Source organism: Coprococcus sp. AF51-11b1 (assembly GCF_027682785.1).
Taxonomy (GTDB): domain Bacteria; phylum Bacillota; class Clostridia; order Lachnospirales; family Lachnospiraceae; genus Allocoprococcus; species Allocoprococcus comes.
The window spans coordinates 1-57,671 of record NZ_JAQCZB010000017.1 but is presented as its reverse complement, the minus strand read 5'-3'; the positions used below and the strand labels follow the sequence as shown (position 1 = coordinate 57,671).

General features: G+C 43.0%; 59 protein-coding genes, 1 other RNA gene, 2 pseudogenes, 1 riboswitch and 1 other annotated feature (1 of these 64 running past the window's edge). Of the genes and pseudogenes, 6 read left to right on the top strand and 56 right to left on the bottom strand.

The window, feature by feature from the left end:
* The 8 genes from argF to PGY05_RS15145 all read right to left on the bottom strand — a co-directional run.
* A protein-coding gene (gene argF / locus PGY05_RS16730) for an ornithine carbamoyltransferase (protein WP_082424189.1) crosses the window boundary here: on the bottom strand, positions 1–286 show its 5' portion. 1,763 nt of this gene lie to the left of the window's left edge; only the first 286 of its 2,049 coding nucleotides appear in the window; the start codon lies at positions 284–286; the stop codon falls past the left edge of the window.
* Positions 287–325: 39 nt separating this feature from the next.
* Entirely contained in the window at positions 326–1,117 is a 792-nt protein-coding gene (locus tag PGY05_RS15175) for a TrmH family RNA methyltransferase (RefSeq protein ID WP_173685338.1), read from the bottom strand.
* A gap of 31 nt (positions 1,118–1,148) precedes the next feature.
* Positions 1,149–1,838: a response regulator transcription factor gene (locus PGY05_RS15170; RefSeq protein WP_008370100.1), complete on the bottom strand. Its 690-nt coding sequence runs from the start codon at positions 1,836–1,838 to the stop codon at positions 1,149–1,151.
* Positions 1,831–2,988, bottom strand: a complete 1,158-nt coding sequence (locus tag PGY05_RS15165) for a sensor histidine kinase (protein ID WP_055249057.1) — start codon at positions 2,986–2,988, stop codon at positions 1,831–1,833. Before PGY05_RS15165 ends, PGY05_RS15170 begins: the two co-directional genes overlap by 8 nt.
* A gap of 169 nt (positions 2,989–3,157) precedes the next feature.
* The gene (gene metK, locus PGY05_RS15160; protein ID WP_008370096.1) at positions 3,158–4,345 is read right to left on the bottom strand and encodes a methionine adenosyltransferase; all 1,188 of its coding nucleotides are present in this window, start codon (positions 4,343–4,345) and stop codon (positions 3,158–3,160) included.
* Between the two features lie 139 nt (positions 4,346–4,484).
* Positions 4,485–4,584, bottom strand: a riboswitch (SAM riboswitch).
* A 102-nt stretch (positions 4,585–4,686) separates the two neighbouring features.
* The gene (locus PGY05_RS15155) at positions 4,687–5,979 is read right to left on the bottom strand and encodes a UDP-N-acetylglucosamine 1-carboxyvinyltransferase (protein WP_008370094.1); all 1,293 of its coding nucleotides are present in this window, start codon (positions 5,977–5,979) and stop codon (positions 4,687–4,689) included.
* 267 nt (positions 5,980–6,246) lie between these two features.
* Positions 6,247–6,747 (bottom strand): shikimate kinase, encoded by a 501-nt coding sequence (locus PGY05_RS15150; protein ID WP_008370092.1) that lies wholly within the window; start codon positions 6,745–6,747, stop codon positions 6,247–6,249.
* 66 nt (positions 6,748–6,813) lie between these two features.
* Entirely contained in the window at positions 6,814–7,209 is a 396-nt protein-coding gene (locus tag PGY05_RS15145) for a hypothetical protein (protein WP_270203718.1), read from the bottom strand.
* 340 nt (positions 7,210–7,549) lie between these two features.
* Here PGY05_RS15145 and PGY05_RS15140 point away from each other — a divergent pair, with 340 nt between their 5' ends.
* Together PGY05_RS15140 and PGY05_RS15135 are read left to right on the top strand one after the other, a co-directional pair.
* Positions 7,550–7,789 carry a hypothetical protein gene (locus PGY05_RS15140; RefSeq protein ID WP_270476250.1) on the top strand — a complete coding sequence of 80 codons (240 nt, stop codon included), beginning with the start codon at positions 7,550–7,552 and terminating at the stop codon, positions 7,787–7,789.
* An 18-nt stretch (positions 7,790–7,807) separates the two neighbouring features.
* Positions 7,808–8,467 carry a DUF2185 domain-containing protein gene (locus tag PGY05_RS15135; RefSeq protein ID WP_175305416.1) on the top strand — a complete coding sequence of 220 codons (660 nt, stop codon included), beginning with the start codon at positions 7,808–7,810 and terminating at the stop codon, positions 8,465–8,467.
* Between the two features lie 167 nt (positions 8,468–8,634).
* Here PGY05_RS15135 and PGY05_RS15130 read toward each other — a convergent pair.
* From PGY05_RS15130 to PGY05_RS14975, 32 genes and pseudogenes are all read right to left on the bottom strand, one after another.
* Positions 8,635–9,372 (bottom strand): annotated as a pseudogene (locus PGY05_RS15130) (DNA topoisomerase); the annotation flags it as partial.
* A 41-nt stretch (positions 9,373–9,413) separates the two neighbouring features.
* On the bottom strand, positions 9,414–9,878 hold the full coding sequence (locus PGY05_RS15125) for a transposon-encoded TnpW family protein (RefSeq protein ID WP_237948570.1): 465 nt from the start codon (positions 9,876–9,878) through the stop codon (positions 9,414–9,416).
* Positions 9,860–11,236 (bottom strand): virulence-associated E family protein, encoded by a 1,377-nt coding sequence (locus PGY05_RS15120; RefSeq protein WP_117553180.1) that lies wholly within the window; start codon positions 11,234–11,236, stop codon positions 9,860–9,862. The genes PGY05_RS15125 and PGY05_RS15120 overlap by 19 nt, the downstream gene beginning before the upstream one ends.
* Positions 11,148–11,786, bottom strand: coding sequence for a CHC2 zinc finger domain-containing protein (locus PGY05_RS15115; RefSeq protein WP_117553179.1), 639 nt, complete (start codon positions 11,784–11,786; stop codon positions 11,148–11,150). Before PGY05_RS15115 ends, PGY05_RS15120 begins: the two co-directional genes overlap by 89 nt.
* Before the next feature lie 197 nt (positions 11,787–11,983).
* Complete coding sequence (locus tag PGY05_RS15110) at positions 11,984–12,454, bottom strand: hypothetical protein (RefSeq protein WP_022616344.1); 471 nt, start codon at positions 12,452–12,454, stop codon at positions 11,984–11,986.
* A gap of 338 nt (positions 12,455–12,792) precedes the next feature.
* Positions 12,793–13,302 carry a DUF5104 domain-containing protein gene (locus PGY05_RS15105; protein WP_024720781.1) on the bottom strand — a complete coding sequence of 170 codons (510 nt, stop codon included), beginning with the start codon at positions 13,300–13,302 and terminating at the stop codon, positions 12,793–12,795.
* Positions 13,303–13,469: 167 nt separating this feature from the next.
* Positions 13,470–15,005, bottom strand: coding sequence for a serine/arginine repetitive matrix protein 2 (locus PGY05_RS15100; protein ID WP_270476249.1), 1,536 nt, complete (start codon positions 15,003–15,005; stop codon positions 13,470–13,472).
* Positions 15,006–15,186: 181 nt separating this feature from the next.
* Positions 15,187–15,570, bottom strand: a complete 384-nt coding sequence (locus PGY05_RS15095; RefSeq protein WP_003021642.1) for a hypothetical protein — start codon at positions 15,568–15,570, stop codon at positions 15,187–15,189.
* Between the two features lie 61 nt (positions 15,571–15,631).
* Positions 15,632–16,201 (bottom strand): DUF6560 family protein, encoded by a 570-nt coding sequence (locus tag PGY05_RS15090; RefSeq protein ID WP_118710272.1) that lies wholly within the window; start codon positions 16,199–16,201, stop codon positions 15,632–15,634.
* A 366-nt stretch (positions 16,202–16,567) separates the two neighbouring features.
* Complete coding sequence (locus PGY05_RS15085; protein WP_003023134.1) at positions 16,568–17,014, bottom strand: hypothetical protein; 447 nt, start codon at positions 17,012–17,014, stop codon at positions 16,568–16,570.
* A 28-nt stretch (positions 17,015–17,042) separates the two neighbouring features.
* Positions 17,043–17,423, bottom strand: coding sequence for a hypothetical protein (locus tag PGY05_RS15080; protein ID WP_003023131.1), 381 nt, complete (start codon positions 17,421–17,423; stop codon positions 17,043–17,045).
* Between the two features lie 289 nt (positions 17,424–17,712).
* A complete protein-coding gene (locus PGY05_RS15075) occupies positions 17,713–18,462 on the bottom strand; it encodes a hypothetical protein (RefSeq protein ID WP_117553178.1) in 750 nt (249 codons plus the stop codon).
* Positions 18,463–18,677: 215 nt separating this feature from the next.
* Complete coding sequence (locus tag PGY05_RS15070; RefSeq protein ID WP_005930793.1) at positions 18,678–18,968, bottom strand: hypothetical protein; 291 nt, start codon at positions 18,966–18,968, stop codon at positions 18,678–18,680.
* Positions 18,946–19,194, bottom strand: a complete 249-nt coding sequence (locus PGY05_RS15065; protein WP_117553177.1) for a ferredoxin — start codon at positions 19,192–19,194, stop codon at positions 18,946–18,948. The genes PGY05_RS15070 and PGY05_RS15065 overlap by 23 nt, the downstream gene beginning before the upstream one ends.
* Positions 19,195–19,303: 109 nt before the next feature.
* Positions 19,304–19,687 (bottom strand): TnpV protein, encoded by a 384-nt coding sequence (locus PGY05_RS15060; RefSeq protein WP_117553176.1) that lies wholly within the window; start codon positions 19,685–19,687, stop codon positions 19,304–19,306.
* Positions 19,684–21,606, bottom strand: a complete 1,923-nt coding sequence (locus PGY05_RS15055; RefSeq protein ID WP_003023119.1) for a recombinase family protein — start codon at positions 21,604–21,606, stop codon at positions 19,684–19,686. Before PGY05_RS15055 ends, PGY05_RS15060 begins: the two co-directional genes overlap by 4 nt.
* Positions 21,607–21,635: 29 nt before the next feature.
* Positions 21,636–23,129 (bottom strand): annotated as a pseudogene (locus tag PGY05_RS15050) (DNA topoisomerase 3); the annotation flags it as partial.
* 20 nt (positions 23,130–23,149) lie between these two features.
* Positions 23,150–25,105, bottom strand: a complete 1,956-nt coding sequence (locus PGY05_RS15045; RefSeq protein WP_055249044.1) for a diguanylate cyclase — start codon at positions 25,103–25,105, stop codon at positions 23,150–23,152.
* A 358-nt stretch (positions 25,106–25,463) separates the two neighbouring features.
* Positions 25,464–25,865, bottom strand: a complete 402-nt coding sequence (gene atpC / locus PGY05_RS15040) for an ATP synthase F1 subunit epsilon (protein ID WP_270476247.1) — start codon at positions 25,863–25,865, stop codon at positions 25,464–25,466.
* 12 nt (positions 25,866–25,877) lie between these two features.
* Positions 25,878–27,269 (bottom strand): F0F1 ATP synthase subunit beta, encoded by a 1,392-nt coding sequence (gene atpD, locus PGY05_RS15035; protein ID WP_008370073.1) that lies wholly within the window; start codon positions 27,267–27,269, stop codon positions 25,878–25,880.
* A gap of 30 nt (positions 27,270–27,299) precedes the next feature.
* Entirely contained in the window at positions 27,300–28,166 is an 867-nt protein-coding gene (gene atpG, locus PGY05_RS15030) for an ATP synthase F1 subunit gamma (protein ID WP_270476246.1), read from the bottom strand.
* A gap of 10 nt (positions 28,167–28,176) precedes the next feature.
* Positions 28,177–29,688 carry a F0F1 ATP synthase subunit alpha gene (gene atpA / locus PGY05_RS15025; RefSeq protein WP_008370069.1) on the bottom strand — a complete coding sequence of 504 codons (1,512 nt, stop codon included), beginning with the start codon at positions 29,686–29,688 and terminating at the stop codon, positions 28,177–28,179.
* Between the two features lie 36 nt (positions 29,689–29,724).
* Positions 29,725–30,270, bottom strand: a complete 546-nt coding sequence (gene atpH / locus PGY05_RS15020) for an ATP synthase F1 subunit delta (RefSeq protein ID WP_008370066.1) — start codon at positions 30,268–30,270, stop codon at positions 29,725–29,727.
* Positions 30,258–30,773: a F0F1 ATP synthase subunit B gene (gene atpF, locus PGY05_RS15015; protein WP_008370063.1), complete on the bottom strand. Its 516-nt coding sequence runs from the start codon at positions 30,771–30,773 to the stop codon at positions 30,258–30,260. The genes atpH and atpF overlap by 13 nt, the downstream gene beginning before the upstream one ends.
* Positions 30,774–30,814: 41 nt before the next feature.
* Positions 30,815–31,081, bottom strand: coding sequence for an ATP synthase F0 subunit C (gene atpE, locus PGY05_RS15010; RefSeq protein ID WP_008370061.1), 267 nt, complete (start codon positions 31,079–31,081; stop codon positions 30,815–30,817).
* A gap of 64 nt (positions 31,082–31,145) precedes the next feature.
* Positions 31,146–31,865, bottom strand: a complete 720-nt coding sequence (gene atpB, locus PGY05_RS15005) for a F0F1 ATP synthase subunit A (RefSeq protein ID WP_022220233.1) — start codon at positions 31,863–31,865, stop codon at positions 31,146–31,148.
* Positions 31,866–31,879: 14 nt separating this feature from the next.
* Positions 31,880–32,275 carry an ATP synthase subunit I gene (locus PGY05_RS15000; RefSeq protein ID WP_055249036.1) on the bottom strand — a complete coding sequence of 132 codons (396 nt, stop codon included), beginning with the start codon at positions 32,273–32,275 and terminating at the stop codon, positions 31,880–31,882.
* Positions 32,276–32,295: 20 nt separating this feature from the next.
* Positions 32,296–32,526, bottom strand: coding sequence for an AtpZ/AtpI family protein (locus PGY05_RS14995; RefSeq protein WP_022220232.1), 231 nt, complete (start codon positions 32,524–32,526; stop codon positions 32,296–32,298).
* A gap of 231 nt (positions 32,527–32,757) precedes the next feature.
* Positions 32,758–33,255 carry a tRNA (cytidine(34)-2'-O)-methyltransferase gene (locus tag PGY05_RS14990; RefSeq protein ID WP_117557510.1) on the bottom strand — a complete coding sequence of 166 codons (498 nt, stop codon included), beginning with the start codon at positions 33,253–33,255 and terminating at the stop codon, positions 32,758–32,760.
* Positions 33,248–34,285, bottom strand: coding sequence for an AIR synthase-related protein (locus tag PGY05_RS14985; RefSeq protein WP_243269689.1), 1,038 nt, complete (start codon positions 34,283–34,285; stop codon positions 33,248–33,250). Before PGY05_RS14985 ends, PGY05_RS14990 begins: the two co-directional genes overlap by 8 nt.
* Positions 34,286–34,311: 26 nt before the next feature.
* Positions 34,312–35,820, bottom strand: coding sequence for a VanW family protein (locus PGY05_RS14980; protein WP_195368319.1), 1,509 nt, complete (start codon positions 35,818–35,820; stop codon positions 34,312–34,314).
* 203 nt (positions 35,821–36,023) lie between these two features.
* A complete protein-coding gene (locus PGY05_RS14975; protein ID WP_195255794.1) occupies positions 36,024–37,784 on the bottom strand; it encodes a B12-binding domain-containing radical SAM protein in 1,761 nt (586 codons plus the stop codon).
* Between the two features lie 136 nt (positions 37,785–37,920).
* Here PGY05_RS14975 and ffs point away from each other — a divergent pair.
* An RNA gene (gene ffs, locus PGY05_RS14970) (signal recognition particle sRNA large type) lies at positions 37,921–38,184 on the top strand.
* An 82-nt stretch (positions 38,185–38,266) separates the two neighbouring features.
* Here the strand turns inward: ffs and tadA are convergent.
* From tadA to PGY05_RS14955, 3 genes are all read right to left on the bottom strand, one after another.
* Positions 38,267–38,788: a tRNA adenosine(34) deaminase TadA gene (gene tadA / locus PGY05_RS14965; protein WP_172676465.1), complete on the bottom strand. Its 522-nt coding sequence runs from the start codon at positions 38,786–38,788 to the stop codon at positions 38,267–38,269.
* On the bottom strand, positions 38,712–39,779 hold the full coding sequence (locus tag PGY05_RS14960) for a hypothetical protein (protein ID WP_195488757.1): 1,068 nt from the start codon (positions 39,777–39,779) through the stop codon (positions 38,712–38,714). The genes tadA and PGY05_RS14960 overlap by 77 nt, the downstream gene beginning before the upstream one ends.
* Before the next feature lie 120 nt (positions 39,780–39,899).
* Positions 39,900–41,036, bottom strand: coding sequence for a hypothetical protein (locus PGY05_RS14955; protein ID WP_008370037.1), 1,137 nt, complete (start codon positions 41,034–41,036; stop codon positions 39,900–39,902).
* Positions 41,037–41,337: 301 nt separating this feature from the next.
* Here PGY05_RS14955 and PGY05_RS14950 point away from each other — a divergent pair, with 301 nt between their 5' ends.
* The gene (locus tag PGY05_RS14950; protein ID WP_055249032.1) at positions 41,338–41,676 is read left to right on the top strand and encodes a P-II family nitrogen regulator; all 339 of its coding nucleotides are present in this window, start codon (positions 41,338–41,340) and stop codon (positions 41,674–41,676) included.
* 123 nt (positions 41,677–41,799) lie between these two features.
* Positions 41,800–43,050 carry an ammonium transporter gene (locus PGY05_RS14945; protein ID WP_270476243.1) on the top strand — a complete coding sequence of 417 codons (1,251 nt, stop codon included), beginning with the start codon at positions 41,800–41,802 and terminating at the stop codon, positions 43,048–43,050.
* Positions 43,051–43,332: 282 nt separating this feature from the next.
* Here PGY05_RS14945 and PGY05_RS14940 read toward each other — a convergent pair whose 3' ends face one another.
* The 13 genes from PGY05_RS14940 to proS form a co-directional block, all read right to left on the bottom strand.
* On the bottom strand, positions 43,333–45,375 hold the full coding sequence (locus PGY05_RS14940; RefSeq protein ID WP_055249031.1) for a glycoside hydrolase family 13 protein: 2,043 nt from the start codon (positions 45,373–45,375) through the stop codon (positions 43,333–43,335).
* Positions 45,376–45,385: 10 nt separating this feature from the next.
* Complete coding sequence (gene ftsH / locus PGY05_RS14935; protein ID WP_022220226.1) at positions 45,386–47,203, bottom strand: ATP-dependent zinc metalloprotease FtsH; 1,818 nt, start codon at positions 47,201–47,203, stop codon at positions 45,386–45,388.
* Between the two features lie 19 nt (positions 47,204–47,222).
* Positions 47,223–47,744, bottom strand: a complete 522-nt coding sequence (hpt, locus tag PGY05_RS14930; protein ID WP_044998745.1) for a hypoxanthine phosphoribosyltransferase — start codon at positions 47,742–47,744, stop codon at positions 47,223–47,225.
* On the bottom strand, positions 47,695–49,137 hold the full coding sequence (tilS, locus tag PGY05_RS14925; RefSeq protein ID WP_270476242.1) for a tRNA lysidine(34) synthetase TilS: 1,443 nt from the start codon (positions 49,135–49,137) through the stop codon (positions 47,695–47,697). The genes hpt and tilS overlap by 50 nt, the downstream gene beginning before the upstream one ends.
* A 19-nt stretch (positions 49,138–49,156) precedes the next feature.
* The gene (locus PGY05_RS14920; protein ID WP_195488875.1) at positions 49,157–50,575 is read right to left on the bottom strand and encodes a SpoIIE family protein phosphatase; all 1,419 of its coding nucleotides are present in this window, start codon (positions 50,573–50,575) and stop codon (positions 49,157–49,159) included.
* A 72-nt stretch (positions 50,576–50,647) separates the two neighbouring features.
* Entirely contained in the window at positions 50,648–50,971 is a 324-nt protein-coding gene (locus tag PGY05_RS14915; protein WP_008370019.1) for an FtsB family cell division protein, read from the bottom strand.
* An 84-nt stretch (positions 50,972–51,055) separates the two neighbouring features.
* The gene (gene yabQ, locus PGY05_RS14910) at positions 51,056–51,400 is read right to left on the bottom strand and encodes a spore cortex biosynthesis protein YabQ (protein ID WP_008370017.1); all 345 of its coding nucleotides are present in this window, start codon (positions 51,398–51,400) and stop codon (positions 51,056–51,058) included.
* An 11-nt stretch (positions 51,401–51,411) separates the two neighbouring features.
* Positions 51,412–51,702, bottom strand: coding sequence for a sporulation protein YabP (gene yabP / locus PGY05_RS14905; protein WP_008370015.1), 291 nt, complete (start codon positions 51,700–51,702; stop codon positions 51,412–51,414).
* A gap of 121 nt (positions 51,703–51,823) precedes the next feature.
* Positions 51,824–52,063 (bottom strand): RNA-binding S4 domain-containing protein, encoded by a 240-nt coding sequence (locus PGY05_RS14900; protein ID WP_022220222.1) that lies wholly within the window; start codon positions 52,061–52,063, stop codon positions 51,824–51,826.
* A 78-nt stretch (positions 52,064–52,141) separates the two neighbouring features.
* Complete coding sequence (locus PGY05_RS14895) at positions 52,142–52,417, bottom strand: HU family DNA-binding protein (protein ID WP_117557536.1); 276 nt, start codon at positions 52,415–52,417, stop codon at positions 52,142–52,144.
* Positions 52,418–52,589: 172 nt separating this feature from the next.
* A complete protein-coding gene (locus tag PGY05_RS14890; protein WP_022220221.1) occupies positions 52,590–53,585 on the bottom strand; it encodes a CotS family spore coat protein in 996 nt (331 codons plus the stop codon).
* A gap of 77 nt (positions 53,586–53,662) precedes the next feature.
* Positions 53,663–54,991, bottom strand: coding sequence for a CCA tRNA nucleotidyltransferase (locus tag PGY05_RS14885; protein ID WP_055156192.1), 1,329 nt, complete (start codon positions 54,989–54,991; stop codon positions 53,663–53,665).
* Between the two features lie 12 nt (positions 54,992–55,003).
* Positions 55,004–56,449 (bottom strand): proline--tRNA ligase, encoded by a 1,446-nt coding sequence (gene proS, locus PGY05_RS14880; protein ID WP_008370004.1) that lies wholly within the window; start codon positions 56,447–56,449, stop codon positions 55,004–55,006.
* A 155-nt stretch (positions 56,450–56,604) separates the two neighbouring features.
* Positions 56,605–56,806 (bottom strand) — a binding site (T-box leader).
* Between the two features lie 118 nt (positions 56,807–56,924).
* Here proS and PGY05_RS14875 point away from each other — a divergent pair.
* Entirely contained in the window at positions 56,925–57,617 is a 693-nt protein-coding gene (locus tag PGY05_RS14875; protein WP_022220218.1) for an RluA family pseudouridine synthase, read from the top strand.
* Positions 57,618–57,671 lie beyond the last annotated feature (54 nt).

The following is a 57,671-nucleotide window of genomic DNA, read 5'->3' as shown; positions in this document are numbered from 1 at the left end:
TCTCTCTTATGGATGCCTCTCCATCAAAGAACTGTTCCATCAACTCATCATCCACATCCATAACACGGGAAAATGCCATCTCTTTCCAGATATGTCCTGCTTTCTCCAGATCTCCCATACAAACAAGGGCGCCATTCAGGGCGCCCACAGAAGTACCCGCTACTGCACTGATCTTCACACCAGCTTCCGAAAGAGCCCGCCACGCACCGATCTGATACGCACCTCTGGCTCCTCCTCCATCGAATACCAATCCATATTCTTTATTTAAATCGATTATCGGTTTCATCAAATCACACTCTCCTTTGCGCTTGATTTCCCCTCATCACTACCGTCGCTGTCTTGCCGCCTCGAACATCAGAACCGAAGATGCAACCGCCGCATTCAGTGATTCTACCTCTCCACACATCGGAATCTTGATATAACACTCTGCTACATCTGCCACTTCATCCCGAAGTCCGTTACCCTCATTTCCAATTAAAAATGCTGTCCCTCTTGTGTAATCCTCCTGATCGTAGCTGTTCTTTCCTTTCAGATGTGCCGCATAGGAATGAATCCCGGCTTCTGCAAGTACTTCCAGGGTTTCTGGCAAATGCTCTACATACACAAACGGCATTCGGTAAACCGATCCCATCGTTGAACGGATCACCTTGGGATTGTAAATATCCACACAGTCGTGACTCATGATCACGCCGGTTACGCCTGCCGCTTCCCCTGCACGGAGAATGGTTCCCAGGTTTCCCGGATCCTGCAGATTATCCAGCACCATCAGAAGCGGTTTCCTTCCCTGCGCGTCCAGATCCAGCATCTCACATATCTCACAGCTCCTCTGCTCCATCACAAGCAGGATCCCCTGTGGTGTCTTTGTATCTGACACGTGGGAAAATACATGATCTGACAGGATTTCCATCTGTCTTCCCCATGCCGAAAGTCCCAGCTCTTCTCCATATCGGCTGTAAAACTGCTCCGATACATAAACCTCTCTCACCTGCGCACGCGGAGCTTCCCGGTACATCCGGATCCCTTCTACGATATAGACGCCTTCTTCATCACGTGCCTTTCTCTTTTTCTGCCATGTAACAAGCTGTTTTACCCTGGCATTTCCTGTACTGGTTATCATACTGTAATCTCTTTCCTTTTATTCTTTTTCATTACATCTTGAAACGATATCCCACACCCCAGATTGTCTCAATATACTGTGGATTTGAGGTATCATATTCAATTTTCTCACGGATTTTCTTGATGTGCACAGTTACCGTTGCGATATCTCCGATAGATTCCATATCCCAGATCTCGCTGAAAAGTTCATCCTTGGTATATACATGGTTCGGATGACTGGCAAGGAAGGTCAGAAGATCAAACTCTTTTGTTGTAAAATTCTTCTCCACTCCGTTTACCCACACTCGGCGTGCAGTGGTATCAATCTTAAGTCCACGGATCTCGATCACCTTATTCTCTTCCACGGCACTTCCGATCAGCCGCTCATAACGTGCCAGATGTGCTTTTACCCTTGCCACCAGCTCGCTTGGACTAAACGGCTTGGTCATATAGTCATCAGCCCCAAGTCCGAGTCCTCTGATCTTGTCGATATCATCTTTTTTCGCAGATACCATGATGATCGGTGTATTCTTTTCCGCACGAACCTTACGACAAATCTCAAAGCCATCCACGCCCGGAAGCATCAGATCCAAGATCACCAGATCAAAATCACCGAAAAGCGCCTTATCAAGCCCTGTCTGTCCATCATTTGCAACCTCTACTTCAAATCCACTCAGCTCCAGATAATCTTTCTCCAGATCTGCAATACTCTCTTCGTCTTCTACAATTAAAATCTTACTCATTTATCGGTACCTCCTGATATTTTCTGATTACAAAATACATCACTGTGCCAACACCTTCCCGGCTGGTCGCCCAGATTTTGCCACCGTGATCTTCAATGATCTTCTTCACGATTGAAAGACCGATTCCGCTTCCGCCCTTGGATGAATTCCTTGAAGCATCCGTCCGGTAGAACCGGTCAAATATATTCGGCAGATCTTTCGCTGCGATTCCTTTTCCGTTATCCTCAAGCTCTACCTGAATAAAATCACCTACGTCTTTTACCCGCAGATTGATCAGCCCGTGCTCTCGTTCCATGTATTTCAAAGAATTGCTGACAATGTTGTTGATCACTCTCTTTAACTGTTCCGGATCTGCAATGATCTTCTGATCACCCTCTACATAATTGAAATAACCAAACTCTACATTCTTTGAATCCAGCTCCATCTCAATATCTTCGGCACAGTCATTGAAATAATCGTTGACTGAAAGCGGTGCAAAGTTGTACGGGATCCGGTTTGTATCAATCTTCGCATATAAGGTCAGTTCGTTGATCAGCGTATCCATCTCATTCGCCTTATTATAAATGGTTCCGATATATTTTTCCATCTTCTCCGGCGTATCTGCAACCCCGTCACGGATTCCTTCCACATAGCCCTTGATCGCTGTGATCGGCGTCTTTAAGTCATGGGAAATATTGCTGATCAGTTCTTTGCTTTCCCGGTCACTCTTCAGCTTCTCCTCTGCATTATCTCTCAGACGGATCCGCATCTTTTCAAATGCCTGCATCAGCCGTCCCATCTCATCATCTTTTTCCGGCTTGATCTCAAAATTCAGATTGCCTTCTTCTACGTTCTGCGCTGCTTCCTGCAACTTGTGAATCGGACTGATGATACTTCCATAAATCCACACCATCATGATCATCGCTGTAAATGCCAGAATCAGGACTACTGCGATACATGCGCTTATAATAAACTGCTGGATCTCCGGCATATCTCCCAGCACTCTGATGGATTTTGCAAAATCTTTATATTCCTCACCGGTAATTCCATAAGTATGCTCAATGACTCCAATCTGATAACGCGCAATTCCAAATATAAATGCCGTTGTCAGGATAGTCGGTATCATGATCATCGTCACAAAAGAAATCACCAGTTTCGTCCTTAGTTTCATGCTATATTCATCCTCCATTCATCGTGCACGCCCGGTTATGAGGTCCGTATGGCGCTCACGCAAGTCTGCCTGATAACTAATAGCATATCATAAAAACGGGTGCTTCACATCAAAGCACCCGTAAAATTTTCTAAATTTTTTCTAAAACGATCAAATTCAGAACCTGTTATTAAAGATATTTCTTCAAAGTATCCACTTTATCCAACTTCTCCCATGGAAGATCCAGGTCGTTACGTCCAAAGTGTCCGTAAGCTGCTGTCTGTTTGTAGATCGGACGTCTCAGATCAAGCATCTTGATAATTCCAGCCGGACGAAGGTCAAAGTTTTCTCGAACGATTTCCACAAGCTTATCATCCGCAATCTTTCCTGTTCCGAAAGTATCTACCATGACAGATGTCGGCTGTGCAACACCGATTGCATAAGAAAGCTGGATCTCGCATTTTTTGGCAATTCCTGCTGCTACGATATTCTTAGCAACATAACGTGCTGCATAAGCTGCTGAACGGTCTACCTTTGTACAGTCTTTTCCTGAGAAAGCTCCACCGCCGTGACGCGCCATTCCCCCATAAGTATCTACGATGATCTTACGTCCGGTAAGGCCGCTGTCCCCATGTGGTCCACCGATCACAAAACGTCCGGTCGGATTGATGAAGAATTTTGTATTCTCATCTACCATATCTGCCGGAAGGATTTCATCAAAAATGTATTTTTTCACGTCTTCATGGATCTGTTCCTGTGAAACATCCGGATCATGCTGTGTAGAAAGTACAACTGCATCAAGGCGGGCCGGAACTCCATTTTCATCATATTCTACTGTTACCTGTGTTTTTCCATCCGGACGAAGATATGGAAGTGTTCCGTTCTTTCTTACTTCTGTAAGACGTCTTGCAAGTTTGTGTGCAAGAGCGATCGGATAAGGCATATATTCTTCTGTCTCATCAGATGCATAGCCGAACATCATTCCCTGGTCTCCTGCACCGATTGCTTCCAATTCTTCATCTGACATCTTGTGTTCCTTTGCTTCAAGAGCTTTATCAACACCCATGGCAATATCGCTTGACTGTTCGTCAATTGCTGTCAGAACGCCACATGTGTCAGCATCAAATCCGTACTTTCCTCTTGTATAACCAATTTCGCGAACAGTATCACGAACGATTTTCTGAATATCTACATATGCATTTGTAGTAATTTCTCCCATTACCATAACAATTCCTGTAGTCGCGCATGTCTCGCAAGCTACACGGCTCATTGGATCCTGCTCCATAAGTGCATCCAGGATCGCATCGGAAATCTGGTCGCACATCTTATCCGGATGTCCTTCAGTTACTGATTCAGAAGTAAATAATAATCTCTCCATCTTTTTTCCTTTCTTTTCTTCTTTGTATCTGCCTCTCTTATCTCTGGAATAATGAAAATCGACAAACAGAATTTCTCTTCTGTCTATGCAAATTTAAAGGTCAGCCCCAAAGGACTGACCTGATATCTCATCATCAATCCTCTTATTGTTCGATTGCTCGCTCAGGTTGGCACCTTCCGGCTTACCGGGGTTGCCGTGGCTTCGCAGGTCCTTTGTACCTCCACCACTCTGAATAAGAGAAAGCGTATTTAATTGTTACCGCTACACATCATAACACTGTCCATAGCTTCCGTCAATATACATTTTAGGAAATATGTTCTATCAAAACAGGAATTCCTGTCTTAACCTACTTTTAACTTGAATTTCTGGATCTCACGTTCTGTAGAAACTCTCTCGATCACTGCACCGAGACTTCTGAGCTTCTCTTCAAAACGTTCGTATCCCCTCTGGATATATACGATGTCATCTACGATCGTAATGCCATCTGCGGCCATTCCTGCAATCACAAGTGCTGCTCCTGCACGAAGATCCGGTGCGCTGACCCTTGCTCCCGAGAATTTATCTACGCCTTCGATAGTCGCTGCATTGCCTTCAACCTTGACATTTGCACCCATTCTTGCAAGTTCTGAAAGATATTTGAAACGATTCTCAAAAATACTTTCTGTAATCGTGCTTGTCCCTTTACAAAGAGCAAGTGTAACACCGATCTGCGGCTGCATATCTGTCGGGAATCCCGGATATGGAAGAGTCTTCACCTGTGTATTATGAAGATCTCCTTTGGACACAACACGCACTGCATCATCAAATTCTTCTACTTCACATCCGATCTCAACAAGCTTTGCAATCGTAGCTTCCAGATGCTTCGGAATGACATTCATAACAGTCACATCACCTCTGGTTGCTGCTGCCGCAAACATAAATGTGCCGGCTTCGATCTGATCCGGAATGATAGAATAATCTGTCTTATGAAGGCGGGATACACCGCGGATCTTGATCACGTCCGTACCTGCTCCACGAATGTTCGCTCCCATACTGTTCAGGAAGTTTGCCACATCGACAACATGAGGCTCTTTCGCCACATTCTCAAGGATCGTAAGTCCTTCTGCCATCGATGCTGCCATCATAACGTTGATCGTAGCTCCTACGCTTACCACATCAAAATAAATGTGCTTTCCGATCAGACGCTCTGCTTCTGCGATAATCTTGCCATGCTCGATATCCACATAAGCACCAAGCGCACGAAAACCTTTCAGATGCTGGTCGATCGGACGGCTTCCGATATTGCATCCTCCCGGAAGAGCGACTTCTGCTCTTTTATACTTACCAAGAAGTGCTCCGAGCAAGTAATAAGATGCACGGATCTTCTTGATGTAATCATATTCTATATCAAAATTTTCAATGTTGCTTCCGTTGATTCTGACTGTGTGCCGGTCAATACGGTCAACCTCGGCACCAATTCCACTGATTGCTTCCAGCAGAACGTTGATATCGTTGACATCCGGAAGATTATCGATAGTAACTGTCTCATCTGTCATAATCGCAGCTGCTAGAATTGCCAGTGCTGCATTCTTTGCTCCACCAATCTCGACTTCGCCGACCAGCGGATTGCCACCCTTAATAATATACTGTTCCATTTCGCACCTCAATTAACGATTTCTTTCCCTCTGAAATATATCCTGTTCTATACTTCTGTCAAACACTCTATTCATACTCTTTATTATTTCATGAATAAAAAACCTCATACTTTTTATTCTTTCCAGATCTCTCAGGATTTGTATGAAGCTTTTTGTATAATCCTCTATATCACATATCAGTATAGCATATTTCTATATTCATTGCAAAATTATTTATCTTGCCTTCTTCATTTTCGTAAAACTTTTGTAATAATTTCTTTAAAAAATTTATTGATTTTCCAAAACTTCCATTACATTTTCAATGGTTTCTTCCAGCTCCAGTCCATCCTCTGAAACAGTAATATCTGCATATTTTTCAAATAATACTACTCTTTCGTCATATAGATCCTTCAGCGTCTGCCCGTCCCGAAGTGCAACTCCCCTTTTCTTTGCATTCTTCAGTCTGGAATTGATAACCTCAAATGACGCATGCAGATAAACAATGGTTCCGATCTCTTTGTAATGCTTCATTGCTTCTTCACAGTAAACTACGCTTCCTCCCGGGGAAATCACCGCATGTTCCGCTTCCACATCACGATTGACCTGATTCTCAATACTTAAGAATCCGTCCAGACCTTCTTCTGCGATAATCTCCCGCAAAAGTCTGTTCTCCTGCTTCTGAATCAGCAGATCTGTATCAATAAACTCGTATCCAAGCCGCTTTGCGACTACCACTCCGACGGTACTTTTTCCAACTGCCGGCATTCCGATAAATATAATATTCTTCATATGTACCCTGGCCCACTCCTTACCGAAACTGTGTTTCAGATGCTGTCATTTTTATATCGGACGATATTATAGCACAAGTCCTGTGCATGAAGCAACTGTTTTTTCCTGTTGCCGTCTGCCTTTTCCTCTTCTTTCCATCAATTCCTGGTACATCAGGATTTCTACGATCTCCCGGATCTGTTCCGGAGTATAGGTCTCTTTTTCCCATTTTTCCTGTTTCATGACCTGTTCATACGCCCTACGACACATCAGGCACAGCTGGAGCTTATCCGGGTACTCATCATAGATCATGCTTCCTTCATATTCCTGGCGGTCGCATTCTTCCTGTATATATGGAAAAATCTTTTTTGCTGTTGCCGGATACATACTTTGCAGGTATTCCCGGTCGCGCTTCTGGATTTTGTCTTCGTCAAATGCGTGTGGAATCGGATACATCATATAATAAGGCAATCTCAGGTCCATGTCTGGCACTTCCATTTCTTTTTTCTATGCTTTAGTGTATGCGGTATGGGGGAGTGGGGTTCCTGGGAGTGGGTGTGGAAGGGGGACGATTTTCCTGTGGCTTGGCAAATGTGCAGTTGAAATTTGTTGATGAAAAGGTTATTTATTAAAATGTTTTTATGAAGAGATGATATTTGTTGTGTGGAAATTACTTTACTAGTTTTTTGATTATCATATAATTTGCTATGAGTAGCAAATCTTTTAAATTATAAAAGAACATATTCTATATTGAAATAATTGGGTTTATGGTATACTGAATTATAGGTATATATTTTTTCATGCTTTACGAAGGAGGATATATATGGATATAATTATCAGACCTGCGGAAACCAATGATTTTGACAGTGTAGTACATATCCTGAATCAGGTTCAGGCTTTGCATGTGAACTGGCGGCCTGATATTTACAAAGAAAGTAAGGATTTTTTCTCTTTGGATGCTTTTCAGGATGCTTTAGGGAGAGAAACTTTTTATGTTGCTGCATATGAAATGTACAAAAAATGTGGCTTTACAGAAAAATCAATCAACATGGAATTATTATAAGTAGTGAGGTGCAAAGTTATGAATAATGAAATTGTGAATGCTATGGAGGAACTTGAAAACTGGTTGGCTGATCCGGCTGAGCTGGGGCGGAAACCGGCGAAGATTGAGTATACAGCTTCTTTTGAGGATGAGGATGGGATCAAATGTATGATCTTTAAATTCAAGAAATCTTTCTTTGGAAAATGGCTTCTTGGGATCGTCAGTGAATCCGGAACCTTCAGTGAGATGAAGGAATACAATTCTGCCACAGAAACAGAAAATGCAAAAGCATTGCTTCATATTTTAAAAGAATACTGGAAAAAAATGGCAGAAAAAGAGCAGGGATTTATCGAAATTCCGATTGAAAATCTAATCGAATGGGACGAGCCGAATGGGGAAGGTTGTATCGTTTCCGATAAGATCACAAAAGAAGGCTACAAAGTCGGCTACATGCTCCGCGAAGAGCCAACAGAAGGGAATCCGGACAGTGGCTGGAGATTCATGGCTGGTAATGAAGATGACGAATATATGGACAATCCGGATAATCATCATGTCTTTGCACTCAACACCATCTGCAATTACGACAGCGATATTATCCCTTATCTTCATGCCAAAATCGGATCTGCTTTCATACGTGTAGATGAGTCCCATTTTGAAAAATATCATGAATTTAAGCCTATGTTCATCCAAAAGCAATAAATAAGTAAAAATAAACTCTGTTTTTTCCACTTCGCCACAACATCCCCGTCTGCCAATGCACAGGCGTGTGGAAGGTTTGACTTTCCGGCTGCGTTTTGTACTACAGCCATCAAGTCAATGAGACGTACCAGAAAGCCAAACCTTCCACACGCCATCCCATTCGCCACCTACAACTTAATCTTAGCCAGCGCATCCGCAAATGGATTATTCACCGGCTCATCCTTCTGCTGTCTTAAATATTTCTGCACATCCTTCTTGCTGACTCCCACACCTTCTTTCTTCCGTCTCTCCTGGAACGATGTCAGCTTCTCCTTATGTCCGCAGACACACACAAAAATCTGTCCATCCCCTCTTCCTTTCAGCTGCATCTTCTTGTGACACACAGGACATCTCGCATTCGTTGTCCGTGATACTGTTTCGCGGTATCCACACTCTCTGTCCTGACAAACCAGCATCTCACTGTTCTTTCCTTTCACTGCAAGCATTCTCTTACCACATCGCGGACATTTACTATTTGTCAGATTATCATGCCGGAACGTTCCAGCTCCCGCCTTAATCTCAGAAACCACCTGATCCGTATATTTATCAATATCCTTCATAAAATCCTTCCGCGAAAGCTTTCCCTTCGCAATCTGCGACAAACGCATCTCCCAGTCTGCTGTAAGTTCCGGCTGTTTTAACTCTTCCGGCACAAGTTCCAGAAGCTGCTTCGCTTTCGATGTAAGATAGATATCTTTTCCACGCTTTTCCAGCAAAAAGCTTTTAAAAAGTTTTTCAATAATATCCGCTCTTGTCGCAACCGTTCCCAATCCTCCTGTCTCGCCAAGCGTTTTCGCCATCGCTTTGTCATGGCTTTCCATATAAGCCGTCGGGTTCTCCATTGCTGACAGAAGTGTTGCTTCTGAAAGCTTTTGTCAAGGGGGTGCGTGGATATTTTTTATATTACTTACGCAGATTCTCTCTCTGCTTCTGCCTGAATAATGCGTTTCAATCTGTCCTCAGCAGTCAAACCGCTACTATGGTCAAAAAACACTTTGACTTTATAATTTGTTTTGCCTTGCTTAATCACAAAAACTCCATCCGGTTTGTTTTTCTCCGAATGGTTATTTGGGGTGGGTAGTGTACTGTTCACAATATTTGTCATACGATATTCCTCCTTGAATGAAAAAAGCCCGACAAGGAAAGGTCTGACAACGAAGTTCCGACAACGGACATCAGAAAACCTTTTTTCTTTATCGGGCGATACTATCTTTTTACTATTTCCTTTTTCTTTATAATATTGGTTGTCATGGTTGTCAGAGAGGGAAAAGTGCCGCAATATCAAGGCTTTCGGGATTTTTGCCCGACAACCAGACCGACAACCGGCTCGACAACCGAAGCGACAACGAGCTTTTATTTTTGCTTCAACCATTCTTCCGGAAGCCCTAACTGTTCCATTTCCTCTGTCGGGATTTCTTGAAAACCATCCATGCTGTTGTCAGGCTCGTTGTCGTTCCTGATACGCTCCCAGCCTTTTTGTCTGCGGTAAGGCTCTGGAAAATACCTAGGATTGCTGAACGCCCTCCAGCCTGTGACAGCGTTATTCATAATGTCGTTGATCTCTCGCAGTTCCCATTGTTTCGGTTCGTCATAATCATGCCCCAGTGCTTCCTTATAAAGCTGTTTGGAACAGACCATGCTGCCGGAATAGCGTTCCAAATAGTCTAAAATCTGTCCTGCCTTTGTGTCCTCCGGCATAAAGTCCTTTTGGTGGGCTTTCAGATAAGCGTTCATAGCCGGACTGAATCTCAGACGGAAATTTCCGCTTCTGTAAATCTCCATAGCTTCTGCCCACATCTGATTGATATACTCTCTTGAAGCCTGTTCATCTGCCAAAATATGAACCTCAGCCCTTTCAGGATAGACCATAACCGGAACGAAGCGGCGGTTGCCTGTTCGGTCGAGGGGAAGAAAGTCAAGGGTATTGGAAGAACCTCCAAACACACATTGTCGTTTTCTGTCTGCCGGATGTGTTTCATAGGGTATCTTATAGGTTTCCTTTTGGCGGCTCAGAAAGGACTTGATTTCTTCAATGCTCTTAGCGTTGGCGGTTGCAATCATTTCCGACATTTCAATAATCCAATGCCCCTGCATTTTGCGGTACACATTTTCATCATCCAGCTTCTTCAAGTCATCAGAGAACCAATCATCATTGACCGCAAGCAAACGGAAGAAAGAGGACTTTCCGGCTCCCTGACCGCCTACAAGACAGAGCATTACCTCAAATTTGCACCCCGGCTTAAAGGCTCGTGAGATAGCACCCAACAGAAACAACTTCAATGCTTCATAGGTGTAATCATCTGTATCAGAACCGAGAAAGCGGTGCAGACAGAAGCGTATGCGTTCCGTTCCGTCCCAGTGTAGGGCATTGAGAAAATCGCAGACAGGGTGGTAACGGTTTTCGTTGGCAATAACCGCAACTGCGTCTATGATTTTCTTTTCTACGGTCAATCCATAGTTTTCTTCAAAATATAGGAGCAGATATTTCACATCCACATCCGTCAATGTCGGGCTGTCACGATACCAACCGAGGGGCTTCACAATGTCGATTCTTTCGGTCAGAAGATTTTTTCGGATAGCTCCTTTCAAAAGTGGGTCATATTGCAGAACACGCTTATAATTTGCGGCAGTATTATAAACCTTACCTTTCTCGCTCTGCTCTAAGCTGTTTCGGATTTCTTCTACTGTGCATGGTTCTGTCTGCTGACAGTTCTGCAATTCGTTGTTCAAGTTTCAACACCTCCTTTCTCTGTTCTGCCACAAGTGCTTTTCGTTCCTCCAATGAACCATACAGAAGAATATCAAGCAGATATTCGATATAGTTCTTCTTATACAGTGCTTCTGCAAACAGAGGATTCCATTCCTCATCCGGCTGTTTAGGAGCGTATTTCTTTTCCCATTCTCTAAGAAGATGAAAATAATCCGTCAGCACCTTGTAGCAATGATTTTCTTCTTTTTGATATTTCTGCTCCGGTGTCGGCTCACGAATACGAGGGCGGACACTGGGCTTTTGTCGGCTGTCATAGTTAAGACCAAAATCTTCAGCAAGTTTGACAGCAGCTTCCCTCAGCCCGATACCGAATAGCTTCGCTGTGAGATCAACAGCGTCTCCGGTTGCTCCGCAGCCAAAACAGTAATAGCGTTCATCCAGCTTCATACTGGGGGACATATCCGAGTGAAACGGACAGCACGCCATACCTGTGCGACCCACTTTCAAGCCATAGGCTTCTGCGGCTTGTCGGGCAGTAACATTTTCTTTTACAATTTCAAATACATTCATGTGACTCCTTTCCTGAAACGAAAAAAGCACCTGTCATTTTCAAAACGAAAATAGCAAGTGCCTTAAAGTTCCATATTTAATTTTAGGTGCAAAAAAGCAGGAGACCTTTTCAGATTTCCTGCTTAGCAAAGCTGTGAAGATTTAATTGTGGTTGGGTTGCCAGTTATACAAACTGGGATTTTTCTTTTTAGAATGAATTATTTATTTTCTACAATAGCACCATATTTCGTATGCGGAAGATATTGTACCTTTAAATAAGTATTTTTATCAACATACCTTGAAAATACTGTGATTTCGATTTCATCATCTTTAACTTTATCATATAGAAAAATACTTCTTCTTTCAGAAGATATATCTGCACCACCATGAGATTGTTCAGTTACATATCCTTCTGCATAACTATACTGTTTGTTTATGATGTAAGGCATATCTAAAACAAAATCTTTCAAATATAAGATTAAAAGAATAGCTACTATAACAAGAATGGTATTAGCCAATCGAAGAAATATTATATCATTTTTTCCAGTATATTCTTTTTTTATCGCTTCTTTATCAAAAAATATCGAATAGATAAGTTTTCTTTTTTTAATTAGATAGATAATGCAAGCAATTAAAGCTATAACAAATAATGAAACTCTTATAAACAATCTAAATATAGCAAAATCCATAATATCATTCCCTTAAACTTCAAGTTTGTTGCTTACATTATACTTCATCAACCTAAAGAATGGAAGATATTTTCTTGCTCCCTAAAGCAAAAGCACCTGTCATTTTCAAAACGAAAACAGCAAGTGCCTTAGAGTTCCATATTCAGTTTTTGGGAAAAAAAGCAGGAGACCTTTTCTGATATGCTCCCTTTATGAGAGACAGTGAAAAAACAAACTGTCATCATGAAGGGAGCATATCATTCGGATCTCTTGCTTAGTAAAGCTGTGAAGATTTAATTGTAGTCAGTTTTTCTTATACCATCCGAAATTTATACTTTAATGTTCTCTCATAACAAAAATCAATTTTGTCCTCCAACAAAAATACCGTTTGGGGGATTATCCCATATAAAATTATCCTCAGCCACTTCGCTCTCTAATGCAATTTCAATTTTATATATCCCCACATTTTGGGCATTTTCATCATCCTCACTATACATATAAAAATTCATACAATACCGTTCCTTCTCTGTCAATATGAGATACATACCATCCAATTCCGTTTTCCTTTTACCATAGTTGCTTTCACTTGATGATGCACAATCGCCCTCAAAACTTTGGATACTGCCCTCAATATAATCGAAAAAAGCAGAGATTTCAGTGTCTAAATTCTCAATGTTCTTTTTGCTTTCTTCGGAAAATAGAGATTTGAGTTTCTCTGAATCCTGTTGCTTACATGCCTCGATAATTTGTTGACACATCTTATCCGTTTCATTTTGTTCAGAGCTAAACCAGTCATTGAAATATTTGTTAGAGCAGCCTGTTAAACCGAGTATAATAATCACACTGAAAAGCAACAGTACTTTCTTCATATAATTACATCCTTTACTTGATAATTGCAAAATCACTTATTGGATTAAGGTCATTACAAAAAATTTCTTACTATCATTATACTTCATCAACCTAAAGAATGGAAGATATTTTCTTGCTTCCTAAAGCAAAAGCACCTGTCATTTTCAAAGTGAAAACAGCAAGTGCTTTAGAGTTCCATATCCTGTTTTTTGCTTTTCGCCGGAAGTGTCCGGCTGACTTCACGCTCTGCCATTTCTTTCTTTTTTCGGCTCAACTGCTCTATAATGGAACTTTTGGCTTTCTTCTTGATTTGCTCCGTTCCGGCTTTTTTGACCTCCGGTTTCATCAGCGTGGTTTGAATTTTCTGAATGGTTGATTTCATAGCGTTTGTGATTCTGGCAATCACGCCATCCAATCGTTTCGTTGCATACTCGATTTCTTTCTTTGAAGCCTTACGCTCAGGGGAGAGAACCCATGCCTTAGACTGCTCCACCAGCTTAATATCCTCCTTGTGCGTTTCCAGTTTCACAGTATCAGCAACGACCTCAACCGCCTTGTCATAGGCAATATCGGCAACCTCGTCCACCAGAGCTTCCACATCCTCAATCTTCATCGTGAGTTCTTCCAGCTTTTGCTCCTGTGCTGCCAGTTGCTCCTTTTGCTTGAAAAGAATATAGTCCTGTTTTTCCAGATATGCACGACCACCATATTCCGGTTCTTCTTCCAGTTGTAAGCCATGCTTTTTCGCCACATCAAACAGCAGCACTCGGCAAGCTGAATCGAAAGTCATCTTGCGGTTATTTTTTCTTCCGACAGGCTTCTCCGGTTCCGGCAGTTCAAACCCCAGTGCTTCCAAAGCCTTTTCCTGTTGTGGGGCAATCTCCCCATATTGATTTTTACAGTCGAACACATGACGCTCGTGAATATGAGGGGTACTTTCATCCAAGTGCAGAGCCCAATTCAGGATATGGACATGAGAACCGAAACGCTCATTTACGATTTCCATAAATTCTGTGACGATCTCAATGAGCAATTCCGGTGGAACATGATTATCAAGCGTTCCAATCTGATAGACCGTTTCCTCTGGACAGGTCTTTTTGCTTTTGAGTAAATCTCCGGTTTCCTTATTTCTTTCAGGGTGTCGGTTCTTCACATTTCTTTCGTTCTGTCCGGTCACAAAATCACGATACCGCTGACGATAAAAAAGCTGTTCCACATCTTCAAAAGTGGCAGACAGCTCATTTTCCTTTTCGGGATTTTTGAAATTGCGGAAGCCATTGTAACAGTCCCAATAGAGATTTTGTTTGGCTCGTTCTTCGTCAATGTGTTCGCTGTTGGCAATGTCAAAACTGCGGTCATTGTGCTTCGGATTATAAACGCCATTCTTTCCGGCTCGTCCATTGTGTCTTGTTAATTTCACATGAGTTCCTCCTTTTCTTTTTGATTTCCCCGACAGGGGAGAAGGGCAGCGAAGCTGATTCCTTGCGGCTTTCTGCGTCAAGTAATACCCAGTACTAAGTGGCGAAACGCCACTTAACTGGGCAAGGCTGCCGCCCTTGACCTGCACAGGGATATTGCATTCCCTGTACCCATGCACAAAGGGTTGCACCCTCCGTACTCCCGCCCGAACAAACTGACTTCGCCCCGTCCCAAGCTCCGTCAGTTCCTTCGGTTTTACAAAACAGTCCACCGGACTATTTTGCAAAAAGAAAAACCGACGCATGATCGCTTTACGCTCAATACATCGGTTTCTTCATCTGACCTTAACGTTCATATTCAGTTGTGGCAGATTACGGATAATCTGCAAATGGATAAACAAAAACGACCAACTATGTAGCTGATCGTCCTTGCGTGGTTGCCTTAAAAAGTAGTTGATAAACACCCTACTCTTGAAAAGCTCGTTGTCATTTACATCTATTATTTTTGAATAGAAAAATTCCTTTATAGATGATAAAAGGAATTGAACCGATTACTCCAGCAAGTGTATAAATCGGGAAAGTAACAAATCCAATTATAATTTTAGGTGCGATAGGAGTTAGCCATTTCTTAACTAAACCACTATAAAAAATCAAACCTGTTGGTATTCCAGCAAAAAGCAATCCAAAAGAAAGAATACTTCTTGTAAATCCTAATGGTTCAGGAACAGACATATTTTGACTTGTCCAAAACGCAATGTACTCAGGGTCACTAAGTTGATTCATTTGATTAAGTGCTACAAAATAACCAAGTACACAACCAATAATTAAAAATAAACATATAAGCAATATTTGTTTCAACTCTTTTTTCATATTTCATCTTCCTTTACGGTCATATTCAGTTGTCTAACATCGTACTGTTATAAAATCTATGTCATTTACGATTTTTCTTATGCTGATTTGCCCAGTAAGATTTTACAGGGATTCTTCTTCTTTTTATGTCCTCCATAAATTCTTCTTTGTCAATATTACTATCAATGGTAAATAATTTTTCTCCATTTACATATACACGCATAGAACCTTTCCTTCTCTCGCAATAGGTAATATCTTCAAAGTGAAAAGTTCTCTTTCTGCCAAAAGTTGAACGCCATGTGATTTCATCTTCATCCACTTCCAGTTTCCACATAATCATATTCAATGAGCCTATAAAAAACACAACAAATGCAATGCCAAATACCAAGGGAGGAAATATATCATCCTGTTGGATAGCACTTGCTACAGTACAACCTCCTGTAAATAAAATTCCAAAAACAAATATAATAGTCAATGTTTTCTCTGTTTTTATTGTATAATGCGTTCTAATTATTCCCTTTTTCTGTTCTTCCTCTCGTTCTTTAGCTCTCTTTTGTTGAAGATTTATAAGATATTTCAAAAGAAGAAGTACAACTAAATAGGGGCCTATTTGTGTAATTATATTCAAACACATTCGTAAAAAATCATTCATTTTTTGCCCTCCATAGTTCCAGCTATATAAAAATGATTGTTTAAATTCGAGTATTTAAAACCTCACTTTTTCATATCTCATTATACTTCATCAACTTAAAGAATGGAAGAAAAAATTTTGTGTACAGAGTTCCTGTTCAAGCCTTGTAACGCACAATTCTGCAAAATCCATAGTCCCCGATACTTTCCTCACAGGCGATATACAGTCGGAATTCTGTCAGCTCATGAAATAAGAAAAACCGACGCATGATCGCTTTACGCTCAATACATCGGTTTCTTTATCTGACCTTGACGGTCATATTCAGTTGTGGCAGATTACAGGTAATCTACAAATTTCCCAAAACAAAATAGGATATTTATTTTTATTCTATTCAACTACATACCCATATTCTGTGTGTGGTAAATACCTTACAGTTATCTTATCTCCTAAATCGCTACCTGTTCCCCAATATTTTAATGAATGTTCTTCTCCAGTTTTCTCATCTCTAATATGTATTCTTCTTTCACTATTAGAGTTTTCTCCTGACATTGCACCTTGTGTAACTTCTCCGGTAACTTCAACTAAATTGTTAGATAGTAAATAAGGTATATCCAAGCAACAAGGAACAGTTATAAATATACCGAGAATCAATAACCCAACAACTGCCATCACATTGATTATTTTTTCCCATTTTTGATATTTTATTTTTTCTTCTTCATTGACAGCCTTTCGTTTTATAAACTTCCCATTTTTCTTTCTATGCAAAACATACATAATTAAGACTATAAATGATACTATAATCACTCCAAAAGTTCTAAACATCAATAATGCCATAAATTTGTACTCCTTTCAAAGCGACACGCTATTTATTAACAGCTTTATCAGCTAATCTTTTATCTCCCCATGGCGTTTTCAGCATAGGCTCATTATCAATAATTCCTGCTCTTAAAATTTCAAGGGGTTTTTCTAATTGTAAGATGTTTTTATTATCTATAATAATAGCAGTTTGAAATTCCTCAAAACTTTCAAAAACTCTGTCTTGAAATATAAAAGATATATTTTCTTTACATTCCTCTGCGTTAGCAGGTAAAACACAGGAACCCATCACATATTTTTTCTCATTATAGGAAAACTCAATAAGAGTAAAAGCCATATCATTATCATAATCAGACTTGATAATTTCCATTAGATCTTTTGCTTCAATAATGAGCGTTGGCTTTTCATTTTTCTTAAAACCAAACATGAATAACACCTCCAAGAATTAACTTTATCTTATTTTTCATTATACTTCATCAACTTAACGAATGGAAGAAAAAATTTGTGTGCAGAGTTCCTGTTCAAGCCTTGTAACGCGCATTTATGCAAAATCCATAGTCCCCGATACTTTCCTCACGGGTGATATACAGTCGGAATTCTGTCAGCTCATGAAATAAGAAAAACCGACGCATGATCGCTTTACGCTCAATACATCGGTTTCTTCATCTGACCTTGACGGTCATATTCAGTTGTGGCAGATTAGCCAATTTGAAAAATTACTCTGGCACATCTACTGAGTAGCTCAGACAATCGCCTCTTTTATTGCTTTTCAAATCGTTATAATACCACATATACATCGTTCTACCATATTCTTCATATTCTATAATCCCATCTGGCTTTTGACCTTCTACTTCTAATGAGTAAATTTCTTTATCATGTGCATAGCCAAAAACGAATCTGGTATCCGGATAATTTGGATTTAAGTCTTGTTGAATATCACTTATTGTTAAAGATAAATGGATAAATTTTTTGAAGTCTCCCCCATAAGTGGTATCTGGTGTAGTGGTAGCTGGTGTAGCATTTACAAACGCATATTGTACACTTGCTTCCTCCACCTGTTTTTTGCAGCGTGCCATCACAAAACCTTGAACGGGATCGTTATCGCTTCCTGCCCGATAGAAAATAGTATCATACTGTTTGCCATTCCATATATGCAATATTTCATCAACATGATTAAGAAAATCTTCTGGAACAGAAAATTCTTCATTTTCAGCATTCAAAGGAGAATTCAAAATAGCTTCTTCGACAGAACTATAATATATGAGTTCAGAATCCTTTTTATCGTAATCACTCAAATTGAATTCGACATATGCATTGTCTTTATTGTCATCTTCCGGAACATAAGTATAACGACCATTTTCAATATGGTCATCATAATCAACAAACAGTCCAATACATATCAGCGCTGCAAAAATCAAAAAAACTATTCCTACAATGATTAGCAATATTTTCAAAAATTTTTTCATACAAAAGTCCACCTTCTTGCTTCATTTCAGTAAATTATATCATACCGATATGAACAATTCAATTCACGCTCTATCAAGTAGTTTTTTACTTACCTATAACGCACATTTCCGCAAAATCCATAGTCCCCGATACTTTCCTCACAGGCGATAGGCAACGGTCAAAACATCAGGTCTGCACCTGACATTTTAACCGCATATCAGCCCTGATTATCACATTATCCCTGCTGGCTGTTCAGCCCATGCTTTTTCGCATATTCACTGGCTTTCTGTCTGCGTTCCTCACTGTAAGGCGGCAGGAAACGGATAGACAGACGGGACTTTGCCAGCTCATAAGAAACACCGCCTTGAACATTGGATTTTTCCAGTCGGCAAAGGTCAGGGTACTTCTTAGCAAAAGCAGCCAACCTCTTTTTCAATCCGGCGTTGTGGGTGTAGATATTTGCCTTGTCCTCGCCCTCATTAAAGAGAACGATTGTTTCTTTCTCAATCTTTGTCAGTCTCGTCATAGCAGCCCTCCCTACGGTTTTTCAACACCCTCAGCCTGCGGTAAAAGCAACGATACCACCTTTCAACACCCTCAGCACTCAGCTTGACGGAAAGCATATAAAACAGCTTCTTCGCCACCGGATCGGGTGCAAGGGCAGCCACCATACGCAAACGCTCGACAGTTGCTTTCAGGTTCGGACAGCCAAAGGCATAAAGGGCTTCCATTTCATTCCGGTTCATCTTCATTGTGTTTTCCTCCTTAAAGTTTGATAAATGAAAAGCGACAGACACTTCATAAGGAAATACCTGTCGCTTCGTTGACGATATAAAATTGTTGGTTTTGGACTTGATAAAATCAGCAGTAAATCATTTCCTGTCTGATGATTTCTTCGGCTCGGTTACGGATAGAGTTTATGGACTGTACCCACAACATCTGATTATCTGCTTTCATGGTTTCGGTCACACCCTCGGCTTGTTTCATCTGCTCAATGATAAGGCTGCACCTTTCCGCTGCCTGTTCGTTCAGGTCAGCAAGGTAAGTATGCAGTTCGCCGGATAAACAGAGGGCAGATAACCTTGCAGGGCGGTACTGCTCCAAATATGTCCTGTGCAGTCTGCCCCACATACCGATAGGGCGGTGTTCCTCCGGCAGCTTCAAGTCCGGCACATAGTAATCGCCCACAAGAACATAGTCCAGACCATTGCTTTCATCATGGATTCGTGGTTTCAATTCTGTCATGCTATTTTTTCTCCTTTCACTTTTTGCCGATTTGATTTGCTTGTGGCGTTCTGTTCAACACACACATTGCTATCAGAGCTTTTTTCTTCTGCTATACGCTCATGCTCCGCAAATTCTTTTGATTTCTCACGAATCTTTTTCATATACTTACGATTGGATTCTCGTTTTCTGCGAAGTCGTTCCGCCTCTTTTTCAGCAGCAATCCTTTCTTCCTCGGTTGGTTCATGCTGCTCCACAGGTACTTGAAATTGCCCGACATAGTTAAGATATATCTCCACCTCTGTGGTGCGGTCTGCACCTTTTCCTTGTGGCTCGTGAACCAGAATTTTGTCGATAAATTCATTTATCATGGCAGGAGTAAGTTCTGTAATGTTCTCATACTTTTTGACCAGCTTTAGAAAACGCTCCACATTATTTTGACCGCCTATAATCCGTTGCATATCAGCGGTGTCAGTCTCAATAATCTTGTTCAGCTCGTTCTGCTCATTTTCATAATCAGTAAGCATACTCTGAAAAAGTCTGTCCGGCAATCTTCCAATCACATTATCTTCATAGATTTTCCTGATAAGCATATCCAGTTCGTGAACTCGCTTCTGATTTCTTTCAATGCGGTTTTTTACAGTTTCAGAAACAGCAATATCTTTCATCGCCGATTCTTCTTGCAGAGAATAGACAAACTCCTGCTCATTCAAAGAAACATAATGGCAAGTCTCCTGTATGGTTTTCAGAATGATGCTTTTAAGTGCTTTTGTTGAAATATGGTGGCAAGTACAGTGACGATCATACTTCTGATAAGCAAGATTATAAGTGGAACATTCATAACAATCTGCCGGATTGGAATAACTTGTCCTTTTTTCGCCTTTGGCAGTATAGTATATTCTTTCTCGCCCTTTCCGCTGCCTGTGATTATACATCGGCGCACCACAATCAGCACAGTAAATCTTTCCGGTCAGAACATTAGGCTCGCCCATAGGATCTGCTTTTCTTACATTCTGTCTTAACTTTTGAGCAAGCAGCCATGTTTCTTCATCGACAATAGGCTCTTGTGTATCATCAAAAACCACCCAATCTTCCTTGTCTGCCCTTTTCGTCTTTTTGTCCTTATAGGAATTTTTGAATGTCCTGAAGTTGACAGTCTTTCCGATATACTCTGGTCGGGCAATCAGAGTAGTAACCTGATTTCCTCGCCACATATACGGATTTTCTTTGTCATAGTTGCTTGCATGATTTCCAAGTCCCTTTTTTCCAAGATAATAAGACGGTCTTTCTATTTTTTCTTCTGAAAGTTCTCTTGCTATCTGATAAGGTCCTTTTCCCTCAATAGTCATGCGATAAATTCTGCGGACTACTTCAGCAGCTTCTTCATCAATAATCCAATGGTCGGGGTTTTCGGGGTCTTTCAAATAGCCGTATGGTGGGATATTACTTGTATGAGCGTTGCCGGAAGAACCTCTGGATTTCAGTACAGCTTTAATTTTCTTACTTGTGTCCCTGACAAACCACTCATTCATGATATTCAGAAAAGGGGCAAACTCACTGGTTTCTTGACGGTCACTGTCAATACCATTATTGATTGCTATAAATCGAACTTCCTTTTCTCTAAACAGAATGTCAGTGAAAAAACCTACTTGCAGATGATCTCTGCCGATTCTGGACATATCCTTGCAGATACAGGCAGTGATTTCTCCGTTTTTAACACCTTCAACAAGTCTGTTCCATGAAGGTCTGTCAAAGGTCGCTCCACTCCAACCATCATCGGTAAAATGAACAAGATTCGTAAAGCCATGTTTTATAGCATAATCTTCAAGCATTTGCTTTTGATGAACGATACTGTTACTCTCTCCAGCATTATCATCATCACGAGACAGTCTTTCATACAAAGCAGTAATGCCATTGCTTTTATCTTTTTTTCTTCTCATGCTGAACTCCTTTCTTCAATTCCTATCCACTCCTTACGCTCACAAAATATCACATCATTAAAATGTGCCGGTGGCTTCGTTTTACCTTCTGTCAATGACAACACAAGTCCTTTAATCTCCTGTCCTTTTTCCAGTTCCGGCAGTGTCTGTCCTTTCAAACCCTTTCCAGACTCATATGCTTCTTCCTCTTCTTCATCCTCAGCCGAATAGATTTCCTCTTCATAAACAGCCCGCCATCCCTGCGCTTTCACAATCTTTCCAGACACAAGGAAAGTTTCACCGCCAACCTTCACCGTAACCTGTGTCTGCTCATACTCAAATGGCGGATAAAGCACAGCAAGAAAACGCCGCACAACCAGATCATAAATCTTCCGCTCTTCATTTGTCATATGACTCAGATCCACAAACTGCTCCGTTGGGATGATCGCATGATGATCCGATACCTTCGCATCATTTACAAAAGCGAGCTTTCCGCTCAGATCCTTTTTCTTCGCTGTCATTGCAAGCTTACGGTACGGTCCTGTACCACATGCCTCCAGACGGTCCTTGATCGTCGGAACAATGTCTTTGCTCAGATATCTGGAATCCGTTCTCGGATAGGTCAGCACCTTATGATTCTCATACAGTCTCTGCATGATATTCAGCGTCTCTTTCGCCGAATATCCAAACCGCTGATTGGCTTCTCTCTGCAGCTCTGTCAGATCATACAAAAGCGGTGCATACGTTTTTTTCGGTGTTTTTTTAATCTCTTCCACTACCGCTTTCTGTTCATCCAGCTTTTTCATCAGTCCGGTCATTTTCTCTTTATCGAATGAGCGATAACTCTTTGACTTCTGATCCTGCCAGGTCAGCATAATATTTTGTCCTTTTGCAGTCATTCCATAATAACTTTCCGGAATAAAACTACGGATCTTTTCTTCTCTCTTTGCAATCATTGCAAGCGTTGGTGTCTGCACACGTCCACAGGAAAGCTGTGCATTATATTTACAGGTCAGTGCCCTTGTTGCATTGATTCCAACCAGCCAGTCTGCCTCGGCACGGCACATTGCAGCATCATAAAGCGCATCATACTCATGCCCGTTCTTCAACTTTGCAAAACCTTCTCCGATTGCTTTATCTGTTACAGATGAGATCCACAGCCTCTTGATCGGCTTTTTGCTTCCTGCTTTTTCCAGAATCAGCCTTGCTACCAGCTCTCCTTCTCGTCCTGCATCCGTAGCAATGATAATTTCATTCACATCCTTGCGGTGAATCTGTGTTTTCACCGCTGCGAACTGTTTTCCGGTCTGCTTTATTACTTCAAGCTTAAATGGAGCCGGCTTCATCGGAAGCACATCAATTTTCCACTCTTTATATTTTTTATCGTAATCTTCCGGATCTGCCAGGGTAACCAGATGACCAAGTCCCCAGGTTACAATATAACGCTCTCCTTCAATTGCTCCATTTATCTTTTTCCCACATTTAAGTACACGCGCAATATCACGCGCAACAGAAGGTTTTTCTGCAATTACAAGTGCCTTCATTCTGTCTTTTCTACTCCTTTTTATTCTTTTTCTGCTACTTCCATCATTGTCTTTAATTTATCCTGTGCTTCGGTCATACACTGGAGTAACAGTGGGTTAAATGTACCGCATTCACCATTTTGGATCATTTCCAGTGCTTTTTCATGCGAAAATGCCTTCTTGTAAACCCGTTCACTCACCAGGGCGTCATACACATCCGCCAGCGATACTACTTGTGCCGAAATCGGAATTTCTTCTCCGACAAGTCCGTCCGGATATCCCTTTCCATCATATCTTTCATGATGCCAGCGGCAAATCTCATGTGCAAGCTTGAGCAGCTTTTCATTCCGGTACATATCCAGATTATCCAGCATTTGTGCACCGATTAAGGTATGTGTCTTCATAATCTCAAATTCCTCTTTGGTAAGCTTTCCCGGTTTGTTCAGAATTTTCTCGTCAATTCCAATCTTTCCGATATCATGCAAAGCCGATGCTGTTGCAATCAATAATCTATCTTCCCATGAGAGCTGATATTTTCCTGTCTTTTTCACCAGTTGTTCCAGCAAAAGCTGTGTGATCAGATTGATATGGATCACATGCAGACCACTTTCTCCGTTTCTGAACTCAACAATCTGGCTCAGGATACCGATCATCATCCGGTTATTTCTCTCTTTTTCGTAAATCTGCCTGGTCACCAGATGGATCAGTCTCCTCTGTTTTGCATATAGCTTGATCATGTTCAGGACGCGTTGATATACGATTTTCGCATCAAACGGGCGGCTGATGTAATCTGAAACACCCATCTCATATGCCCGTCTGATATAGCTATCTGAATCTTCACTGGAAATCATGATTACCGGAATATCTTCAATCCAATGATTCTGGTTCATCGCAGCAAGGACTTCAAATCCATCCATTTCCGGCATCACAATATCGAGCAGCACCAGTGAGATCCCTGTTCCAGACCGTTCCAGTTGTTCCAGACATTCTTCTCCATTAGCCGCCTCCAAAATCCGGTAGTCCTCTTTCAGAATCTCTTTCAGAATCTCGCGGTTTATTTCCGAATCATCCACGATAAGGATCTGCTGTTTCAGTTTTTCTGATGCAGAATTTTCTTCCTTTTTCTTTCCATTTTCATCCCATTCTGTGACAACCATATTTTTATAATTTTTAGCTATATACATCTGTCTGTCAGCACTGGCAATAGCATCTTCAATATTGCCTTCGCGGAATATAGCTCCGCCGATGCTGACCGAAAGCTGCATTTTCTCATACTTAGGCACAACCGTATCGTGGATTTTTTCCCGGATCAGTTTTAGCTTATCTTCAAAAATATGTTTCTTAATCGAAGGAAGGATCAGTAAAAATTCATCTCCACCATACCGGATCAGAATATCCGTCTTCCGGATATATTTTTTGATAATGTTCGCAGTCGTTATAAGTGCCGCATCTCCCGCACTATGTCCATAAGTATCGTTATGAAGCTTAAAATCATCCAGATCGATCACTGCAATTCCAGCTTCATCCTCCATGTTTTTGATCTTTTCTTCAAAAAAACGCCGATTATATATCCCAGTCAGTACATCCGTATATAGCTTTTCATTATATCCTGACAGTTTACTGATCAGCTTATCATACCCCTCCTGATCAATCTGAATACTCTCATCAAGATTCTGAATCATTTCCATAACATAAGGTCTGCCATCAATCTCAACATAACGCGAGATCACCTGAAATACCTGCAAATCCAGAAATTCAAATTTTATCTTCTGCGTCTGTTCTTTCAGTGCCAGAAGAGAGCTACAGTTCTCGCATTCCTTGTCTTTTTTCCAGAAACTGTAACACTGACACGTTTCAGATAAATCTCCCGCATTTATCCGTTTTTCCCGATCCATCAGCATTTTCCCGTCTACCAGTCTGACAACCTGAAACACTTCCCTCAAAGATTCCATCTTTCTTTCCGCTTCCTGCATTGTCATTTGGTCCTGTTTGTTCATCCCTTTATCCTCTCAATTTTATCCTGCCATTCATACTCTTTTTTACGCTATATAATGATGTTGGGGTCAAAAGGTATTTTGACCCCTTTGATACCAGATTGCTACGTGCTTTGCACTCTCGCAATCCTCAAAAACATTCGTAATCCGCTCATTTTTCTTTGAAAAATGGCTACTTACTCATGTTTTTGGCGGGTCAAGAGGTCAAAAATTCTCTTGCAAGCAAGCTTGCATCAGCTTTCTGACCCTTTGACCCTGGTATCATATAATAAATTATTATAGGCAAATTCCTCCTTATTGTCCAGTTTTCCTTCATTAAAAAAACCGAAAATCCAACAAAGGATTCTCGGTTTTTAATGTTTTATGACTGAGCTGCTCCAATTCGGGCAACTGCTCTTTTCAGTGCCGCCTCTGCACGGCGCATATCTGTGCCTTCCTGCTTCGCAGCAATTCTGTCCTCAGCGCGCTTCTTCGCCGCTTCGGCACGTGCCACATCAATTTCATCCGGCCACTGTGCATCTTCTGCAAGCACCATTACCCTCTCCTGCAGGATTTCTACAAATCCTCCGAGAATTGCCGCTTTCTTAATCTCCCCGTCATTGTGGATTCGCATCACGCATGGTTCAAGAATAGTCGTCAGCGGAATATGCTTTGCATAGATACCAAGTTCTCCTTCAGTACTTACAAATTCAAGGAATTCGCAGTCACCCTCCAGAAACTTCTTTTCCGGCGAAATAATGTTAAGTTTAAATTTATCTGCCATAGGACGTCCCTCCTATTTCACACGGGCAAGCACGTCATCGATATTACCTGCATTCAGGAAATATCCCTCTGGAATATCATCATGCTTTCCTTCGAGGATCTCTTTAAATCCCTGAATTGTCTCGCCAATTGGAACATAACGTCCTTCCAGACCTGTAAACTGTGTCGCAACATGGAATGGCTGGGAAAGGAATCTCTGGATCTTTCTTGCTCTGGATACGACCAGCTTATCTTCCTCGGAAAGTTCATCCATACCAAGAATTGCAATGATATCCTGCAGTTCTTTGTATTTCTGAAGAATTTCCTGTACTCCACGGGCTACTTTATAGTGTTCTTCTCCGACAATGTGTGGATCCAGAATACGTGAAGTAGATTCCAGTGGATCTACAGCCGGGTAAATACCAAGCTCTGTGATCGCACGGGAAAGTACGGTCGTTGCATCCAGATGGGCAAATGTTGTTGCCGGAGCCGGGTCAGTAAGGTCATCGGCTGGCACATATACTGCCTGCACGGATGTGATGGATCCGTTTTTCGTGGATGTGATACGCTCCTGCAGCGCACCCATTTCTGTCTGCAGTGTCGGCTGATAACCTACCGCTGAAGGCATACGTCCAAGAAGCGCTGATACTTCGGAACCTGCCTGTGTAAAACGGAAAATGTTATCAATGAAAAGAAGTACATCCTTTCCACCTTTATCACGGAAATATTCTGCAAGAGTCAGTCCTGTAAGTCCGACTCTCATACGTGCTCCAGGTGGTTCATTCATCTGACCGAATACCATCGCTGTCTTTTTGATAACTCCGGATTCTGTCATCTCATAGTAAAGGTCATTTCCTTCACGGGTACGTTCTCCTACACCAGTGAATACAGAATAGCCGCCATGCTCAGTTGCAATATTGGTAATCAGTTCCTGGATAAGAACGGTCTTTCCTACACCGGCTCCACCGAACAGACCGATTTTTCCACCTTTCTGATATGGGCACAGAAGGTCAACAACCTTGATACCTGTCTCCAGCATCTCTGTCTGTGTTGCCTGCTCTTCAAAGCTCGGAGCTTTTCTATGAATCGGTGCGTATTCAACATCCTTCGGAGCCTCTTTTTCATCAATCGGCTCACCCAGTACGTTGAAGATACGTCCGAGTGTTGCTTCGCCAACCGGAACTGAAATCGGTCCCCCGGTTGCTACGGCGTCCATGCCTCGCACCAGTCCGTCTGTCGGTCCCATGGCGATACATCTTACGATATCATCACCCAGATGCTGTGCAACTTCTACCACAAGTTTTCCTCCGTCCTTGCGCGTAATCTCAACCGCATCGTTGATCTCCGGCAAGTATCCTTCCGAAAACTTAAGGTCAAGAACGGCACCGATAACCTGGGTAATCTTCCCTATATTTTTATCTGCCATTTTCTCCTCCTTACATACAGAAACCTGTATTTATCCGATCGCCTCTGCTCCGGCAATGATCTCGGTAAGTTCCTGTGTGATCGCACCCTGACGTGCTCTGTTATATTTCAATTCCAAATCATCTATCATCTCTTCCGCATTGCTGGTTGCCGAATCCATCGCCTGCATACGTGCACCGTTCTCACTGGCAACTGCTTCCACAAACGCGCCATACAGAATGCTGCTGATATATTTCGGAACAAGAAGGCTGATTGCCTCTTCCGCTTCCGGTTCAAAGTTCATCGGTGTAAGCTGCACCTTTGCATCCTCTTCTCCCGCTTCTTCCTGCACCTCTGCCGGAAGGACTTTGATCATCGTCGGAATGTGACTTACCGTATTTTTGAAAAATGTGTAGATCAGATAGATCTCACCAATCTCACCATTTTCAAAATCTGTCAGAAGTCTTTTTGTAATACTCTTCGCATCATCATAGGACGGTTCTTCGATCATCTCTGAATAATCAGCGACAATATCATATCCTTTGTGTTTCAGAAGTTCCAGTCCTTTTCCTCCAATTGCATAGATCCGGATATTCTCCTTCGTAAAGGCTTCGTTTTCAGTCACCATCTTCACTACATTGGAGTTATATCCACCTGCCAGTCCACGATTGGATGTTACAACAATGACTGCTTTCTTCTTCGAATCATCTGCTTTCAGATATGGATGATTGATATTCCCTGCCTTTGCAAGCAGAGAGGTCATTGTTGCATACATACAGTCAAAATACGGCTTTGATTCTTCTGCCCGGGTTCTTGCTTTCTGCAGCTTTACGGTAGAGACAAGTTTCATGGCTTTTGTAATCTGCTGCGTGCTCTGTACACTGGTACGGCGACGCTTGATATCTCTCATAGATGCCACTTTGTATCACCTACCTTGCCTGAAATTGTTCTTTATATTCTCCGATTGCTTTTCTGAGAGCTTCTTCTACTTCTTCTTTCAGCACTTTATCGTTCTTGATAGATTCCGGAATTTCCGGATATTTTGTCTTAATATAATCAAAAAGTCCGCTTTCAAAAGCCAGAATATCTTCTACCGCAATATCAAGAAGAAGCTTCTTAACTGCTGCATAAATGATAATAATCTGGTATTCTACCGGCATCGGCTGGTACTGCGGCTGTTTCAGAATCTCTTTGATCCGGACTCCCTGTGCCAGACGTTCGGAAGTCTCTGCATCCAGTTCCGATCCGAACTGTGCAAAGGATGCCAGTTCACGGTACTGTGCAAGATCAATACGGATTGTACCAGCGATCTTCTTCATCGCCTTAATCTGTGCCGATCCACCTACACGGGATACAGAAAGTCCGGCATTAACGGCCGGTCTGAAACCAGAGTTGAACATCTCTGTTTCCAGATAAATCTGTCCGTCTGTGATGGAAATAACGTTGGTAGGAATGTATGCTGATACGTCACCTGCCTGTGTCTCGATAATCGGAAGTGCAGTAAGTGAACCTCCGCCAAGTTCATCTGAAAGACGGGCTGCTCTTTCAAGAAGTCTTGAATGCAGATAGAATACATCTCCCGGATAAGCCTCACGTCCAGGTGGACGTTTCAGAAGTAAGGAAAGGGTACGGTATGCAGTTGCATGTTTGGACAGGTCATCATAAACGATCAGTACATCATCTCCGTTCTCCATCCATTCTTCTCCCATCGCACATCCTGAATACGGTGCGATGTACTGCAGTGGTGCAAGCTCACTGGCTGTTGACACAACTACAGTTGTATAATCCATTGCTCCAAAGGTCTCCAGAGTCTTAACAAGGGAAGCTACGGTCGAAGCTTTCTGACCGATTGCTACATAAATACACTTTACGCCCTGCCCTTTCTGGTTGATGATCGTATCGATCGCGATCGCTGTCTTACCGGTCTGTCTGTCACCGATGATCAGCTCTCTCTGTCCACGACCGATCGGAACCATGGAGTCGATCGCTTTAATACCTGTCTGAAGCGGTGTATCTACTGACTTACGGGAAATAACCCCCGGTGCCACACGCTCGATCTGACGATGCCTGGTTGCCTGGATTGGTCCTTTTCCATCGATTGGCTGTCCAAGTGCATTAACTACACGGCCAAGCATACAGTCGCCTACCGGAACCTCTACAACTCGTCCGGTTGTCTTTACAGTATCACCTTCATTGATATTCTTATGATCTCCCAGAAGAACAGCACCTACGTTGTCCTCTTCCAGGTTCAGAACCATTCCGTATACTTCTGAAGGGAACTCCAAAAGTTCACCCTGCATTGCATTTTCAAGGCCGTGGACACGCGCAATACCATCTGCCACCTGAATAACCGTTCCGACATCCGATACGTTCAGCTCAGAGGAATATCTTTCAATCTGTTCTTTGATCACAGAACTTATTTCTTCTGGTCTTAAATTCATGGAGCGAATCCACCTTCTTTCTACTAATTCTAACTGCTATACCTGAATCTTCTTCAGGCTCTTTGACAGTTCATACAGCTTTGTCTTAATACTTGTATCCACAACTCTGTCACCGATACGGATCACCATTCCGCCGATCAGAGAAGCATCTACCTGATAATTCATCTCAAAGGATTCATATTTTGTCGTCTGAAGAAGCCGCTGCATGACTGCTTCTTTCTGTGCCTCGCTCAGTTCTACTGCTGTAGCGATATATGCAATCCCGATTTTCTTTTCTTCTTTTACAAGTCCGATAAAATATTCAAATACAGAATCTATCTTGCTGTAGCGCCCTTTTTCGATCATCAGCTTCATCAGCTCTACAATCTCATTTGAAACACGTCCGCGGAAAATCGTCTCGATCATCTGCTCTTTGTCTTCACGCATAACTCTCGGATTTCCGAGAATCTTCTGAAGCTCTGCATTTTCTTCGAGGATCACTCCGATACTCTGTACTTCCTCGAATATCTCATCCATTTTTCCGCAGTCACGGGCAGCTTCAAACAGGGCGTCACCATATACCTTTGATACTAGCTTAGCCATGTCTGTTCTCCCATTTCTTTTAATGTCTCTTCGATCAGTTCATCCTGTACACTGGTATCGATCGAAGCTGCTACTACTTTACCTGCCATTGCTGATGCAATGGAGATCATCTCCTGCTTCATATCATCAAGCGCACGCTTCCGTTCCAGTTCGATCTCATTATTGGCACGTGTGATGATCCTTGCTGCTTCTTCTTTTGCTTCTGCAACAATTTCATTTTCGGTCTTCATCGCTTTTTTCCGTGCTTCACTGAGAATAGCCTGCGCCTCTTTATCGATTTCTTTCAATTTCTGTTCGTATTCTTCTTTGTAAACGGCTGCCTCTTTCCGGTCATTCTTTGCTGACTCCTGTTCATCAGCAACTCTCTGCTTTCTGTCCTCCAGAAGTTTTCTTACCGGTTTGAAAAGCAGATATGACAGAAACGTGAACATGACAAGCATACTGAGTGCCATGACACAGGCATCAAAAAGAAGCTGCGCATCCAGATTAAACAAACGTTCCAAGGCGTTGCCTCCTTTCTCTTATTTTACAGGCAAAACCTTTTTTACAGCTTTCCAAGAAGCGGGTTTGCGAACAAGAGAATAAGTGCAATAACCAAACTGTACAGACCTGTTGTCTCTGCTACTGCCTGTCCTAAAAGCATTGTAGACGTGATGTCTGATCTTGCTCCCGGGTTACGTCCTACTGCAGATGCACCATGACCTGCCGCAATACCCTGTCCTACACCAGGACCAATACCTGCGATCATCGCAAGTCCTGCGCCGATTGCTGAACACGCTAAAATTAAAGCTTCATTTGAAATATTACCCATAATAATTTTCCTCCTTAATCACTGCAAACCTGATACTGTCTGAACTTAGATCCCAGTTTGCTTTTTACTCCGCTGACGGCATCTTGTCATTGATATATACCATCGTCAGCATGCAGAATACATATGCCTGAATTGCTCCCGAGAACACATCGAAATAGATGTGTAGAAATCCCGGCCATGCCCATGCGATCTTATACAGAAGACCATAGATAAGTCCCATGATTACAGTACCGGACAGCACATTTCCAAACAGACGAAGTGAGATGGAAAATGGTGCTGCGATCTCCCCGATCAGATTGATTGGGAACAAGAACGGCAATGGTTTGAACAGGCCTGTAAATGCCTCAATTTTGTTGTATTTGATGTTATTGAACTGAATCAGCACAAATGTGATAAGTCCAAGTGGAAGTGTTACACCATAATCTGCAGTTGGTGGCCGAAGCCCCAAAAGTCCCGAAAGGTTTGCCACAATCAAAAACAAAAACAAAGACCCGATATAATTCCGGAACGCCAGTCCGTTTTTCCCCATGCTTCCTTTTACCATATTGTCAAGCATCTCAACGATAAGCTCGGCAATATTCTGCAGGGTTCCGGGTTTGCCTTCGGCATCGCTCAGCTTAGCTCGGACAACCAACGCAAAAATCAGCAGTAATAACGCTACGATCAATATGCTGACATGTGTAGTGGTGAGCCATAACTCCTGCCCAAATAACTGGAATTTAACGAGACCGTGAATTTGAAAATCCGGCTCCTTAGCTGCCAGCATTCCTAAGCTGTTCCCCACGCGCTTTACCTCCTTTACTTAGATTTTTTGAATTTAGCGAAAAGCTTATGCATAATTGGCTGCAAATATGCCGCAAGCTTTAAACTCATAATTCCTGCAAACAGTGTAAGTACATTCGCAATCTGAAGCCAGCTGACGGCTATAAATACTACAACTACAACCAGATATCTTATCGCGTAAGATTTCTGCATGTATCTCTGTGCTTCCTGTTCTCCATAAAGTACCGCCTCATCCAACGAGTTTTTCATATGGATTACCATGAAAACACCTGCAGCCACCCCGATCCAAAGCCCTGCTGTCATTCTCAGATGATCCCCTGGGATAATCAGACATACAATCTGTGCGATTATTCCATACAGAAGCATAGTGATGATCATATCCTTCAGTACGGTATTGTCTGTCTTACTCATGTTGTTTCATTCCTCCCTGCTCAATTTTTGTTTTTGTCTTCCGGATCTTCATTCGCATGTCTCGCAAGTACCCATGCATTGCGCAGACCTGCCAATACACCCACTATCACCAAAGGGATAAAAACTGGAAAAGAAACCTTCTTTTCCAGCCATGTACCAAAAAAAGTGCATAGCAAAATGGGAACCAGTATACTGATACCTAACTGACTGATGAGTGCAAAGGTTTTATATACGCTTTGTTTATATTTCATGATACTTATCTCCATTCTCTATATCACTTTCCATTTATTATATCCTTTTTTATGAAATATGTCCACTGGTTTACACACGATTGTATTTTTTCTTATACAATTTCCAAATATTGTCATCACTTTTACCAATAAATACCATTAAATGCGTTGATTATTTAAAATATTTTATATAGTCATTTTTTTCACAATAGTAAAAGTGCTGCAAAGCGTTTTTAGCCTTGCAGCACTTTTTTATTCATCCCATTCCAGTCTGTGAAGATGTCCTTCTGTATTCATTCCGGCAAACCCATTCTGCCGGAGCGCTTCATATAACACGATCGCAACCGAATTTCCAAGATTCAGTGAACGGATATCTCCGATCATCGGAATCCGGATGCTGTCTTCCTTGTGATGACAGAGGATTTCTTCCGGAATCCCTGCGCTTTCTTTTCCGAACATGATATAACAGTCCGGTTCATATTTAACATCCGTATAAAGATTCGGTGATTTTGTAGTTGCCATATAAATCTTCGCTCCCGGATTTTTTTCCATAAAATCCCGGTAATCAATATAAGTCGTCACATCCAGATGTTCCCAGTAATCCATCCCTGCCCGTTTCAGGTTCTTTTCATTTAACCGGAAACCAAGTGGCTCGATCAGATGAAGTCTGGTATTCGTCGCCACACAGGTCCTTCCGATATTTCCGGTATTTGCCGGGATTTCCGGTTCAAAAAGTACAATATTAAGCATTTACATTCTCCTTCATTTCGTAAATTCGTGCCAGCTCGTCCGGTGCCGGTCTGTCGAGAAATCTTTTTTCTCCCCCACCCCAGATGATCCTCTCGTTTCCTTCTGTTGTGTGTCCGATGATCTCTGCCGGAATACCTTCCCTTTTCAGTCTTTCCTTTAGTTCTTCACCCTTCGGTGTCACCATAAGAACCGCTCCTGTACTGGTAAGCTGGTAAGGATTCAGATGAAATACTTCACAGACTTCAATCGTTTCCTGACGTACCGTCATTTTCTTCATCTCTACCGAAAGACCAATTCCTGCACCTTCTGCCATATCCCAAAGTGCTGCAAGAATCCCTCCTTCTCCGATCGGATGCATTGCTGACACCCCGTTCCGGCCGGCAATCTCCATTGCCCTGTCACTGAAAATTTCATCCCTCATATCTTCCAACTTATTTAAGAATCCCGGCGCAAACCGCTCTGCCAGAGCCGCCCCTTCTTCCCGTATGATCCGTAAGGTTCCTTCCATACCAATCCATTTAACCAGGACAATCTCTTCGCCTGCTTTTGCCGATCTGCTTGCAAGCAGCTGTTCTTTTTTTGCCTCACCGTGTGCTGTTACATGAACAATACTCGTCTGGATCCCATTTACAATTTGCGCATCTGCAAAGAAAACCCTGAGACCTTTTTCTTTACATATCTCCGAAATCTCCACCATCATCGCTTTCAATCTGGACTCATAGGCAAACGTCGGGAGCATGATCCGGACACTGATTCCATATGCCCGCGCTCCTCTGGAAGCCAGCTGATCCACTGCCTGCGCTATGGCAAATACTCCAAGATCTTTTTCATTTCCGGCTAATGAAACATCCGTTGCGATTGTGATCCTCTCTTCACTTTCATCTGCTATATAACAGGTTTCCTCCTGTGACGGTCTTAAAAAATCTATACCTTCTATATTATTCTGTATCTGTTTTAAAACCGAACGCCGATAGACGGTCTGTGACACTCTTCCTGCTTTCATACTTTTATCCTCTTTCTGTTCTGCCATTCTTTCCAACAGCCGCCTGCTTTTTATTACTTAAGTGCAGATGCCTTGCTGATCGCCGCATTAATCTTCTCCTGATCCTGGGTTGCAATTGCTTCCTCCACCAGCTTAGTTGCCTCTGCATTATCTGATTTTGTCCCGACTTTCACGGTAACATCAGAAGTCTGATAGGTGCTGTTATTGATTACTTCCCGGCTGACCTCTTCTCCGTTTTCATAGGTAACTTTCCAGAGCCGTGCCGTGCTTCCATCCATTCCGGCTCCCTCTGTTTCCTGTGAGCCGACCGCACTTTCCGTATCTTCTACATACTTTTTCGTATACTCTGTTGTCTCCAGAGTCTCACTTTCAAATTCCACGGAATGTCCTGCAGCTCTGGTATCTTTTCCGTAAATATAAAAACCAAGCTGGTTATTGCCATCGATATATCCTTCGATCAGGATCGGTGTATCGTAATTATTGACAAATTTAAAATCACTGATTCCTTCCGCTATCATTGCATCCCTTGATGGTTCTACATAGCTGACACTCATGGAATGCGGTGCACGCCGGGTGACCTCCAGTTCCGCATAAAGAACCGCATTATAAAGCGTCGTAGATACCTGACACAGGCCACCTCCGATACTCTCTACAATCTGTCCGTTCTCATAGGCACTTCCTGCCACATAGCCATTCTCTTCTGTGTAAGGAAGTGTGGCCTGTTCCACTGAAAATTCTTCTCCCGGCATAACAACAGTTCCGTTGATCAGCTCCGTTGCACGCCTGATGTTCTGCACGCGGTCCCCCCATCCGGCGTTTGTCGTATAAGAACCAAGCTCATCCTGCAGGGATTCCAGATCTGTCTTTTTGATCGTCGGCTCTTCCGTATCCAGCTTTAACTCGACTTCTGCGTCCTCGTAATTCCATTTTTTGTTCATGAAATTCTTAATCTTCTTCACAGATTTATCTACATCAACCGTATAACCTTCTGCTTCATCTGTCAGATCGAATCCGCTTCCGTTATAGGATGCCGATGCATTGACCGCTTTCTGTTCCAGCGGAACCGCACGTTCCTGGATCAGCTCTCTGAGTTTTGCTTCATCAACTTTAAAGCTTTCATCTATGACATATTTCTTCTTATCTAAATTATGTATCTTCTGATAGCGGCTCCAGATGCTTCCATTTTTTCCGTATCCGACCGCCTTTTCTGCAAGCTTATCAATATTTTCTACTTCCGCTCCCATTTCCTCGATTGACACATCTGCGCCCTGATCTTTTACCTTCAGTACAAGTTGCTTGTTCCGATAATCTCCAAGTGTATTGTTTACCGCTTTCACTGCTTCTTCCTTGGTCATTCCGGATACATCAGTCTTCCCTATAAAAACATTTTTGCAAATATGCTCCTCATCTACCTTGCTCACATACCGCCATAATGTGAACTGAATCACGGAGAAAATAATCACGATGGCTGCAATAACCGTAATCCCCACATGCAGATTTCTCTGCCGGATACGCTTTTGTGCCTTTTCACTTAACTCTCTCTTTTTCTTTCGTGCCGCCATCAAAAAAATCCTCCTGATTTTATATGATATATGGAATAATTGATGTTGCTACCATTGCAACAATAACAACAAGAATAATCACTGCCGCTATCTTCCGTGTCTGTTTTGGATTAAACACTTTTTTTCACCTCAAATCACACATTTGTTTTCATTCTATACTCTTTCATTTCTTTTTTCAAGATATCCATTACTACTGTCAGATGTTACTGTTTGCATAATTCCCGGATTTCTTCTGTAACACAAAATACCTTTGCCTGATGATCCAGTGGGTTCCGGTTCTGGTAGTCAAACAGAAGCACACATTCTTCCTCTTTCATATCCCCCAGAACATCATAAGAAAACCTCTCGATGTGCGTCATTTTTCTAAGCTGCCGCTTCTCCATATTTTCATAATTTTCCAGATAACGCCTCTCTTCATCCTCACGGTCATAGAACAGGCGGAACTCTTCTTTGGAAATCCGCTCATCGCCTGCAAATAACGGACGGCTCTTTGCATTCTCCCTCAGATAAAAGTCCAGTGTCAGAAGCTGCTTATACGCCTCACATCTTTCTGCATCATAAAATCTTGCAAAATCATACAGGATCTCATATCTTGCCGTGCGTGCATGACTTAAAGTATCCAGTCCATTTTCTTCATAATACTCTGCCAGCTTTTCAAAAAGCGTAAATGGTCTTTTAAAGTGTCGGATCAGATAAGGAAGCGTGTAACAGAACTGCCTGCTGTTATAGTAGGTCTCCACCATTTCCTCGATCCCTTTCAGGCGCAGGGTATCCTCATATGGAAGCCACTTTGTATACAAAACTTCATACGGTGGCATTCCTTTATAAACCAGTCCGTAATCGTCTTTCTTCTCTTCCATATAAGAACCCTTCAGTACTTTCAGAAAACCAAGCTGCAGCTGCTCCGGTTCCAGTGCATAAACATCATCAAAGGATTTTCCAAAGCTTTCATAATCTTCATACGGCAATCCTGCGATCAGATCCAGGTGCTGATGTACATTACCATAAGAATTGATTCTCCTTACCACTTCTGCAACCTGTTCAAATTTCATTGTCCGGTGAATCTCACGTATCGTATCCAGGTTGGTAGACTGCACACCGATTTCCAGCTGGATCAGCCCTGGCCGCATGGTTTTTATCAATTCCATTTCTTCTTCATTCAAAAGGTCTGCCGCAACCTCAAAATGGAAATTGGTAATGCCGTTATCATGCTCTTTGATATAACGCCAGACTGTCATGGCGTGATCATGTTTGCAGTTAAATGTACGGTCTACAAATTTAACCTGAGGTACTTTATGATCGATAAAAAATTGCAGTTCTTTTTTTACCAGTTCCAGATCACGGAACCGCAGACACTTATCTATAGAAGAAAGACAATAACTGCACGAAAATGGACATCCACGGCTTGTCTCATAATAAATAATCTTATGTTCAAAAAGCTCCATGTTCTCATATACAAACGGAACCTTACTCAGATCCATGGTCTTGCGCCATTCATTTTCCACAATCTGCCCGGTCTGTTCCCGGTATACGATTCCTTTCATATTCTGAAGTCCGTCCACTGTCTTGTCCTGATAAAAGTGTAAAAGATCGCAGAAAGTCTGCTCCCCTTCTCCTTTCATGACGCCATCCACTTCTGGCAGACGCTCCAGCACCTTTACTCCATCATAAGATACCTCCGGTCCGCCTATCCAGATGATGATCTGCGGCATCACTTTCTTGATCTCCCTGCAGATTTCTTCAACATAAGTAAGATTCCAGATATAGCAGGACAGACAGAGCATGTCCGGCTTCCTTTTGTAGATATCCCGCAGAATCTCATCGAGCTGCTGATTGATCGTATATTCTCCAATACTGATCTCATCTGATGTATCACCATACTTTTCCGCATATGCTTTCAGACAGTAGACTGCCAGATTGGAATGTATATATTTCGCATTGACTGCACCTAAAAGTACTTTCATATCGTTTCCTTTCCGTTTCCAAAAAGTTTTATCTTTAGTATCATACTCCATTTTCAGATTGACGTAAACCAAAATGATAAAATAAAATCTCCTCAGATACATTGACATTTTTACAAAAACACGGTAAAATAATGTTCTGTGCAGCCGGGGTGCTAGCGGTACCCTGTACCTACAATCCGCTATAGTGGGGGTGATGCTGTGCCGAGGGCTTTACTTGTCAAAGCTGCCTCTGGTTTGTGGCGTTGAGATTTGGGTCTTACGCGGCGGGACTCTGTGAACCGTGTCAGGTCGGGAACGAAGCAGCACTAAGCAGAACCTCTCGGGTGCCGTAAGGTAGCCTGGATTGAGTTTACAGCCAGAGTAACGTTTGGTAGGCTTTAGTTCGACGCACAGCGCACAGAAAAAAGAAATTACAAAAGCTACGGATTTTGCTTCCGTAGCTTTTTTCATGCAAAAAAGCCTGCCTTTGACAGGTTCTTCGATTAAGGATTTTCTTCCGGCATATTTGCTGATTCCTGTTCTTTCTTTTTCATCTTCTGCTTCTTGCGCAGTTCCTTGAAAAAGCTCTTCATCATCTGTGAGCATTCTTCTTCCAGAACTCCTGTCGTAAGCTCTGCCTGATGATTAAACGCTTCCACCTGTAGAAGATTCAGGATGGAACCGGCGCATCCGGCTTTCGGATTCATACATCCAACAACCACTCGTGGAATCCTTGCCTGTACAATGGCTCCGGAACACATCTGACATGGTTCCAGCGTTACATATAAGGTGCATTCTTCCAGCCGCCAGTCACCCATTACCTTACTTGCCTTTTTGATTGCAGAAATTTCTGCATGTGCAAGGGGATTCTTATCCGTTGTCCGCCTGTTGTATCCTCGTCCGATAATTTTCCCCTGATATACGATCACACAACCAATCGGTACTTCCTCAATCTTCCATGCTTTTTTCGCCTGACGGATCGCTTCCTTCATGTATTTTTCGTCTTCGGTCAATATCTGCCGCATCTTCCTTCTCCTTTACTTCTTTTCGAATCACTGCCCCTACCGGTCTGCACCAGTAACCGAAATGTTCCTCATCTTCAATCTCATATTCTTCCAGATCCAGTTCGCCATCAGATGGCTTCATGAACTGACTGAATCCAAATGCTCCTGCCGCCCGCTGCTCGCCCGAAAAATAAAGTCCCGGAACCCCAATCCAGCATTTCCCTTCTTTTTCAAATGATACCAGATGATGGTAATTATAATATCCATGGAGCAGAAAATGATTATTCGCAAGCTTCCATTCCTTTCGCGGAAGTCCGGCAAGCTCCTGACGGGTGATCTTATAGATGATATCCTTTGTGGTTTTTGGTGGTAAATCTGAATTTGCGTTCTGAGAGTTTCTTTCTTCCGGCACATTTGGGTTGCTTTTCGATTTCCTAACTGCATCTGTGTTTTTAGATTGTTCTGAGGTCTCCTGTTCTTCTATATTCTCATATTTTCTCTGGCTTGTTTTCTCCTCAAGTATTTTCTCATTTCCTGGCTTCTCGTATTTTTCATTGCTTAGCACGTCTCCGCCATTTGCAATTTTTTTATTTTTCCCCGATTTGTTTAGCTTCCATTCTTCTTCCGTAATCATCCTGCTAACATCTACCGGTCTCGCCTCATCCCAGACTGCTCCATAATATCCTGCATCCGCTCCGTTTCCAGCCCGAAGGATCATTCCACCAATCCTGCCAAACTGTCCATCTCCTCCCACATCGTCTGTCGTATAACTCAGCTTATAACCAAATGCTGCCTGCGCCCCTCTGATCTCTCCCATCCGGATTCCAATACACTTGCCATCCTCTTCATAAAAGAGATATATTTCCAGTGTACGTCCTCCTGCCACCGGAAATCCTCTCCCATAAATCTGGATTTCCGCTGTATCTGTCTGTTCAAGAACCTTCACAAATCCTGTATTTCTTGTCCTTTTTCCATTCTGATATTCATATAAATACCGGATAAAGCTTTTCATAATCTAGCACCTGCACCTTCCTTCTAACTGCCTGTTCTAAACTATTCTGACTTTCCGGTAAAAATTACCATTTTTAAAAAATCAGAGCGGAATCTTCCGCTCTGACAAATAACTCATTGATTAATCCAGATAAATCGGTGGCTCGTAGTCTTTTCCCATCGTAGCTTTCTTTCGCTCTTCCACCCCAAGGAACGCCCACTCTGTCATGTCTGTCCACTTGTGATCTTTTCGGTCATATACCTGTACATAACCGATTCTGTGTGGATGCATACGCACACTGTTTGTCCGATACTCATGTCCGGTATATGGGTTCACATCTCCATTTACCAGATCTTCATCAATATCCTCCCGACGCTTGATCGGCTGGAAATCCTGCGGCCATCCGGAAGATTTCTTTTCCTTTTTCGGAGTAATCAGCTTTGTAAGTTTTGAAAATGGTGAATTTTTCTCCTCATGAACATCTTCAGTTTCCGCCTCTTCTACTACAGGATTTTCCTCTTTCTGACAGGTTTCCGGCTGATTCTCTTCATAAGCCGGCTGTTCCTGGTACGCTTCTTCCTGCGGTTCTGCCTCTTCCTGGTAAGCAGCTTCAGAAGTTTCCTCCGGAATCTCCTCAGCCCCGGCTTCTTCAACCACTTCCGCTTCTATTTCCTGTTCGGGCTCCTGTAATTCTTCTTCAATCTGTTCTGCGTCTTCTGCAGATACTTCCACATCATCTTCTGCCGGTTCTGTGTACGGCTCTGTTTCTTCTTCAGTCAGAATATCTTCTTCCAAAGTATCTGAATCCGCAATGCTTTCCGTCTCCTTGGCAGCATGTTCTTCTGCATCAAGATCCAGTTCCATCTGTACAGCTTCTTTCTCCGGTTCTGCTGTTGTCTCTTCAAGTATATCTACAATCTCTCCAACTGTAATATCACGTTCTACATTCTTTTTTGCTTCTTCTCTTGCTGCCTTTCTTTCTTTTTTCGCGGTAAGCTTCTCAAGTTCTCTTCCCGTCGGCATCTCTTCTTCATCCAAAGCCTCCTTTTCCGAATCCGCATTACCCAGAATGCTGAGCTGGAACGGGCATCCAAGAATATCTGCGATCATACGCATATCCTGCTCCTGAAAATTATCTCTGCCAAGCCGCTGTGTCAGATTCTGACGGGACATCTTTTTCCCGGTTCTTGCTTCGATTTCTTCTGCAAGCTCTTTAATCGTCATATCTTTTCTGCTTAAAACAATTTTTACCTGCTCTCCGAATGTGAGACTAATCATTTATTTTTCCTCCTTTTCTCCCCGTATAAATATATCTTCTTTTTAAATACAGACTTATTGCTTTGTTAACTTAAAACTTTCTTGATAAAGGAATCTTTTTCACTTATCTTTTATTCTAGCAAATGACATTTTATCCGTCAACACCTAATAAATGCACGAATTTTTTGTATTTTTTTTAAAAATAATTTGACAAATCAAAATCAGTCGCTATAATAAAGCGTATCAAGAACGACGGCGTTCCCTATTATCCGGGGAACGCCTTTTTTGTTCTTTTTTTTAATCGAGAAGGAGGGACTCAGTTATGAAAAAACTAGAAATCATTATCCAGCCGGAAAAACTGGAAGCCCTGAAAACAATCCTGGATGCTTCCAATGTCAGCGGTATTATGATCAGTAACATTATGGGATATGGTAATCAGAAAGGACACAAACAATTTTATCGCGGTGCTGAATACAGCGTAAATCTTCTTCCTAAGATCAAAGTAGAAACTGTTGTTGAACCGGAAGTTGCAGAACCTCTGATTCGGAAAATTGTCGAAGAGATCAAAACCGGTGCGTACGGCGATGGTAAAATTTTTGTTTACGAAGTACAGGATGCTGTAAGAATCCGTACCGGTGAACGTGGCTCTGCTGCTCTTTAGCTAAAAATATATGTGAATTAGAATAGTGTTGAATATCGTTATCAAAGAGGATAACTACAAATGAACTGCCTGTAGATCATTCATTGTAGCTATCCTTTTTATTTGAAATGGAGGATGTTAAATATGGGATTATCTGATTTAATTGCGGGCGGAATGGATGCAACCGCCGCCACTGAACTACTGCTTAATGTTATCTGGACAATTGTCGGTGCAACTCTTGTTTACTTTATGCAGGCTGGATTTGCAATGTGTGAAGCCGGATTTACCAGAGCAAAAAATACTGGAAATATACTGATGAAAAATATGATGGACTTTGTACTTGGAAGTTTGTTCTTTTTCATCTTCGGATTTGCGATCATGCACGGAACCGACTGGAATGGTATCATCGGTATAAAAGGGTTCTTCAATCCTACAACACTTGCCGATGCCGACGGACTTTTCAACGGACTGCCAATCGGAGTCTTCCTTATTTTCCATACAGTATTCTGCGCCACATCCGCTACTATCGTATCCGGTTCTATGGCAGAACGTACAAAATTCCTTGCTTACTTATTGTATAGTGCAGCAATCAGTATTTTTATTTACCCGGTAACCGGCCACTGGATCTGGGGCGGTGGATGGCTCGCTCAGATGGGATTCCACGATTTTGCAGGTTCCACAGCAGTCCATATGGTCGGCGGTATCTGTGCACTTGTTGGTGCCAAAATCCTCGGACCTCGTATTGGAAAATATGATAAAGAAGGAAATGCCCGTGCGATTCCCGGACACAACCTTTCCATTGCAGCTCTTGGCGTATTTATTCTCTGGTTCTGCTGGTTCGGTTTCAACTGCGGCTCTACCACAGCAGCTTCCACAAACCTCGGTGATATCGCAATGACAACCAATCTTGCCGCTGCTGCCGCAACACTTGCAACCCTTGTTGTAACCTGGATCCGCTATGGAAAACCAGATGTATCCATGACATTCAACGGTTCCCTCGCCGGACTCGTAGCAATCACCGCCGGATGCGACACCGTCAGCAACTACTCTGCAATCATCATCGGACTGATCGCTGGTATCCTCGTCGTATTCTCTGTAGAATTCTTCGACAAAGTAGCCAAGATTGATGACCCGGTAGGTGCGATCAGTGTCCACGGCGTATGCGGTTTCACAGGCAGTATCCTCGTCGGAGTCTTCTCCCCGGAATACACCCTCAAAACCCAGGTGATCGGTGTCCTTTCAACCGTAGCCTACGTCCTCGTAATGGCAATCATCGTATTCACCACCATCGATAAAACCGTAGGCCTCCGCGTCACCAAAGGAGAAGAACTCGACGGTCTCGATATCCACGAACACGGCTGCTCAGCATATGCAGACTTTAACTTCCGTTTATAGCCGGGCGAAGTAAAATAAAAAGATACAGCCTCTGGGATGCTTGCATTTCAGAGACTGTATCTTTTTATTTTAATGAGCGGCTACGCGACTGAGGAAAGTCATCAGACTTTCCGAGGTTCGCCCGGCGGACGTCTTGTACTACCTTTATCATTCTACATCCCCTGCAATCCTTGCATTTCAGAGGCTGTATCTTTTTATTTTAATGAGCGGCTACGCGACTGAGGAAAGTCATCAGACTTTCCGAGGTTCGCCCGGCGGACGTCTTGTACTACCTTTATCATTCTACCACTTCTTATTCTTCAGCACGATCGCCGATTTCTTACCCATCATCAGTGAAATATTTCCCTCTTTCACGATATACTCTTCGAATTCTCCAATATACCCATCTTCATAAGAATACATCACTCGCGCCATATTATGTCCTTCGGCAACTTCTGCCTGCCATACCGGAACCCTTACTTCCTTCAGATGATCGGAATTATTGATAATAACCACGATCTGCTCATTCCCCCAGAATCTTCCATAGGCCAGAAGATCCGGTTCTGCTTTCAGCATCTTGATTGATCCCTTTCTGAGAGCCAGAGACTTTCTGTGGATTTGGATCATCTCACGGTAGAAATTGATCAGATCCCGGTTTTCTCTTCCCCACGGATAAGTTCTCCGGTTATCCGGATCCGTGAAACCACAAAGTCCTGCTTCGTCTCCATAATAAAGGGTCGGTGCTCCCGGCCAGGTCATCTGCATGATGATCGCTTCCCGCATAACTGCAAGGCTTACCCCTTCTTCTGCCGCACGCGACCCAAGCTGTCCCACACGGCCAACCTTGTGGTTGGTACGCGTCAGGAAACGGGAATGGTCATGGTTTGACAACTGGTTCATCGCCGTCTGAAGTGACGGTGTCATCATATTTGCCATATGATGCTTCATCGCATTCATAAAATGGTCTGCATTTCCGAGAAGATCGTCGCGATATTCATCACTGTGTTTCTCCATCCCGGTCAGAAACCAGGTGACCGGCTCCATAAATGCATCGTAATTCATAACGCTGTCCCATTCATCGCCCTGCAGCCAGTCACTCGGATCTCCATAGTGCTCGGCAAGGATCAGTGCATGTGGATTTGCTTCTTTTACTGCCTTACGAAATTTCTTCCAAAATTCATGATTGTACTCATTGCTTCTTCCAAGGTCTGCCGCAACATCCAGTCTCCAGCCGTCTACATTATACGGCGGTGAAACCCATTTCTTTGCGATACCAAGAACATACTCTTCCAGCTCTTTTGAATCTTCATAATTCAGCTTTGGCAGCGTATCGTGTCCCCACCAGCCGTCATAGCTTCCATTGCCCGGCCATTCATTCTCCCCGGTACGGTGGAATAGAAAATAATTCCGGTACGGACTCTTCGGTGACACAAAAGCACCTACTTCGTAACCATCGGCGCTCTCGTAGATCAGCTCTCTGTCCAGCCATTTATTGAAAGAACCACAATGGTTGAAGACGCCGTCAATGATGATTCGCATTCCCCTCTTATGGAGTTCTTCTACCAGCTTGATGAACAGCCGGTTACTTGCTTCCAGATTCTCTTTTCTGGTAGTTCTTGTCCGGTAACGGTCCGCATGGATATTGTTATTTTCTCCCGGATCCAGAAGCCTTCCTTCATCGACTTCAATTTTACCGACATGCGGATCAATATAATCGTAATCCTGTGTGTCATATTTATGATTAGATGGTGATACAAATAGTGGATTACAATAGACAACTTCTACTCCAAGTCCATGCAGGTAATCCAGTTTATCAATGATCCCCTGGATATCTCCTCCGTAAAATTCCCGTACATCCATCGGCTGCGGATCCCGGTACCAGTCATCTACATGCTGAACCTGTTCTCCAATATAAAAGTACTCTCCCGTCTGTACATCATTATCCGGGTCGCCGTTACAGAAGCGGTCTGTATAAATCTGATACATGACCGCTCCTTTTGCCCAATCCGGTGCCGTAAAGCCCGGCACGATTTTAAAATCATAATAATCCACAAGTTTGCTCTCTGCTCCCCATTTGTTATAGTAGCAGATCTCATTTCCTGATCTGATCTTAAAATGATACCGGAATGGTTTATCTTCTAATTTGTATTTCACTTCATAAAAGTCAAATGCCTTATTTGAGATTACTTTGTTCATTGGAATGCATAGTTCGCGGTTTTCCAGATAGACTTCATCTACGTCGTGAGCTGCTGTACGGAACCACAACTGAAGTTCATCTCCTGCCTCCGGTTCCGGCGGACTCACATACGCCTCTGTTCCATCACAAAACAATGCTTCTTTTTTCATAATCTAGCCTCTATTCTTCAAATAATGCTTCAAATTCTTCTCTTGTAATCTTCTCTTTTTCAAGAAGCAGATCTGCACATTTATAAAGAACAGCTTCATGCTCTTTAATAATGGTCTTTGCACGGTCATAACATTCATCAATGATCCGCTTCACTTCACTGTCGATCGTTGTGGCAACCTGTTCACCATAACCTCTGGAGGTATGACCAAAATCTCTTCCGATAAATACTTCATCATTATCATCTCCATAGCTTACAAGACCAAGTGCTTCCGACATACCGAACTTCGTTACCATGGATTTGGCGTATGCTGTTGCCTGCTTGATATCCTGGGATGCCCCGGTTGTAATATCATCAAAGATCAGCTCTTCTGCCACACGTCCACCTAGTGATACGGTAATATCCTGCAACATCTTTCCTTTGGTATTGAACATCTCATCCTTTTCAGGAAGCGGCATCGTATATCCGGCTGCCCCTACACCGGTAGGAATGATCGACACGCTGTACACCGGTCCTACATCCGGAAGTACATGGAATAAGATGGCATGTCCTGCTTCATGGAATGCAGTGATCTTCTTCTCTTTATCAGAAATTACACGACTCTTCTTCTCTGCACCGATTCCGACTTTTACAAATGCTCTGCGGATATCCTCCTGTTGCAGATACACTCTTCCATCCTTTGCTGCAAGGATCGCAGCCTCATTCAGAAGATTTTCCAGATCAGCTCCGGTAAATCCTGCCGTTGTTCTCGCAACCTGTTCCAGATCCACATCATCCCCGAGCGGTTTGCCCTTGGCATGAACCTGAAGGATTTCCAGGCGTCCCTTTACATCCGGTCTGCCGACCATGACTTTACGGTCAAAACGTCCCGGTCTTAAGATCGCCGGATCAAGAATATCGACACGGTTGGTTGCTGCAAGTACGATGATTCCTTCATTCGCGCCAAAACCATCCATCTCTACGAGGAGTTGGTTCAGCGTCTGCTCTCTCTCATCATGTCCGCCGCCCATACCGGTTCCACGACGTCTTGCCACGGCATCGATCTCATCGATAAAAATAATACAAGGTGCATTTTTCTTAGCATCCTCGAAAAGATCTCTTACACGGGATGCTCCGACACCGACAAACATCTCCACAAAATCAGAGCCTGAAATGGTAAAGAACGGGACACCTGCTTCTCCTGCAATTGCTCTTGCAAGAAGCGTCTTACCTGTTCCCGGAGGTCCTTCAAGAAGGACACCTTTAGGGATTCTGGCTCCTACCTGCGTATACTTCCCGGGGCTCTTGAGGAAATCCACGATCTCTGCAAGCTCTTCCTTTTCTTCCTGCAGTCCGGCAACCTGCGCAAACGTCACATGGTTTTCTTCCTGCGTGCTCATCTTTGCCCTGCTCTTTCCGAAGTTCATCGCTTTTGCATTCGATCCGCCCTGACGATTCATCATCATCACAACAAATACCATGATACCTGCCATCAATATGATCGGAACCAGTGTTGTTGACATCCAGCTGTCCTGCGGGACATTGTCCACACTGTAGGAAATATCATAAGATTCAAGCAGATCCTCTGCACTGTTGACATCGGATACATGAAGCTGTTCGATGTCATCATTCTTCAGCCGGATCTTCAGTGTCCCGGTCGGTGCGACTTTGTTCTGCTTGACCTCTACACTTTCTACCTTCTCTTTTTTCAGATCTTTCTGAAAATCCTGATACGTGTATGCTGTCTGCTGCACACCCGACTGGCTCATAAACCAGTACACACCTGCCAGCACCAGAACACAGAGCAGAATCGAAAGACCACTGATTCCTCTTGTCTTATTATTATTCAAAACCTGCTCCTTCCACCTGTTACATCTCTACACTTCCGATGTACGGTAAGTTTCTATATTTTTGTGCATAATCCAGACCGAATCCTACCACAAATTCATCCGGGATATTAAATCCGACATAATCTACATGTACATCGCGCACACGACGATCCGGTTTATCAAGAAGTGTACAAAGCTTCATGCTCTTCGGTCCTCTCTTCCGAAGGATGTCAAGCAGATAATAAAGAGTACGTCCTGAATCTACGATATCCTCAACAACAATTACGTCTTTTCCTTCCAGAGACTCATCCAGATCTTTTGCAATCTTAACAATTCCACTGGACTGGGTTCCGTCACCATAGCTGCTGACACTCATAAAGTCCATTGTTACCGGCACTGTAATCCTTTTTGCCAGTTCACACATAAAGAACACTCCACCCTTTAAAACACAGATCAGATGAACCTGCTTTCCCGCATATTCTTCACTGATTTTTTTTCCAAGTTCTTCAATTCTAGCATTTACTTCTTCTTCCGGAATTAACATTTTCACTTTCTCGGCCATTTAAAGTACCTCCATTTATCGTAATTTCTAATATTTTCGTTGTCTGCTCTGTCACCTGGTATGCCTTGCTCTGCCGGCAGCCCACAATCCATAAAATCTCGCTTCCCTCTGCGATCAGAGGAATTCCGGCACGTTCTGCCACTGGTATTTTTTTATTGATAAAATAGGATTTCAGCTTCTGCCTTCCTCCGCTTTCATCAATTACAATAAAATCGCCAGCCCTTCTGGTGCGTACAGCGACACTCTGTTTCATTATACCATAATCAAACCATTTCGTGTACGTTTTTTTCGGGATCTGGCATCTGCATTCTTCTTTTTCAAAAATACGGTAGGAAATTTCCCATTTCCCGTAAGATATCTTTCCCGAAACCTGCTTCAGATCCAGATTTTTCTCTTCTTCTGCCAATTCCGTGTCCTTCTTTTTCCGCTTCAGTTCAATTCCTTCATAGGTTCTGCATGCACAGACCCCATAAGGAAGATCCAGTCTTTTTCCAACCTGCTTTTCAAACAGTCCCTCCAGCTTTTCTACATGAACCTGCTCCAGATCTTTTTCATGTTCTGCCACCAATGCCAATGCTTTCCGGAGAATCATTTTCCGGATCAGCCGTTCCTGTCGGTGATATGCATCTGCATGGATGCAGATTTTTTCTCCATTTTGGTCAGTACAGATCTGATATGCACTTTCTGTCTGCCGTTCCATATAATCCCAGATCTCCCTAAGCTGATCCATAGACCGATTCATATGCTCCACGGTTTTTTCATTGATATTTTCTTTAAAATACGGAATCACATGGTTACGGATGCGGTTTCGCATATATGCATCTTCCATATTTGTCGCATCAATGCAGTAAGGCATCTCCCGTCCTTTCAGATAATCCTCGATCTCTTTTCTCCCCACGCAAAGAAGCGGCCGTATATACATCCCATTTACCGGATATATACCGCCGAGTCCCCGAAGTCCGCTGCCGCGGGCCAGATGCAGGAAAAATGTCTCTGCATTGTCATCCTGGTGATGTGCCAGTGCGATCCTTGTTCCTCCCCATTCTTCCGCTGCCTGCTCAAATATTTCCCTTCGTGCAGTCCTTCCCGCCTCTTCTTCTGACATCCTGCATTCCACTGCCATTTTCGGAATATCCACCGAAACACTCCTGCATGGGATTTCTTTTTTCTCACACAGTGTCTTTACAAATTCTTCATCAGCTTTTGCCTCTTCCCCACGGATCCCGTGATTCACGTGTACCGCAAGGATCTCAAATCCGATCTTTTTTCGCAGCTCTTCCAGTATCAGAAAAAGGCATACAGAATCTGCCCCTCCGGAAAGACCAACGACAACTTTATCTCCTTTTTCAAGCATCTTCCACTGCCTGATATAGTTCTCTACTTTTTCTAACATGGTAAATTCCTCTCGTCTTTTATCTACTGTAACACATCTTCCAGATTCCCGCCACAAGGACTGTCATATCATCTCCTGCTTTTCCGGCCGCCAGCTCCAGCACCTTATCCAGAATATAATTCGCCAGTTCCTCCGGATTCTCCAGCGGACTTCCCCCAATCATCAGATCCAGTAAATGCTCCTGCTCTCCTGCCGGAAGCGCATCCAGGATCCCGTCCGATACCATGACCACCACATCTCCGGATTCCAACTGTCTGGTTTCCTTTTCACTTTGCTGTCTCTGGATTACCCCCAGCGGAAGACTTTCCGAACGGATATGCTCCACCCCGTCTTTAGTCCGCAGAAATGTCACTGCCGCTCCTGCTTTTACAAACTCACATTTTCCATTATAGAGATCAAAAATGCTCATATCAACCGTAGAAAAGCGAACCTCTTCCCGTCCCATAACAAGAGCCGTATTGATCATGGAAAGTGCAGTTTCCACAGGAAATCCTGCTCCAAGAAGCTCTTCCAGCATTTCTACCAGCATCCCGCTTTCCTGTAGCGCTCTCTCACCAGATCCCATTCCGTCTGACAAAATTGCCGCCTCTTTTCCACCCGGAAGTGTCTTCATAAGAAAACTGTCACCAGATACCTTTTGTCCGTTTTTTCCCATTTTTGCCACACCCTGCAGCACATAATATCCCGGTCCTTCCACACATACAATAGTTTCATACTCCTGTCCCAGAACCTGCCTCTCGTTCTGAGCCGGGCACATCCTTCTCTTAGTACATACTGATAAAAGCTCTGCCGCTTTTCTGGTTGGGATACAGTTTCCCTTCTCACTTTTTACCGTTACATGAATTTCATATCTGCCATGCTCATCCACAAAAAAAACGGAACTCAGCATCCGGATCCCTGCCTTTTTGAAATGCTGCGCAACCTTTTTTGCAAGCGGCGGATCCGTAAAAATACTCGCATCCAGATCTCTCGTCACATGGCAGAGCATGTCCGCAAAAGAATCCAGCTGTGCTGCACATCCCTCACGGCTCTGTACCATCTTATTATTCCACACCAGAATCCTTTTTGCCTCCTGGAAAGTTTCCAGTGATTCTCGTAAAAACCGTGGTGCCTGAATACACTCCCTCTGAAGATGCTGTTTCATCTCTTTATTCAGTTCTGCACCATATCCTTCAATCGTACATAAAAGATCATAAAAAAGCTGCCAGTGTTCTGCCTTCTTTCTCTCCAGGCACTCTGATTTCCTGCTGCATCCTCTGCACACCTTCTCCGTAATCCGATCATACATTTCTGTCATTTCTTCGGGTGTAAAACATTGCTTTTTCGGCTCCATTTTCAGAAACCTGTCTGCCAGATGCCGAAGCGACACTGCCATTTTATCTGCCTGCGTTACATATGGACTTGTGATCACTTGCTCCTCTCTGTATTTAACCTCCATTTGCCACCACCCTCTAAATTTCTATGAATGAAAAAAGCTTCGGGATATTTTCTTCCCAAAGCTTTTCTTACGTTACTGCTGTGCGCGGAACAGAATCTCATTCTCCTTTACAAGTCCCAGCTTCTCTCTGGCGACTTCCTCGATGTATTCATCTGTTCCTACATATTTTTTCAGTTTATTAATTTCTTCTGAGCGTTCTTTTTCCGCATCGATCTGTGTCTGCAGTTCTTCTTCCTGCACCTTATATGCATCATTGCTCTTTTTGAGCGCCATCCCATGTACAATAACCATGCCGCATAATAATATAATAACTGCGGTAATCGCAACAATACTTCTTTTGTGCTTCTGAAGCCCGCTCCCCGGACGCTTTTTCCGGTTCTTCTTTAAGCTTCCCATCTAATCTATTCACCTTTCGCTATCAGTTGATCTTGTATAGCTTCTTACTACCAAACCCATTTAGTCTTCTACAGTGTACCGTTTTTAATCAGATTTATCAACTCTTTTTACTCTTTTTTCACAAATTCGTGTAGAAATCTTTTTGTAAGCTCTTACAAAGACAGCTGAAAGCAGCGCCATCCCGATTGATCCGAGCGCAATCCCCAGTCCGATATACCACCGCAGAACACCATCACTCGTATGATAGATCTGCACAAAAGTATAAACGGAAATTCCTGCCCAGTAACAGGCATCCTCCAGATTGATCAGCCACAGTCTGTGAGCAACCAGTCTGCGCAAAACCCTGATCCACAGATAGACTGCCACAATCAGGACACCGGTCAGGATTGCATAGCAGAAAACCCTGATCTCAGTTCCGATACCAGACATTTTTTCTCCTCCTACCGAAACAATTTTGACAACAGATTTTCTCCGGCTTTTGCTCCCGAATGGATATCCGAATAAGAAATATTGTCAATATTGCCTGCCAGGTCGACCTCCCCTTTTTCAAGATTCAGCCGGTTTACATGCATGTCCGTACCTTTTACCATCAGCATTCCCTGCTCTGTCTCAAGCAGGATTTCATTTAAATCAAAAGAAAGAACGTCCAGCACTCCCGTTACTGTACCTGTCTTCCGGTTATTGATAACCAGCCTGTGATTCTGAGGTTTTACCAGCTGTCTCTCTTCCATACAAATCCCAACCTTTCCTATACTGTCTTTCTAGTTATTGTATGAATAATATCTGGTAAATATGCCTCGGATCCGCTGCCGGAACAATCTCAAACCACATCTTTTCAGATGTTCCGGAACTTTAAAGATAACGGAATAAATCTGCCGCCTCTTCTTTTTTAGTCGTATCTCGCAGATCCAGAACCTCTGCCTTTACAGTCTTGGTTCCAAACTGGATCTCAATGATATCACCTTTTTTTACTTTCGTGGAAGCCTTCGCCACCGCCCCATTGATCAGGACTCTTCCTGCATCACAGGCTTCATTTGCAACGGTACGCCGTTTGATCAGGCGGGACACCTTTAAAAATTTATCAAGTCTCATTTTGATTTTCCCTTCCCGTAATATGAATAAAGCGCAGCCCTTTTCAGACTGCGCCATTTTTCAAAAATGTTCTACAAATTATGCATTAACAGCATCTTTTAAAGCTTTTCCTGCTTTGAATTTCGGAGCCTTGCAAGCTTCGATCTTCATAGTTTTTCCAGTCTGTGGATTTCTTCCTTCTCTTGCAGCTCTTTCGCTTACTTCGAAAGTTCCGAATCCTACTAACTGAACTTTTTCACCTTTTTTCATTTCTTCTGTAACAACATCAACAAATGCTTTTAATGCTTTTTCTGCATCTTTCTTTGAAATATCTGCCTGTTCTGCAACTGCAGCTACTAATTCTGTCTTATTCATGACTTACGTCCTCCTGTAAAATATACTCCCGGAACACCCCGGCATTTTGTCTTTTTGCTAGGTTTATTCTGCGTATCCATGCGTTCTGACACGCCCCTTACCCTACATATGTTATATAGGTTTTTACCTTCTTTGTCAAGTCTAAACCCTTAAAATCTAAGAAAACCGAACGCTATATCTGAAACGCAAACAGATTCCGCAAAAACCGCTTTTTTTCTTCTGTCTGTGCGACAGAAAGTGAAAGTTTTTCGACATTTTTTGCAGGAATCCATGCCTTTCCTGAGTGGTAATACGAATTGGTGATCTTCCAGAATTTTTCCGGATAAGCAAGACGGATTGCAAGGTAATCCCGTTCTTTTTTCCCAAGATTATTCACCGAATCATACGCTCTCATCATCCGATATCCAAGCCGTTCATCATAATGATGCTTTTCCATACATTTGCGCAGGAAATAATACAGATCTTCCATCTGAACATCCCGGTGTGCATGTTCAAATCCAGTCACCGCCATGCCCTCCTGACAGACCAGAAGATTATGATAATTATAGTCTCCGTGGACCATATGATTTTCTGCCTCCGCTTCTTTAAAAACACTGTCCAGATCCATATTTTCCAGTATTTTCAGCACTCTGTCTGCCCAAAAATACATCTGGTCATATCCCTTTAAAAATGCGATCTCAAACGGGCTTTTCACACTTCTTCTGCAGACAAATTCCCGAACCTTTCTGAGTTCTCTGTTATGCCTTGCATACTCCTTGATCACCGGATTTTCTTCTCTTCCTGCAAATCCGTTTTCTTCCCCAGCCAGACGCATGCATAGATGGATCCGGGCAAGATTTTCCGCACCGGCGATCAGTTCATTTTCACGTCTGACATCACACTCACGTCCCTGAAACCATTTCTTTAAGATATAGCCTGTTCCATCCTCGGCTTTACTGACATAAGCATCCTCTTTATTAAGCAGAGGCGTATCTACCCATTCAAATCCATTCGCATTTAACTGCTCATATATTTTTGCAAGCGCGCAGATCCGGCTCTCCTCCATGCGCGTCTCCTTCAAGAGGAGCAGCCCCTTATCTGTATCGCATAAAATAGCACCCCTTACTTTATGGGTGCCGAATACTTCCATCTGATATTGTGTCAATACACTGATTCCATAATCTTTCATGGCTTCCCCCTGCCGCTTTGTTTTACCGGTCTTTCTAATGTATGCAGGGGGAGACTTAAGTCATGCATGATTTTTGATTATTCCAGTTCTTTTATTCTGGCAAGTAAATATTCCCGTGTATTTTTCTCCGGTTCCTCGATCACTTCCTGTAAAAGTGTCTGGAGTGTCTGACCAATTTTCGGTCCTTTTTCAATACCTGCCGCGATCAGATCCTGACCGTTTACTTTCAGTTCTTTTAAAGAAACACATTGCTTTTTCTCCAGAATCTCCTGGTAGCACTTCTCGATACCAGCCAGATTTTCCAGCTTCTTATCACGCTGATAATCACTCTGTGCCAACGTATCAGCCATCCGTACCTTCATATAATACGGGAACAGTTCCGCACTGATCCGGTTCATTGCGCGGCGTACATGCTTCATCGTTGCAGGCATCCGGTCATCATGATACAGCACCAGCTTTGACACCTTACGCAGCGTATCATTATCGAATTTCAAGCGATGCATGATCGACTTTGTGAGTTCTTCGCTGACGTATGCATGCCCTTTAAAATGTGCCGTCCCATCCGGATCGACCGTCTTTCGTGCCGGTTTCCCCGTATCGTGAAACAGCATTGTAAGACGCAGCACTTTATCTGCCGGAATATTCATCAGCGCATGGATCGTATGCTCACCTACATTATAACAGTGATGCAAAGTTTCCTGCGTTGTTTCCATCATTGCATCGAATTCCGGGAGGATCACCTTTGTGATCCCAAGCTCATATGCATCCTGGATCTTTTCCGGATGATCGGAGACCAGAAGCTTTACAAGCTCTGTCTGGATACGTTCTGCACTGATATAGGAAAGATTTGGTGCAAGTTTTCGGATTGCCTGTCTGGTCTCTTTCTCAATCTCAAATCCAAGCTGTGCCGAAAAACGGATCGCCCTCAAAATCCGCAGGGCATCCTCCGAAAAACGTGCCTCAGCATTTCCCACACAGCGGATCACACCTTTTTTCAGATCCTCCATCCCATGAAACAGATCCACCAGTCCGTCCTGTTCATTGTACGCCATCGCATTGATCGTAAAATCCCTGCGCAGCAGATCCTCTGATAGACTTCTGGTAAACTGCACTTTACTCGGATGCCGGTTGTCTTCGTATTTCCCGTCAATCCGGTATGTCGTCACTTCAAATCCTTCTCCATTTAAAAGCACCGTAATCGTTCCATGCTCGATTCCGGTGTCAAAAGTTCTGGCAAATAATGACTTTGTCTCTTCCGGCGCTGCCGATGTTGTGATATCCCAGTCACCCGGCACACGTCCGAGAAAAGAATCCCGGACGCAGCCGCCGACTGCATATGCCTCAAAGCCATGTTTTTGTAATGTAGTTATAATTCGATTCACCTTTTCAGGTAACTGAATTTTCATATACATTCGCTCCTAGTATGCTTTTCCAAAATAAACAACATGTTTAGCCTGTTTGCCACAGAAAATACAGGTATCTCCGTCTTTTACCTGATCCTCTTTGCAGATACAGCGGGTGGTTGCTCCACCTGTTGCTGCCTTGATCTCATCTTCACATTCTGCGCTTCCACACCATTTTGCTTTGATGAATCCACGTTTGGTGTTGAATTTTTCATTCATTTCATCCATGGTTTCAGCAAAATCAATATGGCTGTCAAGGAATGCTTTTGCACGGTCATACATATCCTTCTGGATTGTTTCAAGGATCTCGCCAAGTTTTGTCTCGATCTCATCTAAAGAAACAACGATCTTTTCTCTTGTATCACGACGTACAACAACAACCTGGTTCTGTTCGATATCCTTTGGTCCGATCTCGATACGTGTCGGGATACCAAGCATTTCCTGCTCACTGAATTTCCATCCAGGGCTCTTCTCAGAATCGTCGATCTTCACGCTGTAGCCAGCTTTTTTCAGTCTCTCTGTCAGTTCATTTGCTTTTTCAAGAACGCCTTCTTTGTGCTGTGCGATCGGAATGACTCTTGTTTGAACCGGTGCGATTCTCGGTGGAAGAACAAGTCCGCTGTCATCACCGTGAACCATGATCAGGGCTCCGATGATACGTGTAGACAGTCCCCATGAAGTCTCATATACGCTGTGAAGTTCATTGTTCTTATCCAGATATTTGATGTCAAATGCATCCGGGAACGCATTTCCGAAGAAATGGCTGGTTGCAGACTGAAGTGCTTTTCCGTCATGCATCAGAGCTTCTACGGTGTAAGTGTCCTGTGCACCTGCGAACTTCTCGCTCTCTGTCTTCGGACCTGATACGAACGGGATTGCAAGGGAATCACGGATCAGTTCCTGATATACACGAAGCATGGTCAGTGTTCTCTGTTCTGCTTCTTCATAAGTTGCATGAATGGTGTGTCCTTCCTGCCATAAGAATTCTCTGGAACGAAGGAACGGTCTGGTTGTCTTCTCCCAGCGAAGTACCGAACACCACTGATTCCATACTTTCGGAAGGTCACGGTAAGACTGTACGGTTCTTGCCCACAGGTCGCAGAACAGAGTCTCCGATGTCGGACGGATGCACATTGGCTCCTGAAGAGTCTCAAGACCACCTTTTGTTACCCATGCAACTTCCGGTGCAAATCCTTCGATATGATCACTTTCCTTCTGGAGAAGGTTCTCCGGGATCAGCATTGGCAGATATACGTTTTCAACACCTGTCTCTTTAAATCTCTTGTCAAGGTCTGCCTGGATCTTCTCCCAGATTGCATATCCATTTGGAAGATAATTAAGACATCCTTTTACACTTGAATAATCACAAAGCTTTGCTTCTCTTACAACGTCGGTATACCACTGTGCGAAATCTTCATCACGAGAGGTAATCGCCTGTACAAATTTCTTTTCCTTAGCCATTGATAAAGTTCTCCTTCTCTTCATTTTTGATTTTATAAATAAGGTTATCATAAAACCAGAAGATGCTGCTCTCTGCAGCCTCTGCCGGATGCAGGGGATTCAGATCAGACATGCTTTGCCCGTAAAATAAAAAACACCAAATCTTCATGCCCCTGACAAGGGACCGAAAATTCGGCGGTACCACCCTAATTAATCGTATTACGATTCACTTCATTACCCGTTAACGCCAGGCATACGCCACACTTTTCATGCGGAACTCCAAGGTCGGTTCTATAATTTCCATGTAGCTTCCTCCCACCAGCCAGAAGCCTCTCTGTGCCACTTTCATCATATACTAGTCCTCTTCATCGTCAAATCTCTTCGATTTACTATAGAGTTTAATTGAGATTTTCGGATTTGTCAACCCAATTGACAAGCCCTTTCCGTTATGCTTTAATCAAAGAAACAAAATTTTCGCATATGGGGAGGAATTATTTTGCAAACACCTGAAATTCTATATGAAGACGACCAGATTCTGGTCTGCCACAAACCTGCCGGTGTTCCCGTGCAGACAAAAAAGATCGGCACACAGGACATGGAGAGCATTCTGAAAAATTATCTGTTCATCCATTCTTCACATCATGCCGGACATAAGCCACCTTATCTTGCCGTGATCCACAGACTGGATCAACCGGTTTCCGGCATCCTGGTTTTTGCCCGCACACCTGCGGCCGCGAAAAATCTGAACCAGCAGTTACAGAACGATCAATTTGAAAAATACTACCAGGCTGTAGTATGTGGATCCCTTCCGGACTCCGGCACTCTGACCGATTATCTGGTAAAGGACGGTCGCACCAATACCTCCCGCATCTGCAGTAAAAATACACCCGGTGCCAAAAAAGCTGTCCTTTCGTATGAAATACTGGAAACTTCCGAAGTGACTGGCTTATCCGTTGTTCAGATCCATCTCGGAACCGGACGCCATCACCAGATCCGTGTCCAGATGGCAGGTGCAGGCGCACCACTCTGGGGTGACAACAAATATAACCCGGAATTTGTAAATAAAAGAGGATATTTCCCGATTGCACTGCGGGCTTTCCGGCTTTCTTTCTGCCATCCGACCACCGGAAAACGTATGGAATTTGAAGTCCCATGTAACTGGGAACAGTTGGAAACAAAAGCAGATTAGCCTGCAAATAAAAAGTCAAGGCTAAATTGAAGAACATTGAAAATTTTATACAGG

Coding starts and splice junctions, on each gene's coding strand:
- PGY05_RS14945 (WP_270476243.1), top strand. CDS start 41,800: ATGGGATTATCTGATTTAATTGCGGGCGGAATGGATGCAACCGCCGCC.
- PGY05_RS14975 (WP_195255794.1), bottom strand. CDS start 37,784: ATGAAAGTACTTTTAGGTGCAGTCAATGCGAAATATATACATTCCAAT.
- PGY05_RS15125 (WP_237948570.1), bottom strand. CDS start 9,878: ATGGTTGAAGCAAAAATAAAAGCTCGTTGTCGCTTCGGTTGTCGAGCC.
- PGY05_RS14940 (WP_055249031.1), bottom strand. CDS start 45,375: ATGAAAAAAGAAGCATTGTTTTGTGATGGAACAGAGGCGTATGTGAGT.
- PGY05_RS15100 (WP_270476249.1), bottom strand. CDS start 15,005: ATGCGTCGGTTTTTCTTTTTGCAAAATAGTCCGGTGGACTGTTTTGTA.
- PGY05_RS14890 (WP_022220221.1), bottom strand. CDS start 53,585: ATGAAAGATTATGGAATCAGTGTATTGACACAATATCAGATGGAAGTA.
- PGY05_RS15105 (WP_024720781.1), bottom strand. CDS start 13,302: ATGAAGAAAGTACTGTTGCTTTTCAGTGTGATTATTATACTCGGTTTA.
- PGY05_RS15075 (WP_117553178.1), bottom strand. CDS start 18,462: ATGAAAAAATTTTTGAAAATATTGCTAATCATTGTAGGAATAGTTTTT.
- PGY05_RS14900 (WP_022220222.1), bottom strand. CDS start 52,063: ATGAGACTTGATAAATTTTTAAAGGTGTCCCGCCTGATCAAACGGCGT.
- PGY05_RS15070 (WP_005930793.1), bottom strand. CDS start 18,968: ATGACGAGACTGACAAAGATTGAGAAAGAAACAATCGTTCTCTTTAAT.
- PGY05_RS14990 (WP_117557510.1), bottom strand. CDS start 33,255: ATGCTTAATATTGTACTTTTTGAACCGGAAATCCCGGCAAATACCGGA.
- atpE (WP_008370061.1), bottom strand. CDS start 31,081: ATGGGTAATATTTCAAATGAAGCTTTAATTTTAGCGTGTTCAGCAATC.
- PGY05_RS15045 (WP_055249044.1), bottom strand. CDS start 25,105: ATGAACAAACAGGACCAAATGACAATGCAGGAAGCGGAAAGAAAGATG.
- yabP (WP_008370015.1), bottom strand. CDS start 51,702: ATGGAAGAGAGACAGCTGGTAAAACCTCAGAATCACAGGCTGGTTATC.
- atpH (WP_008370066.1), bottom strand. CDS start 30,270: ATGGCTAAGCTAGTATCAAAGGTATATGGTGACGCCCTGTTTGAAGCT.
- PGY05_RS15000 (WP_055249036.1), bottom strand. CDS start 32,275: ATGAGTAAGACAGACAATACCGTACTGAAGGATATGATCATCACTATG.
- PGY05_RS15080 (WP_003023131.1), bottom strand. CDS start 17,423: ATGTTTGGTTTTAAGAAAAATGAAAAGCCAACGCTCATTATTGAAGCA.
- atpD (WP_008370073.1), bottom strand. CDS start 27,269: ATGGCAGATAAAAATATAGGGAAGATTACCCAGGTTATCGGTGCCGTT.
- PGY05_RS15065 (WP_117553177.1), bottom strand. CDS start 19,194: ATGAAGATGAACCGGAATGAAATGGAAGCCCTTTATGCCTTTGGCTGT.
- PGY05_RS14985 (WP_243269689.1), bottom strand. CDS start 34,285: ATGGCAGAACAGAAAGAGGATAAAAGTATGAAAGCAGGAAGAGTGTCA.
- atpA (WP_008370069.1), bottom strand. CDS start 29,688: ATGAATTTAAGACCAGAAGAAATAAGTTCTGTGATCAAAGAACAGATT.
- PGY05_RS15170 (WP_008370100.1), bottom strand. CDS start 1,838: ATGAGTAAGATTTTAATTGTAGAAGACGAAGAGAGTATTGCAGATCTG.
- PGY05_RS14920 (WP_195488875.1), bottom strand. CDS start 50,575: ATGGAGGTTAAATACAGAGAGGAGCAAGTGATCACAAGTCCATATGTA.
- tilS (WP_270476242.1), bottom strand. CDS start 49,137: ATGTTAGAAAAAGTAGAGAACTATATCAGGCAGTGGAAGATGCTTGAA.
- PGY05_RS14915 (WP_008370019.1), bottom strand. CDS start 50,971: ATGGGAAGCTTAAAGAAGAACCGGAAAAAGCGTCCGGGGAGCGGGCTT.
- PGY05_RS15175 (WP_173685338.1), bottom strand. CDS start 1,117: ATGATAACCAGTACAGGAAATGCCAGGGTAAAACAGCTTGTTACATGG.
- atpC (WP_270476247.1), bottom strand. CDS start 25,865: ATGGCAGATAAATTTAAACTTAACATTATTTCGCCGGAAAAGAAGTTT.
- PGY05_RS15150 (WP_008370092.1), bottom strand. CDS start 6,747: ATGAAGAATATTATATTTATCGGAATGCCGGCAGTTGGAAAAAGTACC.
- PGY05_RS14995 (WP_022220232.1), bottom strand. CDS start 32,526: ATGAAATATAAACAAAGCGTATATAAAACCTTTGCACTCATCAGTCAG.
- yabQ (WP_008370017.1), bottom strand. CDS start 51,400: ATGTCTGGTATCGGAACTGAGATCAGGGTTTTCTGCTATGCAATCCTG.
- PGY05_RS15115 (WP_117553179.1), bottom strand. CDS start 11,786: ATGAATGTATTTGAAATTGTAAAAGAAAATGTTACTGCCCGACAAGCC.
- tadA (WP_172676465.1), bottom strand. CDS start 38,788: ATGCGGCAGATATTGACCGAAGACGAAAAATACATGAAGGAAGCGATC.
- PGY05_RS15090 (WP_118710272.1), bottom strand. CDS start 16,201: ATGAATGATTTTTTACGAATGTGTTTGAATATAATTACACAAATAGGC.
- PGY05_RS14955 (WP_008370037.1), bottom strand. CDS start 41,036: ATGATTAGTCTCACATTCGGAGAGCAGGTAAAAATTGTTTTAAGCAGA.
- PGY05_RS14885 (WP_055156192.1), bottom strand. CDS start 54,991: ATGAAAATTCAGTTACCTGAAAAGGTGAATCGAATTATAACTACATTA.
- metK (WP_008370096.1), bottom strand. CDS start 4,345: ATGGAGAGATTATTATTTACTTCTGAATCAGTAACTGAAGGACATCCG.
- PGY05_RS15110 (WP_022616344.1), bottom strand. CDS start 12,454: ATGGATTTTGCTATATTTAGATTGTTTATAAGAGTTTCATTATTTGTT.
- PGY05_RS15085 (WP_003023134.1), bottom strand. CDS start 17,014: ATGGCATTATTGATGTTTAGAACTTTTGGAGTGATTATAGTATCATTT.
- PGY05_RS15095 (WP_003021642.1), bottom strand. CDS start 15,570: ATGAAAAAAGAGTTGAAACAAATATTGCTTATATGTTTATTTTTAATT.
- PGY05_RS15135 (WP_175305416.1), top strand. CDS start 7,808: ATGAATAATGAAATTGTGAATGCTATGGAGGAACTTGAAAACTGGTTG.
- PGY05_RS14895 (WP_117557536.1), bottom strand. CDS start 52,417: ATGAATAAGACAGAATTAGTAGCTGCAGTTGCAGAACAGGCAGATATT.
- proS (WP_008370004.1), bottom strand. CDS start 56,449: ATGGCTAAGGAAAAGAAATTTGTACAGGCGATTACCTCTCGTGATGAA.
- PGY05_RS15145 (WP_270203718.1), bottom strand. CDS start 7,209: ATGGACCTGAGATTGCCTTATTATATGATGTATCCGATTCCACACGCA.
- PGY05_RS15060 (WP_117553176.1), bottom strand. CDS start 19,687: ATGACAGAATTGAAACCACGAATCCATGATGAAAGCAATGGTCTGGAC.
- PGY05_RS15140 (WP_270476250.1), top strand. CDS start 7,550: ATGGATATAATTATCAGACCTGCGGAAACCAATGATTTTGACAGTGTA.
- hpt (WP_044998745.1), bottom strand. CDS start 47,744: ATGGCCGAGAAAGTGAAAATGTTAATTCCGGAAGAAGAAGTAAATGCT.
- PGY05_RS15055 (WP_003023119.1), bottom strand. CDS start 21,606: ATGAGAAGAAAAAAAGATAAAAGCAATGGCATTACTGCTTTGTATGAA.
- PGY05_RS14960 (WP_195488757.1), bottom strand. CDS start 39,779: ATGAAAAGCTTTATCCGGTATTTATATGAATATCAGAATGGAAAAAGG.
- PGY05_RS15155 (WP_008370094.1), bottom strand. CDS start 5,979: ATGGAACAGTATATTATTAAGGGTGGCAATCCGCTGGTCGGCGAAGTC.
- PGY05_RS14980 (WP_195368319.1), bottom strand. CDS start 35,820: ATGGCGGCACGAAAGAAAAAGAGAGAGTTAAGTGAAAAGGCACAAAAG.
- PGY05_RS15165 (WP_055249057.1), bottom strand. CDS start 2,988: ATGAAACTAAGGACGAAACTGGTGATTTCTTTTGTGACGATGATCATG.
- PGY05_RS14950 (WP_055249032.1), top strand. CDS start 41,338: ATGAAAAAACTAGAAATCATTATCCAGCCGGAAAAACTGGAAGCCCTG.